A 56,877-nucleotide genomic window follows, 5' to 3' on the forward strand; every position below is an offset into this window, starting at 1 on the left:
CGCACCCTTATGGCGAGACCGAGGCGCGCGCCTTTATCGCCAGATCGGCCGAGAAGCAGGCGGCGGGCGCCATTTATGCGGTGACGCTCGCCGACAGCGGCGCGTTCATTGGCTGCGCGGGCCTCAACAGCACCGAACGCGGCCTCGAACTCGGCTACTGGATCGGCGAGCCGTACTGGAAGCGCGGCTATGCGACGGAGGCTGCGCACGCGCTGGTTGATTTGGCGTTCCGCGCCACGGCGATCAACGTGCTGCACGTCTCGTGCCGGGTCATCAACCCGGCGTCGCGCCGTGTCATCCACAAATGCGGGTTCCAGTATTCCGGCCAGGGCATGCTGAACTCGATCGTCGCCGGCCAGGTGCCGGTCGAGCGCTACCGGCTCGACCGCAAGACCTGGGTCAGCCTGCGGACGTGGGGCCGGTGAGCGGTGTTACGGCCGGCGTGATTGCGCCGGCCGCTCACTCCAGCTCGATCCACAGCGGCAGATGATCGGAGCCGGTTGCAGCAGCGTCGACCCAGCTGCGGCGCACGCCTGCCATCAGGCCTGCGCTGACGAAGGCGTAGTCGATGCGCTTCCAGCGGCCCTTGTCCTCAGGGCGCTTCGGGTCGACCCAGGTCGTCGCCGGCTCGCCTCCCGAGATACGTGCGGCGGCGTCGGCGGGGTGGGTGGCGAGAAGCGGCATGCCGAATTCATGATCGGCGCGGCCAGTCATTTCGAGATATTCGGGAGAGCCTGCGAGCATGTTGAAGTCGCCCATGACGATGAAGGCCTCGGCATGCGGCGGCTCGGGAAATCCCATTTCCGAAAGCCCGCTCAGCGCGCCGCCTTCCAGCGGGTAGTTCAGTACTCGCTCGCGCAGGAAATTGACTTGAGCCAGCCTTTCGTCGGGGCTTCGATGATCGAGATGGGTGGAATAGAAGCGGATAGGCCCAAGCGGCGTGTCGATCAGCGCCTCGATCGCGCCGCGCTGGTAGTTCGTATGGCTGTAGGTACGGGTGCGCGGTAGCAGCAGATTGCGCGACAGCCGGATCGGCGTTTTCGACAGCACCATGTTGCCGAACTGGAACGTGACATTGACCGCCTGCCCGTCCTTCATATGCGAGCCGACATCGGCCTCGAAATTCAGCCCGTAAACGGAAAAATAGCCGGGCAGGGCGGCGCGGATTTCCTTCACCATGTCGCGGCCCTGGTTCCTGGGATTGTTGCGCGATACCTCCTGCAGCGCGATCACGTCGGCGCCGCGGACCGCATCGGTGATGCGCCCGATATCATAGTGTCCGTCGAGCCCGACGCCGTACTGGATGTTGTAGCTCACGCATCTCATGGCATGTTCCCCGGCCCCGCTCCCACAATTCGGCTCTCGCGCTTAGGTGCCGCTTGCGCTAGAGCAGTCCGTTCCAAGACCAGAAACAGGCGCAAGCTGTCAATCCGATGAAATTTCTCGACCAGGCCAAGGTTTACATACGTTCCGGTGATGGCGGCGCGGGCTCGGTCTCGTTCCGGCGCGAGAAGTTCATCGAGTTCGGCGGGCCGGATGGCGGCGACGGCGGCCGTGGCGGCGATGTCTGGATCGAGGCGGTCGACGGTCTGAACACGCTGATCGACTACCGCTACCAGCAGCATTTCCGCGCCAAGACCGGCGTGCACGGCATGGGCCGCAACCGCACCGGCGCAAAGGGCGCCGACGTGGTGCTGAAGGTGCCGGCCGGCACGCAGGTCTATGAAGAGGACAACGAGACACTGATCTGCGACCTGACCGAGGTCGGCCAGCGCTATCGCATTGCCGCCGGCGGCAATGGTGGCTTCGGCAACCAGCATTTCAAGACATCGACAAACCAGGCGCCGCGCCGCGCCAATCCCGGTTTGCCGGGCGAGGAAAAAACGATCTGGCTGAGGTTGAAGTTGATCGCCGATGCCGGCGTCGTCGGCCTGCCCAATGCCGGAAAGTCGACTTTCCTGGCGGCAGTCACGGCGGCCAAGCCGAAGATCGCCGACTATCCGTTCACGACGCTGCATCCCAATCTCGGCGTTGCCCGCGTCGATGCCCGCGAGTTCGTCATCGCTGATATTCCCGGCCTGATCGAGGGCGCGCATGAGGGCGTTGGGATCGGCGATCGCTTCCTTGGCCATGTCGAGCGCACGCGGGTGCTGCTGCACCTGGTCTCGGCGCAGGAGGAAAGCCCGGCAAAGGCCTACAAGACAGTGCGCGCTGAGCTCGAAGCCTATGGCGGGGGGCTGGCCGACAAGCCGGAGATCGTGGCGCTGAGCCAGGCCGACACGCTGGATGCCGATGCGCGCAAGAAGAAGCTTGCCGCGCTGAAACGGGCAAGCGGGCAAGCCCCGTTCGTCATGTCGGCGGTGACAGGCGAGGGCGTGGAACCGGTGCTGCGCGCATTGATGGCGGAGGTCCAGGGCGCCCGCGAAGCAGACGCTCCCGCCGAAGTCGATACCCGCTGGCAGAAATAGGTCGGCAATGCAGTCTCTGAAAAAATACAGACGCATCACCGTCAAGATCGGCTCGGCGCTGCTCGTCGATCGGGCTGCCGGGCTGAAGCGCGAATGGCTGGCCTCGCTGGCCGAGGATGTCTCGGCGCTCGCCGCCGGCGGGGCGGACGTGCTGGTCGTCTCCTCGGGCGCGATCGCGCTCGGGCGCACCGTGCTCGGCCTCGGCAAGCGGGCGCTGAAGCTGGAGGAAAGCCAGGCGGCAGCCGCCGTCGGGCAGATCGAGCTTGCCGGCGCATGGTCGGAGGCGCTGGCGCGCTGCGGCCTAAGGTCGGGCCAGGTTCTGGTGACGCTCGGCGACACCGAGGAGCGCCGCCGCTATCTGAACGCGCGCGCGACAATCTCGACGCTGCTCAAGATGAAGGCGGTGCCGGTCATCAACGAGAATGACACGGTGGCGACGTCTGAAATCCGCTACGGCGACAATGACCGGCTGGCGGCGCGCGTGGCCACCATGATGGGCGCCGACCTGCTGGTGCTGCTGTCCGACATTGACGGCCTCTACACCGCCCCGCCGGCACACGACCCGTCGGCGAAATTCATTTCGGTCGTCGAACGCATCACGCCCGAAATCGAGGCGATGGCGGGGGCTGCGGCCTCCGAACTGTCGCGCGGCGGCATGCGCACGAAACTCGACGCCGGCAAGATCGCGACGGCCGCGGGCACCACGATGATAATCACCTCCGGCACAAGGCTGTCGCCGCTGATGGCGATCGAGCGCGGCGAGCGTGCGACCTGGTTCAGGCCGAGCGCCAACCCGGTCAAAGGCTACAAGAGCTGGATCGCCGGGCAGCTCGAACCGGCGGGACGGCTGACGGTCGACGCCGGCGCGGTCGGGGCGCTGCTTTCGGGCAAGTCGCTGCTGCCGGCTGGCGTGAGGCTGGTCAGCGGCAATTTCTCGCGCGGCGACACCGTGGCGATCCTCACGCCCGAAGGCCGTGAGATGGCGCGCGGCCTTGTTGCCTATGATGCCGCCGATGCCGTAAGGATTGCCGGGTTGAAGACGGCCGAGATCGAGGCCGTGTTGGGTTACGAGGCGCGCTCGGCGATGATCCACCGCGACGATCTGGTGGTGAGCCTGCATGAACCGGTGGAAGAAGCCCGGGCGGAAGGATGAGCCATGCTGACGACGCATGAGAAACCCCGCGAGGACACCGCCGCCCTGATGGCCGATATCGGCCGGAGGGCACGAGCGGCAGCGCGGCCTTTGGCCATCGCCAGTGCGGAGCGCAAGCACGCGTCATTGATCGGAATGGCCGATGCCGTTCTGCGCGGCGAGGACACGATCCTGGCGGCCAACGCCATCGATCTCAGGAATGGCGAAGAGGCCCGCCTCGGCGCTTCCTTCATGGACCGCCTGAAGCTGACGCCGGCCCGCATCCGCGACATGGCCGATGGCATCAGGGCCATCGCCGAACTGCGCGACCCGGTCGGCGAGGTCATCGCCGAATGGGACCGCCCGAACGGGCTGCATATCGAGCGCGTGCGCACGCCGCTCGGTGTCGTCGGCGTAATCTACGAAAGCCGGCCCAATGTGACAGCCGACGCCGGGGCGCTGTGCCTGAAAGCCGGCAATCCGGTTATCCTGCGCGGCGGTTCGGATTCATCGAACTCGTCGGCCGCGATCCATGCCTGTCTGGTTGAGGGGCTGAAAGCGGCGAAGCTGCCGGCCGACGCGATCCAGCTGGTTCCGACCACCGACCGGGCAGCCGTCGGCGAAATGCTGAAAGGGCTTTCCGGCAATCTCGACGTGATCATTCCGCGCGGCGGCAGGAGCTTGGTCGAGCGTGTTCAGAATGAGGCGCGCGTGCCGGTCTTCGCGCATCTCGAAGGCATTTGTCACCTCTATATCGACGCTTCGGCCAAGCTCGACATGGCGATTGCGATCGCCGTCAACGCCAAGATGAGGCGGACCGGAATCTGCGGTGCGGCCGAGACGCTGCTCATCGACCGGGCAGCCGCTTCGACGCACCTCCTCCCGGTGCTGAAGGCGCTGCGAAAGGCCGGCTGCGAAATCCATGCGGACACAGATGTGCTTGCAGCGTTTGCGGACGCAACGCCTGCGACAGAAACCGACTGGTTCACCGAATATCTCGACGCCATCATCGCGGTAAAACTCGTCGATGGGGTTTCCGGTGCTATCGAGCATATCGAGACCTATTCCTCGCATCATACGGAGGCGATCGTTGCTGAAGACGCGGCAACCGTCGAACGGTTCTTCAACGAGATCGATTCGGCGATCCTGCTGCACAACGCCTCGACCCAGTTCGCCGATGGCGGAGAGTTCGGCATGGGCGCTGAGATCGGCATTGCCACCGGAAAGATGCATGCGCGCGGCCCGGTCGGCGTCGAGCAACTAACCTCGTTCAAGTACCGCGTGCGCGGTTCGGGGCAGGTACGGGCGTGATATCCGGCGCTTTTCCTTCTCGGCTTGGCGCCGCCCCTCACCCGCCTGCCGGCACCCTCTCCCCGTGAAGAACGGGGAGAAGGGTAAAGGGGCAACGTCGACGTCCCCCACTCCCCGTTCTTCACCGGGCGAGGGTAAGGGTGAGGGGCAGCGCTGCTTCTGCCATACGGAGCGACGGCCTTGAGCCTCGGCGTGACAGCTCAGGGCGTCTCCCCCGGTTACCTCCGCATGCCGCATGCCGAAAAAGGCATGGCGGTCGGCCTGTTCGGCGGCTCGTTCAATCCTCCACATCGCGGCCACGCGCTGGTTGCCGAGATCGCGATGAGACGGATGCGCCTCGACCAGCTCTGGTGGATCGTCACGCCCGGCAATCCGCTGAAGGCCTCCAGCGAGCTTGCGCCGCTCTCCGAGCGCCTGGAGCTTTCCGAGACGATCGCCAGGGATCCGCGCATCAAGGTCACCGCTTTCGAAGCGCGCCACAATATCCGCTACACGGCCGACACGCTGGAACTGATCAAGACGCGCAATCCGGGCGTCGATTTCGTCTGGATCATGGGCGCGGACAATCTGCGCGATTTCCACCATTGGCAGCGCTGGCGGCAGATCGCACTGACCTTCCCGATCGCCGTCATCGATAGGCCGGGCTCGACCTTGTCCTTCCTGTCCTCGGTGGTGGCCAAGACCTTTGACTATGCGCGCATCGACGAGGCGGACGCACCGCGACTGGCGCGGATGAAGGCGCCGGCCTGGACCTTTATCCACGGACCGCGCTCCTCGCTGTCGTCCACCGCCATCCGCAACGGCTCGAAGGGCAAAGCCCCGCCGGCATGATCCAGGCGCGCCAATCCGGCGGTCCAGCACGCCGCCCGCCTTTCGATGTCGCTTTTGCCGCTTTCTGAATCCCGTGCCGCAGGCAAGCTCGCCGCGACATGAGCGCCGCGCACCAGAAACCGATCGAGCAGAGCGAGGCCGGCGATGTGCCGACCCCGGCAATCGCGGTCGCCAGCGTCATCGTGGCGCTGGCGCTGGTGGCGATCGGCAACGGGCTGATGTTCGCCTACATACCGGTGCGGCTCGGCGCGGAAGGACTTCCGCCGACCTGGGCCGGGAGCATCCTGACGGGTCTGTCGGCCGGCGGCATGGCCGGCTGCCTGCTGACAGGGCGGATCGTGCGCCGTGTCGGCCACGCCCGCGCCTTCATGGTGTTTTCCGCGCTGATCGTCCTCTCCAACGCACTGGTCGGCGCCGGCGCCTATCCGGTGCTGTGGATCGTCGCACGTGCGCTTTACGGCTTCGCCATCAGCGGCGTGTTCATCGTGGCGCAGAGCTGGCTCAACGATGTCGTCGCCAACTCGATCCGCGGCAGGGTGATGGCGATCTTCTATGTCAGCTACATCGTCGGGCTGGGCGTCGGCTCGTACATGCTGAGCTTCGTCGATATCGCCACACCGGAAGCGCCGCTGGTCGGCATCGTATTCACCGCGCTGTCGATCCTGCCTGTCGGGCTGACTAGGCTGCGGCCGCCGCCTCCGCCGGAATCCGCTTCCGTCGCGCTCGGGCAGGCATGGCGCATCTCGCCGGTCGGCATGGCCGGCATGCTGGCCGTCGGCGGCCTGTCGATGATGGTCGCCGGCTTCGCGCCGATCCACGCCACCGCGAGTGGATACTCGCAGCAGGAGGTGGCGACGTTGATGTTTGCCATGCCGCTCGGCACGCTGCTGTTCCAGATTCCGCTGGGCTGGGCGTCCGACCGCACCGACCGGCGCAATGTGCTGATCGTGGCAGCGCTGCTCGTCGTCCTGGCCGGCATAGTCGCGAGCCGGATGGACGGCAGCGCGCTGGCTGTCATGATCGCGATCTATGTCGTGTGGAGCGGGTCGAGCGAATCCATCTATTCGCTGTCGAGCGCACACGCCAACGACCGCGCCTCGAAGGACGACCTCGTCACCCTTTCCTCGACGATGCTGTTTGCCTGGTCGCTGTCGGGGTTCCTCGTGCCCGGACTGGGAACGATCCTGACTGCGGTCTACGGTACGCAGTCCTTCATGTATGTGGCAATCGCCATAGGCGCCGCCTTCTGCCTTTTCGTCGCTTGGCGCGTGCTCACAACGAAGGCCGTCGCTGCCGCCACCGTGACCGGATATTCGCCGATGACGGCGCAGGCGCCGCTGCCGGTCGAACTCGCCTTCTCGACGGACGAAGACTCCGACGGCCGGTAATTGGCCGAAAACCGGACCATGTCTTGAAACCGTTACCCGACTCTGCCTATCTATTGTGTATCCGCAATAATGCGGATGTTGGTTGTTCCTGTTTCGAAAGGAAAGACACTGAGAACAGCACTACGGAAGAAGGCAGTCGTCATGCCTTCGCCGGCCGGGATGAGCGGAAACGCAGCCGTGTCCCGCGCCCTCGACACCGTCCTTGCAAGTCTGGAAGACTCCAAGGCCGAAAATATCGTCTCCATCGACATTCAGCGGAAATCGAGCCTCGGCGACTATATGGTCGTCGCTTCGGGCCGTTCCCACCGTCATGTCGCGGCGGTTGCCGACCAACTGCTCACGGCGCTCAAGGATGCCGGCCTCGGCACTGCGCGCGTCGAGGGCCTGGCGGGCGCCGACTGGGTTCTGATCGATTCAGGCGATATTATCGTCCATGTCTTCCGCCCCGAAGTCCGCGAATTCTACAATCTCGAAAAGATGTGGCAGACGCCGGATCTCGAGGAAGAAACGGTTCACTGAACCGTTCACGGCCGGGACAGGATGCGCATAGCCGTACATGCCGTGGGCCGGATGAAGTCCGGCCCCGACAAGGAGTTGGCCGAGCGCTATTTCGATCGCTTTTCCAAGAGCGGCCCGGCCTTGGGCCTGGAATTTTCCGGCGTGACTGAGATCGCGGAAAGCCGCGCCCAGACCGCCGGCGAGCGCCGCAGGGACGAGGCGCAAAGGCTTCAGGCGCAGCTTGGAGCCGGCATTTCCCTCATCCTGCTTGATGAGCGCGGCAAGAACCTGTCATCGGAAGAATTCGCCGGGAAGATCGGTTCAATGCGCGACGATGGCCGGCGCGGGCTCGTCATCGCGATCGGCGGGGCGGACGGCCATGAAGCTTCGTTGCGCGAACAGGCCGCGCTTGTCCTGTCGTTCGGCGCCATGACCTGGCCGCATCAGCTCGTCCGTATCATGCTGGCCGAACAGCTCTACCGCGCCGCCACCATACTGTCGGGCCATCCCTATCATCGTGCCTGACCTCGGGTGTGTTTCGCCGAAAGCGTGTCTTGCCCCTGTCGTTATGGTTGATGGTCCGTTAACGAACGAGCCGATAGAATCCGGACGGCAAGTGGCGCGAATTATGACGATTATGACGGGACGGAAAGCGGAGCTTATGCGCCGCGGCATATTTGCCGCCGCGATGCTGCTGCTTGCCGCAGGTTTCGCCCAGGGCCAAGGCAGGATTCCGGAAGCGGCAGCACCCGATATGCGGCGCGCCGAATATGAGCGTGTGCTGCGCGAATCCGAGCTTTCGGCCGAGCGGCTGGAAGAACTCGCGGCAGAGATCGCAGACGTCAAGAAGGACCATGCCTCGATCACCGCCAGCCTTATCCAATCCGCCAAGACCGAGCAGAAGCTCAGCCAGGACATTGACGACATCACCGGCAGGCTGGAAGCGCTGAAGGACCAGGAGGACGGCATCAGGCGCTCGCTGAGCGCCCGGCGCGGCGTGCTCGCCGAAGTGCTGGGCGCGCTGCAGCGCATGGGCCTGAACCCGCCGCCGGCGATTCTGGTCAAGCCGGAGGACGCGCTGTCTTCGGTGCGCAGCGCCATCCTGCTCGGCGCCGTCGTGCCGGAATTGCGCGCCGAGACCGAAATCCTGCTGGCCGACATGAAAGAGATGATGCGGCTTTCAGGCTCGATCGAGGCCGAGCGCGGCCGTCTCGTGGCGTCGGTAGGCGAGCAAGTCGCGGAAAAAGAGCGGCTGAACCTTCTGCTCCAGGAGAAGCAGAAGCTGCAGAGCGAGGCGGAAGCCGCGCTCGCCGGGGAGCAGCGCAAGTCCGAACAACTCGCCGCCAAGGCGTCGAGCCTCAAGGAGCTGATCGCCGCGCTGGAAAAGCAGGCTGAGGAAAACCGCAAGGCCGAAGAGGCGCGGCTCAAGGCTGAGAAGGAAAAAGCCGAGCGCGAGGCGGAAATCGCGGCCCTGCCCGACGCCAACCGGCTGCTCTCGGCCGCGCCGTTTGCGTCTCTGCGCGGGCAGGTGGCGATGCCTGTGGCGGGCCGCATGAAGCGCCGCTTCGGAGCCAAGGACGGTAACGGCGGCGTGATGCTCGGCGACATGGTTGCGACACAATCGGGAGCCATCGTCACCGCGCCTGCCGATGGCAGTGTTCTTTATGCGGGGCCGTTCCGTTCGTATGGACAACTCTTGATCCTGGATGCCGGAGACGGCTATCATGTGGTTCTGGCGGGCATGAGCAGAATCAACGTCACTCTCGGTCAGTCCGTCCTAGCCGGTGAACCGATCGGAGCGATGGGAGAAGCCAGGGTAGCTAACGCCTCGGCTGCAAGTGCAAATACCGCGCCGGAACTCTATATTGAGTTCCGCAAAGATGGAAAACCCGTCGATCCGGCCCCATGGTGGGCGGAGCGTCTTTCTGGAAGGACAGGAAATGGTACGTAAATTGTCGCTTCTGTTTGCCGGTGCGCTGATGGGCGCATCCGCCATGAGCCTCGTCTATGGCGCGCCCGGGTCGACAGCCAATGCGGCGGGCTCCGACACATATCGCCAGCTGGCGATTTTCGGCGACATTTTCGAGCGTGTGCGGGCGCAGTATGTGACCCCGCCCGAGGAGAAGTCGCTGGTGGAGAACGCCATCAACGGCATGCTGACCTCGCTCGATCCGCATTCCTCATATCTCAATCCGGATGCCGCCAAGGACATGCGGGTCCAGACCAAGGGTGAGTTCGGTGGCCTCGGCATCGAGGTCACCATGGAAAACGATCTGGTCAAGGTCATCACGCCGATCGACGACACACCGGCCGCCAAGGCCGGCGTGCGCGCCGGTGACTTCATCGCCAAGATCGACGGCGAGGAAGTGCGTGGGCTGACGCTGGGCGACGCCGTCGAAAAGATGCGCGGGCTGGTCAACACGCCGATCAAGCTGACCATCCTTCGCGAAGGCTCCGACAAGCCGATCGACATCACCATCGTGCGCGACATCATCAAGGTGAAGGCGGTGAAGTTCCGCGTCGAGAACGATGTCGGCTACATGAAGATCACCTCGTTCACCGAGAAGACCTTCGACGATCTGGAAGCCGCAATCAATTCGATCGAGAGCCAGGTGCCTGGCGACAAGCTCAAGGGCTACGTGCTTGATCTGCGCCTGAACCCGGGCGGTCTGCTCGACCAGGCGGTCAGCGTCTCCGACAGCTTCCTCGATCGCGGCGAGATCGTCTCCACCCGCGGACGCGACCCGAAGGACATCACCCGCTTCGATTCTCGCCCCGGCGACATGATCGACGGCAAGCCGCTGATCGTGCTGGTCAACGGCGGCTCGGCCAGCGCCTCGGAAATCGTTGCCGGCGCGTTGCAGGATCACCGCCGCGCGACGGTGGTGGGCACGACCTCGTTCGGCAAGGGTTCGGTCCAGACGATCATCCCTCTCGCCGAGAACGGCGCGCTGCGCCTGACGACTGCGCTCTACTACACGCCGGCCGGCAAATCGATCCAGGGCAAGGGCATCGCGCCCGACATCAAGGTCGAGCAGCCGCTGCCGGAAGAGTTGAAGGATCGCGACGTCTCTCGTGGCGAGTCGGACCTGAGAGGTCACATCAAGGGCGTCGAGGAAGGCGAGGATGGTTCGGGTTCGGCAGCCTATGTGCCGCCGGAAGCCAAGGACGACGTCCAGCTCCAGTATGCGCTTGAGCTGCTGCGCGGCCAGAAGACGGATCCGGCGTTTCCGCCCAATCCGGAAAAGGCCGTGATGAATCAGTAAGATTGGCTGCTGCTCTTCGGTCGGTCGGTGTGGCGCGGGTTCCGTGCTTCCGTCGGCAGGATAGGTCGGCGGTAACTTCGAGTTCACTTGTGCAATGTTGCTGCCGGGACCGTCAGGTTCCGGCAGTTTGATTCAGGGACTGTTCCGCCGGGGGGATTTGGCGTGACGCAAGCAGACAAGGATATTGAACGCCCGCTGGGGCAGGCAGTTCGGCCGGCACGCAGACCGTGGCCGCGTTTCCGCGCCGGGCGGGTCGTTGCGGTTGCGGCCGCGCTCTGCGTCGTCGCCTTTTCCGGCGCCATCGCGCTGCGCGAAAGGCCGTTCCGCAATCCGGCGGCGATCGTGGTTTCCACCCCGCAGGTGGAAGCGCCGGCGCAAGCGAACGCGCCCGAGATGGCCGCCGCGCCGGTCGAACCGGCTGCCGTTCCCGACGGTCCCTCCATCATCAACGTCAATCCGCCCGACGGCTCCGGCAAGGGCGTCGTGATTATCCGCGATCCATCGGAGCTCGGCCAGAATTTGCGGGTCGCCCATCTTCCCGACAAGGCGCTGATCGAACAGAGCGAGACCGGTCCGCTCCCGGTGCGCGGCGATGACGGCAGGCGTCCCGTCGACGTTTACGCCCGTCCCTGGTCGGGCGCGCGCGGCGCGCGCGTTGCGATCGTGATAGGCGGCCTCGGCCTGTCCCAGACCGGCACCCAGGAAGCGATCGGCAAACTGCCCGGAGAGATCACGCTGGCCTTTGCACCTCAGGGCAACAGCATCGGCCGCTGGATGCAGGAGGCGCGCCGCACCGGTCACGAGATCATCATGCAGGTGCCGCTCGAGCCGTTCGACTTTCCCAATGTCAGTCCGGGCCGTAATACGCTGACGGTGGACGCCTCGGCTGAGGAAAATCTGGAGCACCTGCACTGGGCGCTGTCGCGCACCACCAACTATACTGGCGTGATGAACTATATGGGCGCGCGCTTTTCCGCGAACGCCACGGCCATGGGCCCGTTCTTCGCCGAACTCGGCAAACGCGGTCTTCTCTATCTCGACGACGGTTCGACGGCCCGCAGCGTGGCGCCCGAACTCGCCCTCAAGAACCGCGTCCCCTTCGCGGTCGGCGACACAGCCATCGACGGGGTCCGCAATCGCGGCGAGATCCTGAAGAAGCTCGATGAGCTCGAACGCACAGCGCGCGCCAAGGGTTACGCCATCGGCACCGGCTCGGCCTTCGACGTTACGGTCGATGCGGTCGCATCCTGGGCGCAGGAGGCGAGGAAGCGGGGCATCGAGATCGTACCTATTTCAGCCCTGACGACAGATCCCGAAAGAGGTTAGAGCATGCCGAAGAAGCGCAATGTCAGGGCCGAGGACCTGCCCTATAGGCCGTGCGTCGGGGCGATGGTGCTGAATACCGAGGGCCGGGTCTGGGTCGGGCATCGCCTTGCCGAACCCGACGGTGAAATGGCGACTTCGCATCAGCTCTGGCAAATGCCTCAGGGCGGCATCGATCCAGGCGAGGAGCCGCTGGAGGCGGCGCGCCGCGAGATCTTCGAGGAAACCGGCATGGAAAGCCTGAAGCTGCTTGCCGAGACGCCGGAATGGATCAACTACGACCTGCCGCCCGAACTTGTCGGCATCGTCTGGAAGGGAAAATACCGCGGCCAGACGCAAAAATGGTTCGCTTTTCGCTTCCATGGCGACGAGAGGGAGATCCGTATCAACCCACCGCCCGGCGGCCATTCGCCCGAATTCGACCACTGGGACTGGAAGAGGATGGACGAACTGACCGGCCTGATCGTGCCGTTCAAGCGCAAGGTCTATGAACAAGTGATCGGGACCTTCCGGCATCTGGTGGGCTGAGAGAAAAATCTACGCAAAGAAAGCTTGTGGAATCCCGAATTTTAGATGAGTCTTATCGTTGTGTAGCCGATGAGCGACGAAGTTTTGCATTGTTCAGCAGTTCTGCCGCGAGATATTGCGTTGAATCATCGAGCGCATTATTGATGCTGCGAAAACTGCATGAAGCGGGCGCTCCACGTGCAAGACTCATCCGAACCGCAGGACCTGAACCAGGCCGGCGCGATCCTCTCCATCGACCTCGGCGCGATACGGGAAAATTATCGTATGCTCCGGAGCCGGCTGACGCGCGGCCGATGCGCTGCCGTGGTCAAGGCGAACGGCTACGGGCTGGGGGCTACGCGGGTTGCGAAAGCCTTGATGGAGGATGGCTGCGACAATTTCTTCGTCGCCCATGTCGCGGAGGGAATTGAGCTCCAGCGCGCGATCGGGCGGGATGTCGACATCTACGTACTCAACGGAATCCCTCCCGGCGCTGAAGAGCAATGCGCGGCGGCCGGGCTGATTCCTGTCCTCAACAGCACTGAGCAGCTCGATGCCTGGCGCGCCGCCGCCCACCTTCTCGGTAACGCGCTGCCTGCCGCTCTCCAAATCGACAGCGGCATGTCTAGGCTCGGTCTTGCGCCCTCTGAAGTCGATGCGATCGCCGCTGATCCGGTGGTGCTGGACGGGATCGATCTGAAGCTCGTCATGAGCCATCTCGCCTGCGCCGACGAGCCCGACAGCCCGGCGAATAGCCTGCAGCTCCGCAATTTCGAAACGTTGTGCGCGAAGCTGCCGCCCGCGCCTGCGTCGCTCGCCAATTCCTCCGGCATATTCCTCGGCGACGGCTTTCATTTCGACCTCGCCCGGCCGGGCGCGGCGCTCTACGGCGTCAATCCTATGCCCGGCAAGCCGAACCCGATGCGGCAGGTCGTCGGCCTCGCGGCCAAGGTGATCCAGACGCGGACGCTGGAGGCGGGCGCCGGCGTCGGCTACGGCCATTCCTATCGCGCCGCCGGCGGCTTGAGCGTCGCCACGATCTCGCTCGGCTATGCCGATGGCTGGCCGAGGCATGCGGCATCGCGCGCCTTTCATGACGGCGTGCCTTTGCCTTTTGCCGGCCGCGTGTCGATGGACAGCATCGTTCTCGATATATCGGCACTACCGCCGGGCACGCTCAGCGCAGGCGATACGGTCGAACTGATCGGCACGCATCAGGCCGTGGACGACGTCGCCGCGCAGGCAGGCACGATCGGCTACGAAATCCTGACCGGCCTCGGCAGCCGGTTTCATCGCATCTACAGGGACGAATAGGCGGGCGCTGAGGCCGTTGGGGTCAAAAGGGGTTTTGGACAGGTGAAGGTTCTGGTTCTGGGCAGCGGGGTGATCGGCGTCACCACCGCTTACTATCTCGCGCAGGCGGGGCACGAGGTCGAGGTCGTCGACCGCCAGAGCGGGCCGGCGCTCGAGACGAGCTTCGCCAACGCCGGTGAGGTTTCGCCGGGCTATTCCTCGCCCTGGGCCGGGCCGGGCATTCCGCTGAAGGCGATCAAATGGCTGCTGATGCGGCACGGCCCGCTGGTGGTGCGGCCGAAATTCGACCCGGCCATGTGGGCGTGGCTTCTGAAGATGCTGCGCAACTGCACCTCCACGCGATATGCGGTCAACAAGGCTCGCATGGTGCCGATCGCGGAATACAGCCGCGACAGCCTGCGCGCGCTGCGCCAGGAGACCGGCATCGCCTATGACGAACGCAGCCGCGGCACGCTGCAGCTGTTCCGCACCCAGACGCAGGTCGACGGCACCGGCGGCGACATCGAGGTGCTGAAACAGTTCGGCGTGCCGTTCGAAGTGCTGGACCCGGCCGGCTGCATTGCCGCCGAACCGGCGCTCGCGGCGGTACGCGACAAGATCAGCGGCGGCCTCAGGCTGCCCGGCGACGAGACCGGCGACTGCCAGATGTTCACCGAACGGCTGGCCGCGCTCTGCGCGGGGCTTGGCGTAAAATTCCGCTTCGGAACGGCCATCGAAAAGATACTGGCCTCCGGCAACGCCGTGACCGGCGTGGCGACCAGCACAGGTTTGCTGACAGCGGACGCCTATGTCATGGCGCTTGGCAGCTATTCGCCGTTGATCCTCAAGCCGCTCGGCCTTTCCGTTCCGGTTTATCCGGTCAAGGGCTATTCGATCACCGTTCCGATCACCGATCCGGAGGGTGCGCCGGTCTCGACCGTCATGGACGAGAGCTACAAGGTCGCGATCACCCGGCTCGGCGACCGTATCCGCGCCGGCGGCACCGCCGAGATTTCGGGCTACGATCTCAGGCTGCAGGACGCGCGCCGCGACACGCTGGAGCATTCGGTCGGCGAACTTTTTCCGCACGGCGGTTCGCTGAAGGATGCGACTTTCTGGTGCGGCTTGCGGCCGATGACGCCCGATGGCCCGCCCATTATCGGCGAAAGCGGCGTCGGCGGGCTGTTCCTCAACACCGGCCATGGCACGCTCGGCTGGACCATGGCTTGCGGTTCGGGCCGCGTGCTCGCCGATATTGTCTCCGGCCGACGACCGGAGATCGACGTCACCGCGCTTGGCGTGAGCCGCTACGGGTAAGGGGGAGAACTCTTCCCCTGGAGCCTGCGCCGGCACTCTGCCGACCGGCTAAGCAAACTTCTGCCCATATTTTAGGCTCTTGCGTGGTGACATGATCAAATTTGCGCCGCAGGCCGCTGCCGCCTGCTTCCCAACCCATCGAAATCCTTAACGAAGGATAAATTAGCCAGGCGGCCAAGCTGAAGCTGGCACGCCGTTTCCTTCTAAATGCTGAGCATACAAAACAGGGGGATCCGGTCCTGATCAGGATTTTTGCGGCAATTTTTGCCCTGATGGCGGGAGCGCTGGAAATGCAGGCCCAGCCGATGGAAATTGGCGACCCGGTCATGTCGCCGATCGGCCATTTCGAATTCTGCAAGAAATGGCGCGACGAATGCGCCAGGATCGCGGAGCCGTCCGGACCCGAGGCGCTCAGCGAAGCCGCATGGGCGGCGGTCAGGCAGATCAACGACCGCATCAACTCCGAGATCATTCCGAAGACGGACCTGGAACTCTTCGGCAAGGACGAGCTGTGGACCTTTCCCGAAATTGCCGGCGATTGCGAGGATTACGCACTGCTCAAGCGCCGTATCCTGATTGAGGAACAGGGCTTTTCGCCTTCAAACGTTCTTCTGACGGTAGTGAAAAGAAGGAACGGCGAAGGCCACGCCATCCTGACGCTGCGAACCACGGAAGGAGATTTCGTGCTCGACAATCTTCATCCGGCGGTTCGGCCCTGGGATGCCGCGAAGGGTTACAAATTCATCAAGCGCCAGTCCTCCGAAAACGCGGCCGCATGGGTGTCGATCGGCGTTCCCGGCCCCGCGCCGGTTCTGTCGGCGGGCAGCAAGCCGTAAGGAGCGGGCGAGGCTTTCCGCACCGAAATCTTTTCGCGCTCCGATTGTAATTTTCGCGAAATGGTGGCCTCATCAGTTCCTTGGTAGCTGGAGGGCATTCACCATGTCTAAACGTCTCTGCGCCGAATTCCTCGGCACTTTCTGGCTTGTGTTCGGCGGTTGCGGCAGCGCCGTTCTCGCCGCTGCGTTTCCCGATGTCGGTATCGGGCTGCTTGGTGTTTCGCTGGCCTTCGGCCTGACGGTTCTGACGATGGTCTACGCGGTCGGCGGCATCTCCGGCGGCCATTTCAACCCGGCCGTCTCGGTCGGCCTGCTCGTCGCCGGGCGGTTTCCGGCAAAAGATCTCATTCCCTATGTTGCCGCCCAGATCGTCGGCGCGGTCGTGGGCGCGGTGGTTCTCTATCTCATCGCCAGCGGCAAGGCGGATTTCTCGCTGGCGGGCGGCTTCGCCTCCAACGGCTATGGCGAGCATTCGCCCGGCGGCTATTCGATGGGCGCAGCACTCCTGGCTGAAATCGTGCTGACTTTCATGTTCCTGATAATCATCCTGCGCGTCACGTCCGGCGACGTGCCGGCGGGTTTCGCGCCGATCGCCATCGGCCTGACGCTGACGCTGATCCATCTGATCTCGATACCTGTGACCAATACTTCGGTAAACCCGGCCCGCTCGACCGGACCGGCTTTGCTGGTCGGCGGCTGGGCGATCCAGCAGCTCTGGTTGTTCTGGGTCGCGCCGCTCCTCGGCGCCGCGCTGGCTGGGTTTGCCAACAATGCCCTGTTCGAGAAGCGGCCGGGCGTCGTCGTCGGCACGCCGGCTTGAACCAGCGGCACAGTCGGGAAACGGCGCCTCCCGGGCGCCGTTTTCATTCGTGTTAAAGTTGCCGATCAGGCGAAATATTGCCCGCCATTGGCGGTGATCGTCGAGCCGGTGATGAAGCCGGCTTCGTCCGACGCCAGGAACACGACGCAGCGGGCGATTTCGTCCGATTCGCCGAGCCGCCCGACCGGGATCTGCGCGATGATCGATTCCCGCACTTTTTCCGGCACCGCCATCACCATGTCGGTGGCTATATAGCCGGGGCAGATCGCGTTGACGGTGATTCCCGCCCGCGCGCCCTCTTGCGCCAGCGCCTTGGTGAAGCCGAGGTCGCCTGCCTTTGCCGCCGAATAGTTCGCCTGCGCGAACTGGCCTTTCTGGCCGTTGATCGACGAGATGGTGATGACGCGGCCGAACTTGCGTTCGCGCATGCCATTCCACAGCGGATGCGTCATGTTGAACACGCCCGAAAGATTGGTGTCCACGACTTCGCGCCACTGCTGCGGCGTCATCTTGTGAAACGGTGCGTCGCGCGTAATGCCGGCATTGTTGACCAGAACCTCCACCGGCCCGAGATCCTCCTCGACCGTCTTGATGCCGGCGGCGCAGGCATCGTAGTCGGCCACCGACCATTTGTAGGTCTTGATCCCGGTCTCGTCCGTGAATTTCCTGGCCGCCTCGTCATTGCCGGCATAGTTTGCGGCAACGTTGTAGCCGGCTTTTTTCAGGGCAATCGAGATGGCCGCGCCTATGCCGCGCGATCCGCCCGTGACGAGTGCGGTTCTGGTCATTGATGGTCCTCCTCCTGAAATCGATGAGCGAATAGTGAGTAGGGAGTAGCGAATAGGGAACTGGCCGGATCGGCTGCCAACAGGCTTTCGCTCTTCTTCCCTACTCCCTATTCGCTATTCCCTATTCGCTCAATTCATCGCTTCAAAACACATCGCCACGCCCATGCCGCCGCCGATGCACAGCGTCGCCAGGCCCTTCTTGGCGCCGCGGCGCTTCATCTCGAAGGCCAGCGTATTGAAGATGCGCGCGCCGGATGCGCCGATCGGATGGCCGATGGCGATGGCGCCGCCATTGACGTTCACGATCTCCGGGTCCCAGCCCATATCCTTGTTGACGGCGCAGGCCTGCGCCGCGAAGGCCTCGTTGGCCTCGACGAGGTCGAGGTCGCCGACCGACCAGCCGGCCTTTTCCAGCGCGCGGCGCGAGGCGGGAATGGGTCCGGTGCCCATGATCTGCGGATCGACGCCGGCAGTCGCCCAGGAAACGATGCGCACCAGCGGCGTGATCCCGCGGCGCGCCGCCTCGGCTTCCGTCATCAGCACCGTCGCCGCCGCGCCATCGTTCAGCCCTGACGCGTTGGCCGCCGTCACCGTGCCTTCCTTGTCGAAGGCGGGGCGCAGCTTCTGCATGGCGTCAATCGTCGCGCCATGGCGGATATATTCGTCCTGGTCGACGATCGTGTCGCCCTTGCGGCCCTTCACCGTCACCGCGACGATCTCGTCCTTGAACTTTCCGGCCTTCTGCGCGGCCTCGGCCTTGTTCTGCGAGGCAAGCGCGAACTCGTCCTGGATCTCGCGGCTCAATTGCCACTGGCGCGCCACGTTCTCGGCGGTGATGCCCATATGGTAGCCGTGGAATGCGTCCCACAGCCCGTCCTTGATCATTGTGTCGATCAGCTTGAAGTCGCCCATCTTCACGCCGGCGCGCATGTGCTGGCAGTGCGGCGACATCGACATCGATTCCTGGCCGCCGGCCACTATGATCCTGGCGTCGCCGGTTGCGATCTGCTGCATGCCGATAGCGATGGCGCGCAGGCCCGATCCGCACACCTGGTTCAAGCCCCAGGCCGTCGTCTCCTTCGGCAAGCCGGCGCCGATCGAAGCCTGCCGGGCCGGGTTCTGGCCCTCGCCAGCCGTCAGCACCTGGCCGAGGATGACCTCATCGACCTCCTGCCCGTCGACACCGGCGCGCGCCAGCACTTCCTTGATGACGACCGCGCCGAGTTCGTGCGCCGTGGTGTTGGCGAAGGCGCCGTTGAAGGAACCCACCGGCGTGCGGGCGGCGCTGGCGACTACGATTGTGTTGGAAGCGGACATTTTCGTCTCCGGGCTGATGCGGGAATTGGCAACGTTCAGGCTTTTTCTTGCCCTTTCCACAAGCTGAGTCAAATCGAATTGCCGACCCGCAATCTTGCGTCAGGCGGCGGACAGCCCGCATGCTGCGCCGTTCGCCGCAGCATGACTGCAGCATGCTTGCAGCACAAACTTTTGCACTGCACAAAGCGCTTGGATTTGTGACGCTTTTGCGCATATCCTGTTTTCGGCGCAATCGTTACCGGCTGCTTACGCAAGCTCCGGCCTTCCTGGGAGGAATGTGGATGCCCGCAAAAGACGACTCGGTCGTAATAAAAAAATACGCCAACCGACGGCTCTACAATACGGGCACCAGCACTTATGTGACGCTGGAAGATCTGGCCGAGATGGTCAAGAGGGGCGAGGATTTCACCGTTCAGGATGCCAAGACCGGCGACGACATCACCCATCCGGTGCTGACTCAGATCATCTTCGAGCTGGAGAACAAGGACGGCCAGAACATGCTGCCGATCCCGTTCCTGCGCCAGCTCATCGCCTTCTACGGCGACCAGATGCAGATGATCGTGCCGAGTTTCCTCGAACAGTCGATGACGGCGTTCGCCAAGGAGCAGGAGCGTTTTCGCGAGCAGATGAAAGCGACGCTCGGCAAAGGCCCGATCGACATGATGAAGATGCCCGCGCCGCTGAAAGCGCTGGAGGAGCAGACGCGGCGCAACATGGAAATGTTCCAGAACGCCATGCGCCTGTTCACGCCCTTCCCGCCGGCCGGCTCCTCAGCTCCGCAGCCGCCGGAGCCTGAGAAGAAGGAAACCTCTCCGAAATCCGACGACCTTCAGGAACTGAAGGACCAGATCGCCGCCATGCAGCGCAAGATCGATTCTATGGGGTGAGCCGCCGGTTCGCGGAACGCGAATTCGCCATGCCGGTGGCATGGCGGAAGGCGAGCGAACGCCGGGACGCTGCGAAGCAGCGGGGACCCGGCAGGGAGCGTCCGGCGAAGCCGGCAAAAAGCCAACGATTTGGCTTTTTGAGCTTCGAACGCCCGGAGCCCTAGCGGCGGGCCGGGCAGGCCGCCGGTTCGCGGAACGCGAATTCGCCACTGCCGACAGGCTCAACCTCTCGCCGCTTCCAGCCCGGCAATATCGAACTTCACCATCTTGAGCATCGCTTCGGCAACCCGTTTGGCTTTATCGCGGTCTGGATCGTTCATGAGTTCGCCGAGCCGCCTGGGCGCGATCTGCCAGGAAAGGCCCCAGCGGTCCTTCAGCCAGCCGCAATGCTCGGCCGAGCCGCCCTCCCTCAAAGCGTCCCACAGACGATCGATCTCGGCCTGGGTTTCGCATTCGACCATGACCGAGAAGCTGTGGTTGAACGGATCGAGCGGACCGGCCTCGATCGCCATGTAGCGCTGGTCGCCGAGCGTGAAGACTGCGATCTTGACGCTGCCCGCGGGTCCGCTCGGGTTGTCGGCGGGCACCGCCGAGACCCACTGGACCGACGAGCCGGAAATGAGGGAGGTGTAGAAGCCGATTGCCGCCTCCATGTCCTTCTCGAACCAGAGATGTTGAGTAACCTTCATCGCGGTGATCCTTCCTTGAGATCGAGCCGAAACGGGCGCGGCGCGGAAAACCCGGACGCAGCCGCTTCTCGTTTCAAGGACGAACGACAAGGCGGCCTCCCGACAAATGCGACGATTTTCTTTGCCACGCGGCAGGGGAGTCCGCCGGGCTGCGTGGATAAATCCACCTCCATTCTGGCCGGTGGATCGAAGAAATCTTCCTTTGGGATCAACGGCTTGTAAAATTCTGGGAGAAATTTTTTTCACACCCCCAGCGCTTCCCGCACAATCCCCGGCAGTTTCTCCCACGGGAACGCCGGTCGCGACGGTGATCTGTGGGGAGGAACCGGCGCCTCAGGCCTGCCGCCAACGTAGCGGCAGGCCCGGGCAGGTTCCGTCCAAGGGTTCCCGCCGGGACACTACGGTCCCGGAGTGCTGGACGAGCACATAGGGCGGCCCGGGATCAGGTGGCCGCAGTCGGCTTCTGCCGCCGCCACCGTGAAGCCCAATGCCGATGAGGCGATGGGCTTCAGTCCCGGCAAACCGCACAGCGGAACGGACGGAAACGACAAAGCGCTGGCGGGGTGCGAGGACCGCGCCACGTTACATCTACTTTAGGAAGGCTCGGCCTCGCGCCCCGCTTCCCGACCACTCCTTCGACCTCACCCTGAGCTTGTCGAAGGGTCGAAGGGTCGAAGGGTCGAAGGACAATAGCCAGACGCGAGAGCGGGCGTGGCAATGAGAAAGTGCGCCGGCTATCCCAGATGAACGTCGCGCCCGGAGGCGCGCAGGGACACGGAGAATCCCGCCAGCACGTCGACCAGGGTGATCACCATCAGCGTGAAGAACACCGGATGGGCCGCGCCTTTGACCAGCAGGAACTCGACCAGGAAAGCCACGAACACGAAGGTGGAAAGCAGATGGTCGACCACCGAGGCGTTCGAGGTGCGCGTCGACTTCACGATCTCGACGAACAGCAGCAGGAGCGCGACGACGATCAGCGAAATGCCGAGCGTCATCGAAAACTCGCCGCCGGACATCATGGCGAAGGAGAATATCTCCGTCGCCCAGGGATCGCCTTCCGGACCGCCGCCGAAAAAGCCGGCCAGGCCCATATTGTAGAGAATGAACGGCACGATCAGCAGCGGAATGCTCGAAAGCATTGGAATTCTCCCACCTAGCATGATCCTGAAAAGTTGCAGACTTTTCAGATCAGATCATGCGCTCAGCTCTGTACAACGGCCCTATTGGGGGCGGAATTCTCCCGCGTCAAGCACCGGCAACCCAAACGAAAAAGACCGGCGCTTGGCCGGTCCTTATTCGTCGAGGCATGAAACGCCGTAGGCGCTCAGCTTTCCTTCGGCGTCAGAACCTGGCGGCCGCGATACATGCCGGTCTTCAGGTCGATGTGATGCGGGCGGCGCATCTCACCGGAATTCTTGTCCTCGACATAGGTCGGGGCCTTCAGCGCATCGGCCGAACGGCGCATGCCGCGCTTGGACGGCGAAGTTTTTCGTTTTGGCACAGCCATGGAATTGCTCCATCTATCGGTAAAGGCCCGGCATGCTCTCGTTGAAGAGCCGTGCGATCCGGGCCGGAATCTGAGAAAGTCGGCGAGCCTATACACGGCAAAGCCGCGATTGACCAGCCCGCCGCGAAATTTTTTGGCGCATGCGGCGCTATGCCCGCCGATCCGCCAGCGGCCCTCGGGGCGACGCCTATTGGAGACAGCGCACATAGCCGCCCGACCTTGCCGCCCGCCGCTGGATCGTGTTGGCGAGGCGCTTCAGGCCAGGGCCGGGCCGGGCGGGGTCGCGGGCGGCCGGATTGGGCAGCGTGACCGCCAGCAGGGCCGCCTGGCGCGGGGTCAGCCTGCTGGCCGGTACGCCGAAATGGTGCTGCGCGGCGGCCTCGATGCCGTAGACGTTGGGCGCCCATTCCGCGATGTTCAGATAGATTTCCATGATCCGCCACTTGGGCATCACGATATCGAAATAGACCGCCAGCGGCAGTTCGAGCGCCTTTCGCACCACTGAGCGGCCGTTCCACAGATAGAGGTTCTTCACCGTCTGCATGGGGATCGTGGAAGCGCCGCGGGTCGCCTCGCCGGCCAGCGCGTCGTCGAGCACCACTTTTAATTCGCCGAGGTCGATGCCGTGATGCGAGCAGAACTGCCCGTCCTCCGACATGATGACGGAATGGGCGAGCACCGGCGCGATGTCTTCAAGCGGCACCCAGCGCCGGTCATAGCCCGAAAAGGTCGCCAGGTCCTTCAGCATCAGCGTCGAGACCGGATGCACGAAGGGCGCGAGATAAACGAACGTCAGGACCACCGGCAGAAGCGCGAGCAGGATCGCGGCCGTCACGGCGCGGCGGAACCACAGGCCTGTCGCGGCGCGCGATCTTCGTCTCCGCTTCGGCGCCATCGCCAGCCTTTCGGTCTCGGGATCGACTATCGGTTCGTCCAAGCCGCCTGCCTCTGCCTCTCTCTTCCACCCGGCATAATGGTGCTTGGCCTCCCACGCAATGTCCGAGCCGGCAACCGGCGCGATTGCGGACGCTTGACCGGGTGCGTTATTGCCGTAAACGGTCGGATCATGACGATTTCAGCCGATTTTCCGTTCGAGGCAATTCTCGAGTCGCGCGCCGAACAGGTAGAGGCGCTGCTGCGGCGGCTGCTTGACGACCGCGCCCGCAGCGGCGAGATCGCGCGGCCGGCAAGCCTGATGGCGGCGATGCGGCACGGCGTGCTCAATGGCGGCAAGCGGCTGCGGCCTTTCCTGGTGCTGGAAAGCGCTGCCCTCTTCGATGCTGAATCCAGCGGCGAAGCCGCACTGCGGGCCGCCGCGGCGCTGGAATGCGTGCACTGCTACTCGCTGATTCATGACGATCTGCCGGCGATGGACGATGACGATCTGCGCCGCGGTCAGCCGACCGTCCATAGGGCCTTCGACGAGGCGACCGCCATCCTCGCCGGCGACGGCCTGCTGACGCTGGCCTTCGACATACTGGCCGATGACGCAGCGGCCGAACCGACTGACGGGGCGCTTTCGGCGCAGACGCGGCTCGACCTTGTCCTTGGCCTTGCGCGCGCCGCAGGCGCCGGCGGCATGGTGGGAGGACAGGCGCTCGACCTGCAGGCCGAGCACACGCCGCCGGACGAGACCGGCATAATCACGCTGCAAGCTATGAAGACCGGCGCATTGATCCGCTTTGCCTGCGAGGCCGGCGCGATCGTCAGCAGTGCGCCGGCACCGGATCGCGAGCGACTGGCCGAATTCGGCTCGGCCATCGGGCTGGCCTTCCAGCTCGCCGACGATCTTCTCGATCTTACCGCCAATGCCGAAACCATGGGCAAGGCGACCGGCAAGGACCAGGCGGCGGGCAAGGCGACGCTGGCGGCGCTGCACGGCGTGGATTGGGCACGCAGCCAGCTTTCCGGCCTGATCGAACAGGCGCATGCGATACTGGAACCCTATGGCGAGCGCGCAGCGGTTCTGAAGTCGGCCGCAAGCTTCATAGCCGACCGGCGCAACTGACCGGCACTTCCATCGCAGCGTTGCTTTGCGCTTAGCGGGCAATATTGGCCCAGAGCCTTGCGCTTGAACGCTTCTTTAATGGTAATGAGGCGTAATCCGGATCTGTAAAATTTTGCGTATGAGTCCGGAGAGTGCGTTGCCAGACTATTCATCGTTTATCCGGTCGATCCGGATCCGGTATCTTTCCGGGCTGCTTGCCTTCGCGCTGACCTCCGGCGTGATCATGTATGCGCTGAACGGCGTCAACGCCTTCCGGCATGACATAGACGAGATCAGCGAGCAGATGGTCTCGCTCGCGCGCGATCTGCGCAACGCCACCAACTTCGCCGAGACAACCACCACGGCATGGCGCGCCGAGACGCGCGACGCGCTGAAATCGGCTGCCCACGGCCATGCCGAGCGGCTGAACGCCAGCATCGAGACGCTTACCGCGGCCGTTTCAAATGTCAGGCCGCGCTTGTCCAAGCGGGCCGCGGACGAACTCGATTCTGCCTCCGTCAATGGCGACCTGTTCTGGTCTGCCCGCGATATGATCCGCAATCTGGGCGTGGTGGCTACTGCCCAGACCCCGAGCGAAGCCGCCTATCGCGAGATCGACAACCAGAACAAGTTTTTTGCCCAGCCGTCGCTAATCCGGGCAGGGGCAGCGCTGGATGCTGAACACAAGCTGGTCGAGGCGCAGGGCAACAGGTTGCTGCTCTGGGCGAGCACCGCATTGCTGGCGGTGATCGCGGGCGTCGCCATCTGGATATTCCGTCCGATGGAAAAGGCGATTCGCCGGGCTTTCGCCCAATCCTCGGAATCGCTGTTCAAGGCCGAGGCGGCCGACCGCGCCAAATCCGAATTCCTGGCCAATATGAGCCACGAGATCCGCACGCCGATGAATGGCGTGCTCGGCATGGCCGAACTCCTGGCCAAGACCGAGCTCACGCCGCGCCAGAAGACTTTCACCGAGGTCATCGTCAAATCCGGCAATGCGCTGATCACCATCATCAACGACATTCTCGATTTCTCGAAGATCAATGCCGGCCAGTTGACGCTTGATCCCGCGCCGTTCCGGCTGGCCGAGGCGGTCGAAGATGTCGCCACGCTGATGTCGGCCCGTGTCGCCGAGAAGAACCTCGAACTTATCGTCCGCGTCGATCCGCGCCTGCCCAGCGACCTGATTGGCGATGTCGGCCGCCTCCGCCAGATCGTCACCAACATGGTCGGCAATGCGGTGAAATTCACCGAAAAAGGCCATGTGCTGATCGATGTCTCCGGCGAGGTGGTCGACGAGACGGTCCAGCTCAAGGTGCGCGTAGAGGATACCGGCATCGGCATACCGGCCGACAAGCTGCAGACGGTGTTCGAGAAATTCGCGCAGGTCGATGGTTCGTCGACCCGCCGCCATGAAGGCACCGGGCTCGGGCTCGCGATCGCCGCCCGGCTGGTCGACCTGATGGGCGGCACGATCGGCATCGAGAGCGAGGTCGGCCGCGGCTCCGTATTCTGGTTCGCAGTTCCGCTGCCGGTGCATGCCGCCGGCGCGAAGAACGAAATCGTCCCGGTCGACGTCACCGGCGCGCGTGTGCTGGTCATCGACGACAATCCGGTCAACCGCGAGATACTTCTCGAGCAGTTGAGAAGCTGGGGCTTCGATTGCGCGGCCGCCGAAAGCGGCGCTGTCGGCCTCGCCTTCCTCGACCGCGCCAGCCAACTCGGCGCGGCGGTGGACTGCGTCATCCTCGACTACCAGATGCCCGGCATGAGCGGCGCCGATGTCGCGAAGGCGATAAGCTCCGACGCCCGGCTCTCCAGCATTCCCGTAGTGCTTCTGACCTCGGTCGACCATATCGATTTCGGCCGGCTGGTCGTCGAATACGGAATCGCCGCGCATCTTACCAAGCCTGCCCGCTCGGCCATGCTTCTCGGCACGGTGATCGCAGTGATCCAGCGCGCCCGCACCAATGTCGGCAAGGCGCACTTCGTCCGCGAGCCGGTGCAGCAGTTGCAGAACGCCGTCGCGTCAGCCTTCACGACACTGCGCGGCGGGCCCGCCGCTGGTTCCGAACGCGATGCGGCTCCTGCCGGCAATGCGCCGCTCGACATTCTGGTCGCCGAGGACAATGAGGTGAACCAGATGGTATTCGGGCAGATACTTTCCGGCCTCGGCCTCTCCTATCGCATCGCCGCCAATGGTCGCACCGCCGTCGAGATGTACCGCTCGCTGCAACCGAAGCTGATCCTGATGGATGTTTCGATGCCGGAAATGAACGGCTACGAGGCCGCGCACGCCATCCGGGAGTTCGAGAAATCCACCGGCGCGCACATCCCCATCATCGGCGTCACCGCGCATGCGCTGAAGGGCGACCGCGAGAAGTGCTTGGAAGCCGGCATGGACGATTACATCCCGAAGCCCGTCTCCCCCGACCGCCTCGGCGCCAAGATCGGCTCTTGGCTCAGCGAAACCGCGCTGGCGAAAACGGCGTGAAGGTCACCGACAAACAAACGATCAGCGCAAGCGGCCGATCGGGATGATCTCCGGCGAGGTTTGGCAACAGGCTCCGCCCAGCCAGTCGCCGAGCCATTCTTCGACAATGAGGCCGGCGCCGTCCATCATCTCGGCTAGAGCTTCCCTGGTCGGGAACGATATGTCCGATTTGGCCGAGAGCCGCCGCCCGCTCGCCAAAAGCTCATAGTGAGTCTCGTAAGTCACGATACCCGTGGCTGCGTCCCGCGCCGTATCGTTCCATGCTTTGACTGCCCCAAGCCGCGGATGCTCAAGGATTCGTTCCGACTGTTGCGGATTCCAGTCCCGCCACTCCTCCATGCGGGGATTTCGGCTGTCGAAGATGAAACGTCCGCCGGGTGCGAGATGATGGGCGATGGTTTGCAGGACGGCCTTCTGGTCTGCTTCTGTCAGAAATACCTGGAAGGCATGTCCCGTCAAAAGCACCAGATCGAACTTCCGCCCAAGCCGGACATCTCGCGCATCCGCTTCGACCCAATTGACCTTTTGCCCGCCCGGTTTGTGCCGGGCGATCTCGAGCATGGCGGCTGCAGGATCGACGCCCGTGACGGATCTATCGTTCGCCAGGGCTGCCGCGAGCTGGCCGGTGCCGCATCCAAGATCAAGGACCGATTGCCTGCCTTCCGCCAGCCGAAGGCAATACGCCTGGTCCGCGCCTCCTTCATTCTCGATATCGTAGAACTGCACGAGGTCCGGGTCGCTGTAGAGACGGTCGTCGTTCGATTCGCTATAGGGCATCCAAAATCCAAATCTGGGCGCGGTGGCCTGCTCACTAGCACCATAATGGCGGGCCAGAAACGCCCATCTACCGGTTCCGCACCACGATACATGACCCGCCGGCGCCGCGCAGTTGTTGGCAGATGATGTCGGCATTGGCGCGGTTGTCGACGCCGATCCTGACCGCATAGATGCCGCGGCGGCCGATCGGCGTGCGCACACGGCTGACGACCGGCTCGTATTCGGCAAGCAGGGCTGAAAATCGCCCTTTCAGGCGCTGCCACTGCTTTATCGCGGCCGCGCGGCGGAAATTTCCCGCCACCTGGACGCCCCAGGGCTTTACATTGACGGTAGCCATGGCGACCACCGCGGACTGGATCGCCGGCAATCGGCGGCATGCGTCGCGAAAGGATGATTTCGGGTCGAGCGGCCGGATCGTTCCAGCGTATGTCACATTCGTGAAATTGTCGGCGTACTCGCCCATGATGTCGAGGACGTAGTCTTCGGTCTCGATCGGCAGGAACCCGCCCGACTTTAACCAGCGCGAAACGCGGTTCTCGCCGGCATTGTAGGCAGCCGCCGCAAGCCCGAGATTTCCGAAGCCCGATCTCAACTCACCGAGGTATCGCGCCGAGGCCGGTATTGCCTTTTCGATGTCGAAACTGTCGTCGAGGCCGCGCAGTGCAGCCGTGCCCGGCATGAATTGGGCGATGCCTTCGGCGCCCGCGGGGCTGACGGCGTTGGGGTCGAAGCGGCTCTCCTTCCAGATCAGCCGCGCGAAAAACTCCTTGGGAAGGTTGTTGCGTTCGGCATGGATTTCGATCAGGTCGCAAACCCGGTCGATCGTAACGGGCGGCGGTGCGAGCGCCGATGACGGCTCAGCCCCAGCCGGAGCTGCGGCCGCGAGGAGCACTGCAGAGACCAGGCGCAGCGTTCGCCGGGCGGCCCGCATCTTCTACTCCGCCGCAGCCTTGCCGCCGCGCCCGAAGCGCTGCTCGATATAGTCGGCGACCATCTTTTCGAATTCCTCGGCGATGTCGGGCCCGCGCAGCGTGGCGGCCTTGCGGCCGTCGATGAACACCGGTGCTGTCGGCATTTCGCCTGTGCCGGGCAGGGAGATGCCGATATCGGCGTGTTTGGACTCCCCCGGCCCGTTGACGATGCAGCCCATCACAGCGACCTTCAACTCCTCGACGCCCGGATATTTCTCGCGCCAGAGAGGCATGTTCTTGCGCAGATCCGCCTGGATGTTCTGCGCCAGTTCCTGGAATACGGTCGAGGTGGTGCGGCCGCAGCCGGGGCAGGCCGCCACCGTCGGCACGAACTGGCGGAAACCCATGGTCTGCAGGAGTTCCTGCGCCACCTGCACCTCGCGGGTGCGGTCGCCGTTCGGTTCGGGCGTCAGCGAGACGCGGATCGTGTCGCCAATGCCCTGCTGCAGCAATATGCCCATGGCCGCCGAAGAGGCGACTATGCCCTTGGAGCCCATGCCGGCCTCGGTCAGGCCGAGATGCAGCGCGTGGTCGGAGCGCTTGGCGAGTTCGGTGTAGACGGCGATAAGGTCCTGCACCTGGCTGACCTTGGCCGACAGGATTATTTTTTCACGCGGCAAGCCGATTTCTTCGGCAGCGTCGGCCGACAGCAGCGCCGACTGCACGATCGCCTCGCGAGTCACCTCCTGCGCCGTCAGCGGCGAGCCCTTCTTCTGGTTCTCGTCCATCAATCGGGTCAGAAGGTCGGCGTCGAGTGAACCCCAATTGACGCCGATGCGCACCGGCTTGTTGTAGCGGATCGCCATTTCGACGATCGCGCCGAACTGCTTGTCCTTCTTTTCCTTGAAGCCGACATTGCCCGGGTTGATCCGGTACTTGGCCAGCGCCTCGGCGCATTCGGGATGATCGGCAAGCAGGCGGTGGCCGATATAGTGGAAATCGCCGACCAGCGGCACATTGATGCCGAGCCGGTCGAGCCGCTCGCGAATGCCCGGCACCGCGGCGGCGGCCTCGTCGCGATCGACGGTGATGCGCACGATCTCGGAGCCGGCGCGATGCAGCGCCGCGACCTGGCGAACCGTCTGGTCGACATCGGCTGTATCGGTGTTGGTCATCGACTGGACGACGACCGGCGCGCCGCCGCCGACGATCACGCCGCCGACATCGACGCCGACCGATTTGCGGCGGGCAAAGGGGGCGGAAAAATACCCGGTCATTTTGGCCGGCCTCTTGAGCGAAAAATTCCGCCATGAGGTGGAGGACGGCGCCCATTATGTCAATGGCGAAGTCGCTTTGAAGGTCAGAGCGCGAGGTCCCAGGTCTGGCCGACAAGGTCCTTGCCGAAGGAATGATGGCGCTCTTCCCCGGTCAATTGGAAGCCTGCCGCCTGATAAATGCGGCGCGCCGAGACGAGCACATCGTTGGTCCACAGCGTCAGGGTCTTGTAGCCTTTGGCGCGTGCGAATGCGATGCACTCGTCGACCAACCGGCGACCGATGCCGAGACCCCGGGCCGAAGGCTCGACATAGAGCAGGCGCAATTTCGCCACCTCGGCGGATTTGCGCATGAGAAAGACCGAGCCGACCACCTCGCCTTCGCGCTCCGCGATCCAGGCGTTCTCGTATTCGGGATCGAACGATTTGACGAAGCCGGCGAGAATTTCGGCCGCCAGCGCCTCGTAGCTTTCGTCCCAGCCATATTCCCGTGCGTAGAGGACACCCTGACGGTGGACGATCCAGCCGATATCGCCGACCTGAAGCGGCCGCAGGATGTAAGGCGTTGCCGGCTCCCGACTTTGGCCGAGCAGGCGCCGCAGTTTTTGCATGGCCGCGACAACGGCCTCGCGGTGTTCGGCGGAAAGCCGGCCGAGCAGTCCCGCGACTTCTTCCCGCGAGGCCTGGTCAAGAAGTTCGAAAGCCTTGCGGCCGGCCTCCGTGATCGACAGCACCGACTGCCGCGCATCCGTCGCCGACGGCGCCCTGGTCACAAAGCCGCGGCTTTCGAACTTCTTCAGCAGGCGACTGAGATAGCCGGCGTCCAGCCCCAGGTCGCGGCCGAGATCGGTTGCCGTCAGGCCGTTGCGATGGGCGAGTTCGTAGAGCACCCGGGCTTCGGTCAGCGAGAAGGCGCTTTTGTGCAGCCGCTCCTCCAGCAGACCGATCTGGCGCGTGTAGAACCGGGTAAACGCCCGCACATCCGCGATCTGCTCATTAGATGGGATCGAAACTTCGGTCATCGGAGCCTCCGCTGCTCCGATCAATATCACGCAGATAGTTGACTTAGTCAAGTAATTGAAGTCGGGTCAAAAACTCGTGACGACGCTAATGCCGAGGCCTTCGAACCTGTCCATGGCCATCAGCGCCTCCGGAGCCTCGGCGAGGTTGATCCTGCGGCCGACGAGTTTTTGCGGTGAAAGCTTGCCTGTCGCGATCATGTCCATCATCGCGCCGTAGCGGAATGCCTGCATGCCGTGGCTGCCGAGGATTTCGAGTTCGAAGGCGATGATCTTGCTCATAGGCACCTGCGCCCGGGTGTGGTCGCCCAGCATCAGCCCGACCTGAACGTGGCGGCCGCGCCGGCGCAGATTGGAGATCGAATTGAAGCAGGTCACGGGATGGCCGAGCGCGTCGATGGAGACATGCGCGCCGCCCTTTGTGATCTGCTTGATCGCGCGAACGACGTTTTCGGTGTTTGCCGCATTGACGGTGGCGACAGCGCCCATCTGCCTGGCGAAATCGAGCTTCTCGTCGGTCAGGTCGATGGCGATGACATTGGCGCCCATCGCGGTGGCGATCATGATCGCCGACAGGCCGACGCCGCCGCAGCCATGCACCGCGACCCATTCGCCGGGTTTGGTCCGGCCCTGGTCGACTATGGCTCGGAAAGAGGTGACGAAACGACAGCCGAGGGCGGCTGCAGTGGCGAAATCGAGCTCCTCCGGCAGGCGGACGAGATTGGTGTCGGCGAAGTCGAGCGCGACATATTCGGCGAACGAGCCCCAGGCGCTGAAGCCGGGCTGAAACTGACGCTCGCAAACCTGGTGGTTGCCTGAATTGCACTCGAAGCAATGGCCGCAGCCGGCCACGAACGGCACGGTGACGCGGTCGCCGATCTTCCAGTTCTTTACGTGCCCGCCGACCGCCTGGACTGTGCCGGCAAGCTCATGGCCGGGGACATGCGGCAGCGTGATATCGGGATCGTGCCCCATCCAGCCATGCCAGTCGCTGCGGCAAAGCCCGGTCGCCTCGACCTTTACCACCACGCCGTCCGGCGTCGGCGTGGGATCGGGGACGTTCTGCAGGCTTGGCGGCGTGCCGAACTGTTCGAAGACGACGGCTTTCATGTGCTTGTTCCCGACTGGCGCGTTGGACAATAGCCGGTATATCGCCTGGAGCGCCGGGGCACAAATGTCCCTGGTTGACGGGAAAGAACGGATCCGATCGTCATTGTCTGCTCTCCGGCGCGTAATGGAGGATGACAACACCTGACTTGAGCGTCCTTGTCTCCAGATGCTTCAGGGGTATCCGGTTCGGGCCGCCCTTGAAGAGCGGCGTGCCTCTCCCGAGAATGATGGGGTTGATCCCGAGGCGATACTCGTCGATCAGGCCGTGCTCCATCAGGGTCGCCGCGAGGTCGGCGCTGCCGAACACGAAGATGTCTCCGCCGTCCCCGGTCTTCAGCTTGGAGACTTCTTCCGCGACATTGCCGTTGAAGAGCTTCGTGTTGTTCCAGTCGGCGCTTTTCAGCGTGCGCGAGAAGACCACCTTCTCGATCTTGTTCATGAAGTCCGCGATCCAGCCTTGCTCGGACGGCCAATAGGCTGCCATGAGCTCGTAGGTCACGCGGCCGAAGATCAGCGTGTCGGCCTTTTCCTGGGTCTCACGAATGTAGTTCTCGAGTTCTTCTTCGAAGACGAACCAGCTGATGTCCCTGTCCGGACCTTCGAAGAAGCCGTCGACGGTCACCATGTCCCATATGATCAGTTTTCTCATAGAACCCTCCTCTTCGTGCATCCCTTTGTGAATTCTCGGTCCTATCCCGCGAAGCGGAAGCGCATGTTGGAGATCCGCCCCGATTCCGAGACCTCGGTCTTCTCCAGCCCGACCGGGTCCATGCCCTTCTGACTGAAGAGGCGGATGCCGTCGCCGATGAGGACGGGCGCGACATGGATGAGGACCTTGTCCACAAGCCCTAGATCGGGCCGACGGGAAGTCACAGCATTCAGCGGGATGCGACGAAGCGTTCCAGTTTGCCCAGAGTTTGCAGTCCCAGTTCCACGGCGCCGAAGCCCTTCGCCTCCTGGAATTCGGCAGCCGTACTGAATACCATGCCCAGCGTTACCTTCGTGGCCCCGTCCTGATCCTCGAACGAGGCCCAGGCGTCGGCATGCTTCGGCCCGTTCTCGCCCCATAGCAGCGCATAGCCGAAGCCCTCTTCGGGCCTGACCTCGCCATAGCGATGGTGATTGGGATAGACCGTGCCGTCGGGGCCGATCATGTCGAAAACCCATTCGCCGCCCGCGCGCAGGTCGATCCTTTTCGTGCGACAGGAAAAGCCTTCCGGCCCCCACCATTGCGGCAGCGTTTCAGGGTTCATCCACGCGCCCCACACGATGGACCGCGGCGCCTGGATCACCCGCTGCAGCACCATGGTCCGTTCAGCCGCGCCCGCGAGATTGTCCAGTCCCGCGCCGAAGCCTTGCCGGTAGCCTGCCTCCATGTCCTGCGCCAGCGAGGAAAGCTGCACCGTCACGACCAGCCGGCTGCGCTCGTGCGTTCCCGAGATATCCGCCGTCACCAGCGCGACCGATTGCGTCGCGCCTTCGGATGAGATCGCCTCGTAATTCACGCTGCACAGCTCCGGCTGCAACGCCAGCCAGCCGCACTCGCAGCGGATGTCCGGCTGGCCCTCTACCTTGCAAAGCGAGACCTCGCGGCCACCCACCCTGGTGTCAGCCTCCAGGAACTCCACGGTGACCGTGGGCGATGGCGCGGCCCAGATCGCCCGCGCAGCCGGAGCCGTCCAAGCCTGCCACAGCACGGCCACTGGCGCTGCCACGTCCCGTTCGAAGGTGAGCGTCGCAAAGCGGTTGCTTCCATCATCGGGCGCAGCACGGGCCGCACTGTCTGTAGCGAGGTTCTGAGTCATTCTTTGCTTTCCTTCATCAGATTCATCACAAATGCATCCAACCGGTCGAGCCGGGTTTCCCAGATGGCCCGGTGTTCATCGAGCCATGTCCGCACCGGATCCAGAGCCTCGGGTACGATGGCGCAGGTGCGTATCCGCCCGTCCTTGGACGTGGCGATCAACCCTGCCTCCTCCAGCACGGAAAGGTGCCGCATCACCGTGGGCAGCCGCAGTCCCGTGGGCCCAGCCAGATCCGTTACCCGCGCAGGTGTTTCGGCGAGCCGGGTCAGGATCGACCGACGGGTCGGATCCGCGAGCGCGTGGAAGAGCAGCGAGAGATCAGCATCATGCTTAGCCATATCGCTAACTATCGCCCGATTGGCTGGCGGTGCAAGCGAAAACTTCGTCAAGTCGCTAAGTTTTCCGCCCAACGCGCCGAGTTCTTGGAGCAGGCGGCTTCCGTTGCCGAGTCCGCCGTTGCTCGTAGGGTTGCGAGCGCATGCCCTGGAAAACGACGGCTCAAGTTGCGCAGTCGTCTTGTGTCTGTATTGCGACTTCGGCGCGGCGCTGATCCTCGGCAGCGACGTTCCCGCCAGGACGCTGCCGCCACCGCAGGAACTACCGATAGGCATCGTCACCAGCTTGATCGGCGGACTCTTCGTGGTGGCGATGCTGCTGCGCAGCGGAAGCTGATCCGCCTCCACTTCGCAATTCTGCTGCAATGCAATATGTATGCTGCGACGCAACATCATCGGAGGAAGCATCATGACCGTCAAAAGGACTGCCATCGTCACCGGCTCGACTTCGGGCATCGGCCTGGCAGTAGCCCATGCGCTTGCAGCCGAAGGCTGCAACGTCGTCGTCAACTCCTTTTCGGATACGCCGCAGGACCACGCGATCGCCGAAGAGATCGCCAAGGAGCATCCGGGTGAGGCCGTCTACATCAAGGCCGACATGTCGAATGCCTTCGAATGCCGGGCGCTGGTGGAGCGGGCGGCTGAGAAATTCGGCTCGGTGGACATCCTCGTCAACAATGCGGGCATCCAGCATGTCGCACCGGTGGAAGAATTCCCGGTCGAGAAATGGGACGCGATCATCGCGATCAACCTCACCTCGGCCTTCCACACTATCGCAGCCGCTATCCCCCTGATGAAGAAGGCCGGCGGCGGGCGCATCGTCAACATCGCTTCCGCGCACGGACTGATCGCCTCGCCGTTCAAATCGGCCTATGTTTCGGCCAAGCACGGCATAATGGGCCTGACCAAGACGGTCGCACTGGAGGTGGCGCGCGACAAGATAACCTGCAATGCGATCTGCCCCGGCTATGTGCTGACGCCGCTGGTCGAGGCGCAGATACCGGACCAGATGAAGGCTCACGGCATGGACCGCGAGACGGTGATCCGCGAGGTCATGCTGGACCGGCAGCCGACCAAGGAATTCGTGACTGTCGAGGAGATCGCCGCGGCGGTTTCGTTCCTGTGCTCGCCGGCCGCCGCCCAGATCAACGGCACGCATATCTCGGTCGACGGAGGCTGGACGGCGGAGTGAGATGGGGCATTTCCTTCTCCCCGCGACCGGGGAGAAGGACGCTTTCGCCGCCGCCGAAAACACTTTCGCAACGCTGAAGGAAATTTCCATGACCACCAACGGCCATGCCCCGGACAAAAAACCGATCAACATCGCGCTGCAGGGCGGCGGGTCGCACGGCGCGTTTTCCTGGGGCGTGCTCGACCGGCTGATCGAGGACGGGCGGCTGGAATTCGCCGCCATATCCGGCACCAGCGCCGGCGCGATGAACGCGGTGGCGCTGGCCGACGGCTGGGTGCGCGGCGGTGCGGACGGGGCGCGGCAGAAGCTTTACGATTTCTGGCGCGCCGTGGCGCAAAAGGGCCGCTTCAGCCCGGTGCAGCGGACGCCCTGGGATGTCGCGTGGGGCAACTGGTCGGTGGAGAACACGCCGGGCTACATCTGGTACGATGCGGTGTCGCGCATGCTTTCGCCCTATGTCGCCAATCCGCTCAACCTGAACCCGCTGCGCGATGCGGTCCGGGACGAGATCGACTTCGACAATGTTCGCTCCTGCAAGGAGATGAAGCTGTTCATCTCGGCGACGAATGTCGAGACCGGCCAGCTTCGCGTCTTCAACCCGGACGAGATCGACATAGACGTTATCATGGCCTCGGCCTGCCTGCCGCAGCTTTTCCAGGCTGTCGAGATCGACGGAAAACCCTATTGGGACGGCGGCTACGGAGGAAATCCGGCGATCTATCCGTTCTTCAAGGCGACCGAGACAGAGGACGTGCTGCTGGTGCAGATCAACCCGGTGATCCGCGAGGGCACGCCGAAATCCGCCAACGAAATACAGAACCGCATCGACGAGATCACCTTCAACGCCGGTCTTCTGCGGGAATTCCGCGCCATCGCCTTCATCAAGGAGTTGATCGCCGCCGGACGGTTGCCGCATGGCGAGTTCCGCGACATCCGCATGCACCGGATCGACGCGGACGAGGCGTTCAAGGATCTTTCCGCCTCTTCGAAGGTCAATGCAGAATGGGCGTTCCTGGAATATCTGCGCGATCTCGGCCGCACCGCCGCCAGCGACTGGCTCGAGGAAAACTACGATGCGGTTGGCGAAAGGCCGACGCTCGATCTTTCCGGCGACCTCGACGAGGAGTATCGTCCGATGCGCAGCAAGGGTCTCGGCAAGCGGGTGCAGGAATTCATGGCGACGCACAAGAAGCCTGCGGCGGCGCGGCGCAGGCCTTAGCGGAGATGCTTAGCCCTGGATGGCGATCTCGACGACCCTGACCAGCCCGCGGGCGGCGACACGCTGCTCATCAGGATCGGGGATGCGCATCTTCATGCCTTCAAGCCCGTCAAGCAACAGAGCCGACAGCAGCGGAGCCGACAGGCCTCGCGCCTGGAGGTCGACGCCGTTGCGCCGGGCTTCGTCCACGACCGCGGCTGTCACGAGAGCGCCGAGCCGGCTGCGCCAGGCGGCATGCAGATCGCCTGCGAGCCTGCTCTTCATGTCGAGGATCTCGGCGCCGTGCGGGGATGCCGCTATGTGCCGCATCATCGCGATCAGGCATTCCTCGATCATCATCATCATCCGCTCGGCGAAAGGCCCCTCGCGCCGCAGGATGACGCCTGCCTGCGCGACCGAACCGTCCAGGAGCTGCTCGGCGATGGCGCGGTAGATTTCCGCCTTGTTCTTGAACAGGAGATAGAGCGCCGGCCGCGACATTTCCGCGGCGCTAGCGATGTCGCCCATCGTGGTGCGCGAAAAGCCATAGGCAAGGACAAGCCTCATTGCGGCCTCGAGGATGCGGGCTCGCTTGGGTTCGGCGGGTTCGGCGTCTGTCGTCACATTCTTCACTTCGTCATTGTCCATTGACAAAATAACAGAATTTGTCAAGTTGTCAGCGATCGGCGTGTCTTACGCCCGGTATCGGACGAAAAGCCAAAGGCAACCCCCATGCGCCTCATCGTCGACGGAAAATCAATAGAGTTCGAAGCCGATCCTGAAATGCCGCTGCTGTGGGCGCTGCGCGATCTCGCCGGCAAGACCGGGCCGAAATTCGGCTGCGGCATTGCCGCCTGCGGCGCCTGCACGGTGCATATAGGCGGCGAGGCGGTTCGCTCCTGCACCTTGCCGGTCGGCCAGGTCGAAGGCGAGGTCACCACGATCGAAGGCCTTGCTGCCGGCGGCAAGCTGCACCCGGTGCAGCAGGCGTGGCTGGACGAGCAGGTCGCGCAATGCGGCTACTGCCAGGCCGGCCAGATCATGAGCGCTGCGGCGCTGCTCGAAGCCAATCCCGACCCGACAGACCAGGACATAGACGAGGCGATGAACGGCAATCTCTGCCGCTGCGGCACGTATCCACGGATTCGCGCGGCGATCAAGAAAGCGGCCGCCCTCAAGACGGCGGGGATCTGACCATGGCCAGCGTCGGAAAAATCGCACGGCGGACTTTCCTGATCGGCGCGGCGGCCGTCGCCGGCGGCGTTGCGGTCGGCTATTGGTACGTCTCCCGCCCCTATGCGAACCCGCTCGAAGGCGAGCTTGCCGAGGGCGAGGCGACCTTCAACCCCTATGTGAAGATCGCCCCCGACAACACGATCACCGTGATCGCGCCGCGCGCGGAGATGGGGCAGGGCATCGCCACGGCCCTCGCCGCGTTGGTCGCCGAGGAACTGGACGTTCCGCTTGACATGGTCAAGGTCGAGCACGGCCCTGCATCCTTCGCCTATTACAACGCCGCCCTGCTCGAAGAAGGCGGTCCGTTCCCGTTCTACGACCGAAGCCTGATGGCGGAGACCGTGCGGGGCGCACTCGGCGGCGTCTCCAAGGTGCTTGGTTTCCAGGGTACCGGCGGCTCGTCCTCGATCCGCGACGGCTTCGACAAGATGCGCCAGGCGGGCGCCGCGGCGCGTCATGTGCTGGTCGAGGCCGCCGCAAGGAAACTCGGCGTTGCCGTCTCTGAGCTAAGCACCGCTGATGGTGCGATCGAGCACAAGGCGTCCGGCCGGAGCGTCACCTATGGCCAGGTGGCGTCCGCTGCGGCCGCCATTGATCCACCCGCCACCGTGCGGCTGAAGGACAAGGCCGACTGGAAACTGCTCGGCAAGGCGCAGCCGCGCGTCGACATGCTGGCCAAGGTGACCGGCGCGCCGATCTTCGGCATCGATGTCATCTTGCCCGAGATGCTTTTCGGCACGGTAAAGATGAGCCCGCGCTTCTGGGCGAAGCCGGCCAAGGCCGACCTGTCGAAAGCGGAAAAGATGCCGGGCGTGGTGAAGATCGTGCCGCTGGAGACGACCTATGGCCACGGCTTCGGCATTATCGCCGAAAACACCTGGGCGGCGTTCCAGGCGGCGGAAGCCATCGAGGTCGAATGGGACGCGGCCGAATATCCGGCCGACGGCGCTGCGATCTCGCGGGTTCTCGCGGATGCGCTGGCGTCGGGCGAGGGCTCGGCGCTGCGCCATGACGGCGATATCGACACGGCCTTCGCCGATGCGCCGCGCGAAAGGCTTGTCGAGGCGGCCTACGAGGTTCCCTATCTCGCCCATGCCTGCATGGAACCGATGAACGCCACCGCCCAATTCAAGGACGGCGTGCTCGAAATCTGGTCGCCCAACCAGATGCCGACGATGACGCGCTATCTCTGCTCGGAAGCCGTCGGCATCGAGCGCGACAAGGTCGATGTCCACACCACGCATCTCGGCGGCGGCTTCGGCCGGCGCGGCGAGATGGATTTTTCGGTCTATGCCGCGCTGCTGGCAAAGGAAGCGGGCGGCCGGCCTGTTAAGGTCACCTGGACGCGCGAGGAAGACATCCGCCACGACACGTACCGGCCGGCTGCGGCAGGCAGGTTCCAGGCCCGGCTCGGCGACGACGGACTGCCGGAAGCGCTCGACATCCACATCGCTTCGCCCTCGGTGATCGGCAGCACGCTGCGGCGCATGTTCCCCTCGATCTCGCCGCTGGGCCCGGACCGGACCATCACCGACGGTTCGCACAACCAGCCATACGCCATTCCGAACTATCGTGTGACCGGTATTGCGGCCGACGTCGGCATTCCGGTCGGTTTCTGGCGATCGGTCGGCAATTCCTACAACGGGTTCTTCCATGAGTGTTTCATGGACGAGATCGCCACCGCCGGCAGAACCGACCCGGTGGAACTGCGAAGGAAGCTGATGGCCGGCTGGCCGGCCGCAGTGAAAGTCGTCGACAGGGTGGCGGCGATGGCCAAATGGGGTGAGCCGCTGCCCTCAGGCAGAGCGAGAGGCTTCGCCTTCACGCTCTCCTTCGGCGGCTGGGTCGCGGAGATCGTGCAGGTGGCCGACACGCCGTACGGCCTCCGCATCGAGAAGGTCTGGATCGCCGCCGATGTCGGCATCGCGCTCGATCCGGGCATCATCGAGGCGCAACTGGTTTCGGGCGCGGTTTTCGGCCTCTCCGCCGCCATGGGCCAGGAAATCACCATTGCCGACGGCATGGTCGAGCAGTCGAATTTCCATGATTTCGACGCAATGCGGATTTCCCAATGCCCGGCATTCGAGGTCGCCATACTGGAGAATGCGGAACGGATGGGCGGCGTCGGCGAAATCGGGACGCCGCCGGCGGCGCCCGCACTCGCCAATGCGGTTTTCGCCCTGACCGGCAAGCGCATCCGCACGCTTCCACTGTCGAAGGAGGTCGCCTTCGCGTGAAATCATCGAATCATGCTGACTCCTGCTGTCAATCAGGCCGGTTGCAGTATTCAGCATTCAGCGCGTCGGAAGGTCGCGCGCCGAGCCTGCAAAATGTCAGGAGAATGCTACCTGTGATAGTGCCATGAATTTTTCTGACTGTTTCGCGGCGCGACTTTGATGTAGTTATCCGCGCGCTCGCGAAGCGTCGCCTCGCGGGGCGATTGAACATGGCCCGGCGCGACACCATATCGGTGGCGCCTTGCAGGACGCGGTCTGGCCAGCCCGACAACGGAAAACGGTAATGTCGAAATTCAGGTTCCACAAGCTTGCCGCGTTAGTCGTGCTCGCGGGCTTCGCGGCCTGGATGGGCACGGGGGAATTTTCCTCGGTCGGCAGTGCCGCCAATGAAGACCAGGCCAAGACGGAAGCCGCCGAGCAGCCGGCAGCGCCGTTGCGTACGGTTGCTGTGGTGACGCCGCCGCGCGTGCAGCATGCGCGCGCGATCCGCATTTCGGGCAAGACCGATGCGGAGAAGCGTGTCACGCTAGCCACCCGCGTCATGGGTGTCATAGAGAGTTTGCCGGTGAAACAGGGCCAGCGCGTCGAGCGCGGCGACCTGATCATGCGTCTGGATGCTCGGGACAAGGAAGCAGCGGTCCGGATGGCCGAAAGCGTGGTCGCGCAGCGGCAGGCCGAGGCTGAAGCCGCCGAACGGCTGGTGGGGGGCGGCAACGCGCCCAAACTCCAGGCCGACCAGGCCCGCGCCGCGCTGGCTACGGCCACGTCGCAACTGGAGAGCGCCAAGGCCGAGCTTGCCCAGTACGAGATGTATGCACCCTACAACGGTGTCGTGGACCGGGTTCCCGTCCAACCCGGCAGTACCATCCTGGCGGGAGCCGAGGTGGCGACGCTGATCAATCTCGACCCGTTGCTCGCCATCGGCGAGGTGAGCGAACGCGATCTGCGCTACCTGAAGATCGGCGACAAAGCGGAGATCCGGCTGGTCGACGGCACGACCGTGCAGGGCACGCTGCGTTACATCAGCCGCGATGCTTCGTCCGCCACGCGCACGTACCGCATCGAGGTGGCAATTCCCAACGAGAACAAGGAACTGCCGGCGGGCATGACGGCTGAGATAAAACTGCTCGCCGAGTCCACCGACGCCGTGGCGCTGCCGCGTTCGGTGGTCACACTCTCCGGCGCCGGCGATCTGGGCATCCGCGCCGTCGACAAGGATGACAAGGTTGTGTTCTTCCCGATCGATCTCGTCGACGACACGCCGAACGGACTGCTGCTCGGGGGTATCCCGGCTGATGCCCGCATCATCGTCGCCGGACAGGACCTCGTCACCGAGGGCGATACGGTCAAGGCCGTGGAAGCCGACCAGGAGACGATCAACAAGCTCGTCGGCGAAGCCCAAAGCGGGACCCAATAGCCAATGGATATTGTCAAACTCGCGATACGCAATGCGCGTCTGACGCTCTCGGTACTTCTGTTCATGGTGATCGCGGGAGCGCTCGCCTATCAGTCGGTGCCCAAGGAAGCGGAACCCGACGTCGCCATTCCGATCATGTATGTGAGCCTCGTCTACCAGGGGATCTCGCCGGAGGATTCCGAACGCCTGCTGCTCAGGCCGGTGGAAGCGCAGCTGAAGAATCTCAAGGGACTGAAGGAGATGAAGTCCGCCGCCTATGAAGGCGGCGGATACGTTCTGGTTGAATTCGATCCTTCGACCGATCTCGGCGATGCCCTCATCGACACCCGCAACAAGGTGCAGGACGCGAAACGCGATCTGCCGGAAGGCGTCGAGGAACCAACCGTAAACGAGGTCAACATCTCGGAATTCCCCGTCCTCGTCGTGACCTTGTCGGGCAATGTGCCCGAGCGGGCGCTGACGACCGCGGCCAAGGCCTTGCGCGACCGCATCGAGGAAGTTCCCGGCGTGCTCGAGGGCGTCATCCAGGGATCGCGCGAAGAGCTTGTCGAAGCGATCATCGATCCGGCCAAGCTGTCGTCCTACGGGCTGCAGCTCGAGCAACTGATCCAGGGCATCGGCGCGTCCAACAGCCTGGTTGCCGCCGGCGCGATCGAAGGCTCCGAAGGCAAGTACGCCATCAAGATTCCGGCTCTGATCGAGACGCCGCTGGACGTAGCCAACCTGCCAGTCGTGACCGGGCCTAACGCCGTGGTGCGCGTGCGGGATCTCGCTTCGGTCCGTTCCACCTTCAAGGACGCGGAAACGATCACGCGGCTCGACGGCAAGCCGGCCATCGCCATCGAAGTCAAGAAGCGCATCGGCGCCAACGTGGTCGAAACGATCGAAGGCGCCAAGAAGGTCGCCGACGAGTTCGTGAAGAGCATGCCGGAAGGCACCGAGGTCACCTACACGCAGGACAAGTCCGTTTTCGTCAAGCAGCTCCTCAACGATCTGCAGAACCACGTCATGATCGCGGTGATCCTGGTCTTCATCGTCATCCTCTACGCGCTGTCGGGCCGCGCATCCCTGCTTATCGGCCTCGCCATTCCGTCCTCCTTCCTGATGGGCATCCTTGCGCTGGCGCTGATGGGATACACGATCAACATGATCGTGCTGTTCAGCCTGATCCTTGCGGTAGGCATGCTGGTCGACGACGCGATCATCGTGACGGAGTTCGCCGAGCGCCGCATGTCGGAGGGTATGCCGAAGGAGCAGGCATTCGAACTCGCCGCCAAGCGCATGGCCGGCCCGGTCATCGCCGCGACCATGACCCGCATAGCGGCGTTCTCGCCGCTGCTGTTCTGGCCGGGCATTATCGGCGACTTCATGAAATATCTGCCGATCACGCTGATCGTCACGCTGGCCGCCTCGATGGCTTACGCGCTGATCTTCGCGCCGACGCTGGGCGCTCTGTTCGCCAAGGCGCCGGTGTACGAAGAGGGTGAACAGCGCGACGGCTACTACATGGCGGTCGTCAAGCGCGCCGTGCATTACCCCAAGACAGTGCTGGTGCTGACGGTTGCGCTGTTGGTTGCAGTGCCGGTCGCCTATTCCAAATACGGCGCAGGCGTCGAGTTCTTCCCGACGGTCGAACCCGATTACGGCCTGCTCTACGTGCATGCGCGCGGCAATCTGTCCCTCGGTGAGATGGATGTCGCCACGCGCGAGGCGGAAAGCCGCATCCTCGGCTGGCCGGGCATCACGTCTGTCTACACCCGCGTCGGCAAGACGCGAGGCGGCGGCGCCGACATTCCAGAAGACGTCATCGGGGTGATCCAGTACGAATTCGTCGACTGGCGCGAGCGCAAGTCCGCGCATCAGATCCTGGACGAATTGCGCGTGGCGATGGCTGGCATTCCCGGCGTCGATGTCGAGGTCCGTGTGCCGGACGCAGGCCCGCCGACTGGAAAGCCCATTCAGGTGCAGCTCTCGGCGGTCGATCCCAAAGGCCTGAACGAGAAGGCGGCCGAAGTCGCGGCGGCGGTCAAGCGGGTTCCTGGCGTCATCGATGTTTCTGATGGCTTGCCGCCGCCCGGCATCGACTGGGCGCTGGAAGTCGACCGCTCCAAGGCTGCGCTATACGGCATCAGCCCGGCGTCCGTCGGCACCGTCGTGCAGCTCGTCACGACAGGCCTGAAACTGACCGACTATCGGCCGGCCGGGGTTGACGATGCGGTGGACATCCGCCTGCGCCTGCCCGAGGACCGCCGCACCCTGGCGACGCTCGATCAGCTCCGGATAGAGACGGCGCAGGGTTCCGTGCCGATTTCGAACTTCGTCTCGCGCAAGCCGGAGAGGACCACGGGCATCCTGAACCGTATCGACGGCAAGCGAACGATCACCATTCAGGGCAATGTCGCCTCCGGTTTCCAGGTAGCGGCCGTCCAGGCCGAGGTCTCCAATGTCGTCGGCGGCACGGCCTTGCCCGGCATCGACTGGAAGCTGGCCGGTTCGAACGAGGACAGCGAGGAGGCCAGCGCCTTCCTGACCAACGCTTTCGGCGCGGCGATCTTCCTGATCTTCATCGTGCTTCTGGCGCAGTTCAACAAGTTCACCAGCGTGCTGCTCGTGCTTTCCTGCGTCATCATGGCGACGATCGGCGCGCTGCTCGGCATGATGCTGACCGGCCAGGCTTTCGTGATCGTGATGTCGGGTATCGGCGTCATCGCGTTGGCCGGCGTCGTCGTCAACAACAACATCGTGCTGATCGACACCTACGATCGGCTGCGCGAGGAGGGCTGGAGCAAGTACGACGCCGTGCTTCAGACCTGCCGCGAACGCGCCCGTCCGGTGGTGCTGACGGCGCTGTCGGCCATTCTCGGCGTGCTGCCCATCGCATTCGGCCTCGGGCTGGAGATTTTCCATCACGAGACGACGATCAATGCGCCCTCGACCCAGTGGTGGATCGCGCTGTCGTCGGCGATCGTGTTCGGCCTGTCCTTCGCGACGGTGCTGACGCTGATCGTGACGCCGTCAATGCTGATGGTGTTCACCCGCGAGACCCACAAGAAGGGCAGGCGCGGCTGGATTGCACGGCTGTTCCGCCGCGGCGGCAAGGCCGAAACGCCGGCCACCGTCGAGCCGGTCGCCGTTCCGGGCGATGTCGCTTTCCCGAAAGCCGCGGAGTAGGCGCAAGCCACGGTAGCAGTTTAAGAGCCCCGCCGGGAACCGGCGGGGCTAATTGCGCATTGTTGTCTCATTGCAACACCCGCTCCGAGGGACATGCCATGACACTGACGACCATTTTGATCATCATTCTCATTCTTATCCTGATCGGCGCCGTGCCCGCGTGGCCGTATTCGCGCAGCTGGGGCTATGGTCCCTCCGGCATCGTCGGACTTATTCTGGTGGTGCTCCTGATCCTGCTTCTGATGGGGCGGATCTGACGTAGTCAAAAGCGAAACAGGCGCCGCAGCGGCGCCTGTTTCGTTTGTCGTTCGCTGAATTTATTCGGCTGGTTGCGCCGGCGCGAAATCGGCCGTGCGCGCCAGCCCAGCCATCAGGCAGACGACGATCAGAAGGCCAGACAAAGCGATGAACACCGGCCCAAAGCCGGTGCGTTCGCCGACGAAGCCAATGGCCGAGGGCGCGACGAGCAGGCCTGAATAGCCCATCGTCGTCACCACGCTCATGCCCGCGCCTGCAGACGTGCCCGGCTGGTTGCCGGCGGCCGAAAACGCGATCGGCACCATATTGGCGACGCCGAGGCCGCAAAAGGCGAAGGCGGCGATGGCCAGCCACGGCCAGGGCGACAGGCCCGCAACCAGCATGCCCGCTGCCGCGATCAGGCTGGATACGCGCAGCGTCGTCACCGCCCCGAAACGGTTCCGGACCGCATCGCCGAGGAAGCGAATGATTGCCATGGTGCCGGCGAAGAAAGCGAAGGCGAAGCCGGCGGTGGCGAGGTCGGCGCCCAGTTCCTGCTGCAGATAGAGCGCTGCCCAGTCGAGCACCGCGCCTTCCGGCACCATCGAGAACAGCGCCACAACGCCTATCAGATAGATTAGCGGGTTTTTCGGCAGTGAGAATTTGTGATGCTCGTGGGCCAGGGCCTTCGGCTCGGCGACGAGTCTGGGAAGCGCCCACGCCATGACCACGAGCGCGACGGCTGTCACCGCGGCGGCATGTGGGAGATGGCCGTAGGTCTGGATGGCGATGCCGCCAAGGCCGCCGCCGGCGAAGCCACCGAGACTCCAAAAGCCGTGCGACGAGGACATGATCGCGCGGCCGAGCCGCTTCTCGACCTCGACCGCATTGGCGTTCATGGCGACATCCATGCCGCCGATCAGGCCGCCGAACAGGAACATCGCGAGAGCGGCGAGCGGCAGATTGGGCGCGGCGGCGACGACCAGCAGGCCGAATGCGCCGATGGCGCCGAACCAGCGCACCACCGGCCGCGAACCATAATGCGAGATCAGAGGTCCGCACGAGGTCATTGCCGTGATCGCGCCCGCACCAAAAAGCAGGATAAGCAAGCCGAGCGTGAATTCGCTGATGCCGAGGCGGGTCAGGAACACCGGAATCTGCGGCGCCCAGCTTCCGGTGAGGAAGCCGTTGACGAAGAACACCGCGCCGACCGCCCAGCGGGCCCGGATTGCGGTCGCGATACGGTTGGTGGCGTCCATGGCGAATTCCGGCGTTGGAGGGGCGCGGCGGAACCTAAATCGGTTTAGGGCGGAGTCAACCTGAAGATGCGGTCAAATGTTGGGCCAAGAGGGACCAGTGACCTCGTCCCCATGGAGAAGGGGAGAAGGGATTGTCTGCGCCGGCGCTACCCAAAAACCACCAGCAGGTCCTTGGCGTCAATCTGGTCGCCGGCCTTGACCAGCACTTCGGCGATCTCCCCGTCGCGCTCGGCGTGGAGCGCGGTTTCCATCTTCATCGCCTCAATGGACAGGAGCACGTCGCCAGCCTTCACCCCCTGTCCCGCTGCCACGGCAAGGGCCGAGACGACGCCCGGCATCGGCGCGCCGACATGCGCCTCATTGCCCGGCTCGGCCTTGCGTCGCGCTCTCGAAGCCGAAGCGCCGTGGACGCGGTCCGGCACCTTGATGCGTCGCGGCTGGCCGTTGAGCTCGAAGAACACCGTGACCATGCCCTTGTCGTCGACCTCGCCGATGGCGAAGCAGCGGATGACCAGCGTCTTGCCCTTCTCGATGTCGACGAAGATCTCATCCTGCGGCTTCATGCCGTAGAAATAGACCGGCGTCGGCAGAACGCTGACCGGGCCGTAGGTCTCCTGCACGCCGCAGAAGTCTGAAAACACTTTCGGGTACATCAGCCAGGAAGCGAATTCGTATTCGCTGAGCTTGCGCTCCACCCTGTCCTCGATCTCCTTGCGGCTGGCCTTCAGGTCGGCGGGTTTGAGCAGCGAGCCCGGCCGCACGGTGATCGGCTTCTCACCCTTCAGCGCCTTCTTCTGCAGGGCGGCGGGCCAGCCGCCGGGCGACTGGCCGAGATCGCCGCGCAGCATGGAAACGACCGAATCCGGAAAGGCGATGTCCCTGGCCGGGTTTTCGACATCGGCGACGGTCAGGTCCTGGCTGACCATCATCAGCGCCATGTCGCCGACGACCTTGGAGGACGGCGTCACCTTGACGATGTCGCCGAACATGCGGTTGACGTCGTGATAGGTCTGAGCGACCTCGTGCCAGCGGGTTTCCAGCCCGAGCGAACGCGCCTGCTCCTTGAGATTGGTGAACTGGCCACCAGGCATTTCGTGCAGATAGACCTCCGAGGCAGGGCCCTTCAGATCACTCTCGAAGGCTGCATACTGGTTGCGCACGGCTTCCCAGTAGAAGGAGATGCGGCGGATCCATTCCGGGTCAAGGCCCGGGTCGCGTTCATCGCCTCGCAGCGCCTCGACGATTGAGCCCAGGCAGGGCTGGGACGTGTTGCCGGAGAAGGAATCCATAGCTGCATCTATGGCGTCGACGCCGGCCTCGACCGCGGCAAGCACGGTTGCGGCCGAAAGGCCGGACGTGTCGTGGGTGTGGAAATGCAGTGGCAGGTCCGTCGCCTCGCGCAGCGTCTTGAACAGCACTTTGGCGGCGGCAGGCTTCAGCAGCCCCGCCATGTCCTTGATCGAGATGATGTTGGCGCCGGCGGCTTCGAGTTCCCTGGTCAGCCCGACATAGTATTTCAGATCGTATTTGGCCCGGTTCGGGTCGAGAAGGTCGCCGGTGTAGCAGATCGCCGCCTCGCAGAGCTTCCCTTCGCTCAGCACCGCGTCCATCGAGATCCGCATGTTCTCGACCCAGTTCAGGCAATCGAAGACGCGGAACAGGTCGATGCCGCCCCTGGCCGCCTGCTTGACGAAGTGCTGCACGACATTGTCGGGATAGTTCGTGTAGCCGACGCCATTGGCCCCGCGCAGCAGCATCTGGAGAAGCAGGTTAGGCGCGCCCTCGCGCACCAGCGAAAGCCGCTCCCACGGATCCTCAGTCAGGAAGCGCATGGAGACGTCGAAAGTCGCGCCGCCCCAGCATTCGAGCGACAGCAGCCGGGGCAGGGCACGGGCATAGGTTCCGGCTATGCGGGCAATGTCGTAGGTGCGCACCCGGGTGGCGAGCAGCGACTGATGCCCGTCGCGCATGGTCGTGTCGGTGACCAGCACCTCCTTCTGCTCGCGCATCCAGGCCGCGAACTTTTCCGGGCCTAGCGTCTCGAACCGCTGTTTGGTCCCGCCCGGGATTGTCCCGTTCAGATATGGCACGACGGGCGCGGCGGCATCGACCTTGGGCATCGGCCGGCCGCGTGTTTCGGGGTGGCCGTTGACGGTCACGTCGGCCAGATAGTTGAGCAGCTTCGTCGCCCGGTCCTGCCGCTTCACCTGCGCGAACAGTTCAGGCGTAGTGTCGATGAACCTAGTCGTGTATGAATTGTCGTGAAAACTCGGATGCGTGATGATCGCTTCGAGGAAGGTGAGGTTGGTCGCCACGCCGCGGATGCGGAACTCGCGCAAAGCGCGGTGCATGCGCGCGATCGCCTCCTGCGGCGTCGGCGCCCAGGCGGTTATCTTTTCCAGCAGCGGATCGTAGAAGCGGGTGATGACCGCGCCGGAATAGGCGGTGCCGCCGTCGAGACGGATGCCGAAGCCGGTGGCGCCGCGATAGGCGGTGATGCGGCCGTAGTCGGGGATGAAGTTCTGTTCGGGGTCTTCGGTGGTGATGCGGCACTGCAGCGCATGGCCGTTCAGCCTGATCTCATCCTGCGACGGCACGCCCGATTCCGGCGTGCCGATGGCGAAGCCGTCGAGGATGTGGATCTGCGCCTTGACGATATCGATGCCGGTCACCTGCTCGGTGACGGTGTGCTCGACCTGGATGCGCGGATTGACCTCGATGAAGTAGAACTTGCCGCTGTCGGCATCCATCAGGAACTCGACCGTGCCGGCGCCGATATAGTCGGTCTCGCGCGCAATCTTCAGCGCGTAGTCGCAGAGCTCCTTGCGCCGGGCCGCGTCGAGATAGGGGGCCGGCGCGCGCTCGACGACCTTCTGGTTGCGGCGCTGGATGGAGCAGTCGCGTTCGAACAGGTGGACGGCGTTGCCGTGCGTGTCGCCGAGGACCTGGACCTCGACATGGCGGGCGCGTTCGATCAGCTTTTCGAGATAGACCTCGTCCTTGCCGAAGGCGGCCCTGGCCTCGCGCTTGCCTTCCGTCACTTCGCGGGCGAGATCGGCCTCGGAGCGGATGGCGCGCATGCCGCGCCCGCCGCCGCCCCATGAAGCCTTCAGCATCACAGGGTAGCCGATCTGGGCGGCGAGCTTCTTCACCGCCGCCATGTCGTCGGGCAGCGGCTCCGTTGCCGGCACCACCGGCACGCCGACTTCGATGGCGAGGTTGCGCGCCGCCACCTTGTTGCCGAGGCGGCGCATGGTTTCGGGCTTCGGGCCGATGAATACCAGCCCGTTCTCGGCGCAGGCCTCCGCGAATTCCGGGCTTTCCGAAAGCAGGCCATAGCCGGGGTGGACGGCGTCGGCCCCCGAGAGTTTCGCGACCCGGATAACCTCCTCGATCGAAAGATAGCTCTCGATCGGCCCCATATCCTTCGCCAAATGCGGGCCGCGGCCGACCTGGTAGGATTCGTCGGCCTTGAACCGATGCAGCGAATATTTGTCCTCTTCCGCCCAGATCGCCACGGTTTTCAGGCCGAGCTCGTTGGCGGCCCGGAAAACCCGGATGGCAATTTCGGAACGGTTGGCGACGAGGATCTTGGCTATGGGCACGGGCGCACTCCGACGGGAAGGTACCTTCCTGCTTACCGCCAAAATGCTGCACTGCAAACTTTTGTTTCGGGCAAACACTCAGCGGCGCAATAAAAAATGCCCGGCGCAAGCGCCGGGCATCCTGGAGATGTGCCTTGTCGGCTTACATCTCGACGTAGGTGTACTTGCCGTCGTCACCCTTCTTCCACTCGTACATCACGTAGTCCGGACGGGTGATGTCGCCCTTTTCATCGAAGCCGAGCTCGCCGATCGCCGTGGTGAACGGTCCCGAAGCTTTGAGGGCCTCTGCGACTTTCATCGGATCGTTCTCGCCGGCCTTGCCCGCAGCGTCGGCGATGACCTGCACAGCCGCGTAGGAATAGAGCGTATAGGCTTCCGGCTCGAAACCGGCGGCGCGGAACTTCTCGACGAGTTCCTTGGCGTTCGGGTTCTTGCGCGGATCCGGAGCGAACGTCATCAGCGTGCCGTCGACCGCGTCGCCGGCAATCGAGGCGAGTTCGTTCGACACGATGCCGTCGCCCGACATGAAGGTAGCGTCCAGCCCCTGGTCGGCGAGCTGGCGCATGATCAGGCCGGCCTCGGTGTGCAGGCCGCCCCAGTAGACGACGGTGACGCCGGCTTCCTTCATCTTGGCGATCAGCGCCGAGAAGTCCTTGTCGCCGACATTCACGCCTTCATACATGGCTTCGGTTACGCCAGCGGCGTTGGCCGCCTTCTTGGTCTCGTCGGCAAGGCCTTGGCCGTAAGGCGTCTTGTCGTGGAGGATGGCAACCTTGGCGTCCTTGAAATTGGCGGCGAGATAGTCGCCGGCAACCTTGCCCTGCTGATCGTCGCGACCGCAGGTGCGGAAGGTGTTCCAAAGGCCGCGCTCGGTGAACTGCGGGTTGGTCGAGGCAGGTGTGATCTGCAGGATGCCGTTTTCGGCATAAACCTCCGACGCCGGGATCGACACGCCTGAGTTGAAGTGACCGACAACGAACTTGACGCCATCGGCGACGAACTTGTTGGCGACCGAGATGCCCTGCTTCGGATCGGAGACGTCATCGCCGACGACGACCTTGACCTGCTCGCCGTTGATGCCGCCCGCGGCATTGATGTCGGCGGCCGCCTGCTCGGCGCCCTTCTGGAGCTGAGCGCCGAAAGCAGCGTTCGGGCCGGTGATCGGGCCAGCCACGCCGATGATGATGTCCGCCCATGCGCTGCCGCTGAACGCCACCAGGGCGGTCAGTGCAACTGCGGACAAGAGTGATTTTTTCATTGAAAGACTCCCATTAGCTGAGCGGGCTGGATGAAGCTTTCATGCGATGCCCACCCATATCGCAGAAAGCGCTACTTTGCCGATTTTCAGGCGCTTGTCACGCCGTTTCACCTCGGCAGAGAGTTACGTCTCGTTCATGATTAAGCTTAACCTTTCGGCCTCCAGCTCAGTAGCGAGGCCCGTTCATAGAGCCAGTGATACTGCGTCACCATCTGGTTGGTGCGCGTGTACTGGTAGCCGAAGATGCCGATAATCAGCAGAACGATGGTGTCGACAATGTAGTATTGCAGGCTGAACATCGTGCCGTCGAACAGCGCATGATGGATGAAGCGCACCGCGATGCCGAGCAGCAGGAGATAAAGGACGAGAGCCGGCAGCGGCCGCCAGGTCTGGGCACAGGCCCTTCCGGTCATCCAGGCCGCCCACCCACCTAGCAGGCAGGTGACGAAGAAGAACTGCCAGATCGAAGGTTCCTCGTAAAGAATTCCCTGCATTTTTCGCCAACCTCCAGACAACCCTTGGCGCTGTCTATCATTCCGGTTTCAAAGTGGCCGCGAGGGCGCTTTCCGCCCCCGCAACGTTTCTCTAGTGCCGTCCGCCCTCGAGGTAGGCGGCCCGTACATCTGGATTTGCGAGAAGCTCCACGCCTGAACCGCTGAGCGTCACATTGCCGTTGACCATAACGTAGCCGCGATTGGCGAGCTTCAGCGCGCCGAACGCGTTCTGCTCGACCAGGAACACGGTCAGTCCCTCGGTCTTGTTGAGTTCGCGGATCGCGTCGAAAATCTGCTTCACGATCAGCGGCGCCAGTCCGAGCGAAGGCTCGTCCAGCAACAGGAGCTTCGGCCGGGCCATCAGCGCACGCGCGATCGACAGCATCTGCTGCTCGCCGCCGGAAAGCGTGCCGCCGCGCTGGGCGATGCGCTCCTTGAGGCGCGGAAACAGCGTGAAAACCTTTTCGGAGTCCTCGTTGAAGTGCCTCATCTTGTCCAGGCTTGCGCCCATCTGAAGGTTTTCCATGACCGTCATGCGCGGAAAGATGCGCCGCCCTTCCGGCGACTGCGCAATGCGCATGCGGGCGATCTCGTGGGTCGGCATCTCGGTGATGTCGGTCCCGGAGAACGTGATCTTGCCGGCCCGCGCTCGCGGGCTGCCGAAGATCGTCATCATAAGCGTCGACTTGCCGGCGCCATTAGCGCCAATCAAGGCGACGATCTCGCCCTCGTTGACCGACACGTTGACGCCGTTCAGCGCGCGGATATTTCCATAGTATGTCTGCACGCCCTCGACCTGCAGAAGCGTCCTAGCAGCCATTATCGACTTCCTCCGCGCTTTCCGGTGGCAGGCTTGGCGGCCGTGGGTTTGGCGGCGCTCCTGGCAAGTTTCCTAGCCTGGCCGACCCAATCCTCGCGGGCGATGCGCCCGTCAAACGCCAGGTAGGCTTCGACCGCTTCTATGTCGGCCTTCTTCCATGCCGCTATCTGGTCGAAGTGGAAAATGCCGTGCTCGTTGAGTTTCTTCTCGTTCACGGGGCCGATGCCCTTGATCAGCGTCAGCCGGTCGGCGACGCCACCGCGCGGGGCGGTGAGTGTCTTGGAGACCGCCTTCGTTTTGGGAGCCGCGGATTTGGGCGCCTTGGCGGCTGCGGGCTTTGCCGGTGCGGCCTTGGCCTTGCCGGGTTTGGCTGCCGGGGTGGCCGCCGCTTTTGCCTTGTCGCGTGCCTCGCGGTCGTCCACCTGCTGCGCCTTGGACGCTCGTTTGGAGACGGTGATGCGTTCGCCGTCATCGTCGCTATGGCCGATCGTGTCAGACACTGAGCCAGCCATCATCGAAGACGACGCGCTCGGGCCGTGCTCCCGGTCCGGTTCCGCGTCGAACTGCTCGATGACCTGCTCGTCGCCGACCTCGATCAGCACCTCCTCGACTTCCTCGTCCTCGACGCCGAGATAGGCGGCGACGACACGCGGGTCGCTCTTCACGAAATTGGGGTTCCCGTCGGAAATCTTGCGGCCGTATTCAAGCACGACTACGTGGTCGGAAATCTGCATGACCACCGACATGTCGTGCTCGATCAGCAGGATCGACGTGCCGGTATTGTGCTTGATGTCCATCAGGAGCGCGTTGAGCGCGTGCGACTCCTTCGGGTTGAGGCCGGCTGCCGGCTCGTCCAGGCACAGAAGCTCCGGGCCGGTGCACATTGCGCGGGCGATCTCGAGACGCCGCTGCGCGCCGTAGGGCAGGTCGCCGGCGGGATCGTCGGCGCGGTCGATGAGATTGGCCTTCTCCAGCCAGAACTCCGCCAGTTCGACGGATTCGGCAGAGGCCTTGCGGTAGCCGCTGAAGCCGAAAAGACCAAGCACCGTATAGCCCGACGCCAGCATCAGCTTATTGTGCTGCGCCACCAGAAGGTTTTCCAGAAGCGTCATGCCCGAAAACAGGCGGATGTTCTGGAAAGTGCGCGCCACCTTGGCCTTGGCCGTGATCTCGTGATCGGGCATGCGTTCCAGGAGGAACTCCTGGCCGCTCCGTCCCGCCAGCCTGATCATGCCTTCGGTCGGCTTGTAGAAGCCGGTGATGCAGTTGAAGACGGTTGTCTTGCCCGCTCCGTTGGGGCCGATCAGTGCGGTGATTTGACCGCGCGCCGCCTCGAAGGACAGGTCGCCGATGGCAACCAGCCCGCCGAACTTCATCGACAGATGCTCGACCGCGAGAATCGGAGTGTTCATGGATGGTCCCGAATTCATCAGCCGTGTCCCTCCTTGGTGAAGGAACCCGATACCGATTTTCGCTTGAAGAGGAAGGCGGTGGGCTCGCGGCTGCCGACAAAACCGCGGGGCTTCCATATCATGACGATGACCATGGCCATGCCGAACAAAAGCATGCGGTAAAGTTCCGGGGTGAAGCTTGGGCCGAAGATCACCTTGAGGAAATCCAGTTCGCGCAGGATTTCCGTGCCCCCGATCATCACCAGCGCCGCAATCGCGATGCCGGTGAGCGAGCCCATCCCGCCGAGCACGACGATAGCCAGGATGATCGCCGATTCCAGGAAGACGAAGGATTCCGGGCTGACGAAGCCCTGGCGCGCCGCGAAGAACGAGCCGGCGAAGCCGCCGAACATCGCGCCCGTCGCGAAGGCGGTAAGCTTCGTGGTGGTCGTGTTGATGCCCAGCGAGCGGCAGGCGATCTCGTCTTCGCGCAGCGCCTCCCATGCGCGCCCTACCGGCATGCTGCGCAGCCGGAGCGTCACGAAGGCGGTAAGCAGCGCCAGGCCGAGGATCAGATAGTAGAGGAAGATCTTGTAGTAGGCGCCTGACTGGGCGATGTCGAACACCTTCGAGATGTAGTTCGGCGATGAAACGTCGAACGAGAACAGGCCGAAGAACGTGACTTTCGGGATTCCCGATATACCGGCAGAGCCGTTGGTCACCTCGCGCCAGTTGATCAGCACGAGGCGGATGATCTCGCCGAAGGCGAGCGTGACGATCGCCAGATAGTCGCCGCGCAGGCGCAGCACCGGGAAGCCGAGAATGACCCCCCAGAAGGCGGCCATGGCGCCGGCGGCCGGAAGCAATATCCAGAACGACCAGCCGAACTCCGTCCCGAGCAGGGCGTAGCAATAAGCGCCGACCGCATAGAAAGCGACGTAGCCGAGATCGAGCAGGCCGGCGAGGCCGACGACGATGTTCAGGCCCCAGGCGAGCATCACGTAGATCAGAATCTGGATGCCGAAATTGTCGACCCACTTCAGCGAGCCCTGGAACCCAAACGCCGCAACGATGAAGATGGGATAGAGCACCAGAATGGTTACGCCCAGCGCCGAGAAATTGGCCAGGATGAAGGTGCGGAAATAATACAGGAGCCAAGCCAGCGCATAGATGATCGCAAGGCCGCGAACCATGCCGAGATAGGCCCCTACTTGCGGGCCGACAGCCGCTGCGAGGCTGGCGCCGAAGGCGAGCAGGATAGCCGCCACGACGAGCGCCGCGATGAAGTAGGGCAAGCGGAAGAAGCGGACCGCCATGGTGTCCGGCAAAAGCCCGGTCGTGATGTCGGCGATTTTCTGCCCGGCGATAAACGGGCGGATATAGACGACCGTGACGAAGCGCCCGATCATGACCAGCGCCACGACGACGGCCAAAAGGCCCCAGCGCTGTACGATGATCAGCTCGTTGCGAATGTTCTGGTCGGTCTTCAGCCCGACGAGAAGGACAAACAGGCCGAAGGCGATGGCGCCGGCATAGAGCGCCTCGCGGATGGCTCGGGGAACCAGTTTCTCTGTTTCGACGCGGTTTGTGGAAACGGCTTGCACCATGTTGTCAGACCTTTTCCACTTCGGGCCGGCCGAGAATGCCCGACGGCAGGAAGATCAGCACGATGGCGAGGATCGAGAACGCCGCCACATCCTTGTAGTCGATGGAGAAATAGGCCGACCACATCGATTCGATGAAGCCGATCATCAACCCGCCAAGAACTGCGCCGGGGATCGAGCCGATGCCGCCGAGCACCGCCGCCGTGAACGCCTTCACTCCGGGAACGAAGCCGTCGGAGAACACCACGACGCCGTAATACATGAGGTAGAGCGAGCCGGCGACGGCCGCCAATGACGCGCCCATGATGAAGGTGATCGAGATGGTGCGATCGACGTCTACGCCGAGCAGCGCCGCCATCTTGCGGTCCTGCTCGCAGGCTCGCTGGGCGCGGCCCAGGGCCGTCTTGTTGACCAGGTACCAGAAGATGGCGAGCAGCGCGACGGTGACGAGGACGATGACGATCTGCTTTTGCGAAATGGAAATGCCGAAAATGTCGTAGACCTTGGAGATCATTGGCGGGATCGGCTTGTTGCGCGGGCCTTGGGTGACCTGCACGAAGTTCGACAGCACGATCGACATGCCGATGGCCGTGATCAGCGGCGCCAGCCGGAACGAGCCGCGCAACGGCCGGTAGGCGACCTTTTCGATCGTCCAGCTATAGAGGCTGGTGGTCAGCATCGCCACGATCATCATGATCAGCAGGAACAGCACCACTGGCAGCGAATAGAAGATCGCGGTCAGGACCAGGAAAACGATCAGGGCTACGAACGACCCGATCATGAAGACGTCGCCATGTGCGAAATTGATCATGCCGATGATGCCGTAGACCATCGTATAGCCGATCGCGATCAGCCCGTAGATCGATCCCAGCGTCAGCCCATTGACAAGCTGCTGGACGAAATATTCCATATTTAAGCGGCTCCCCTGGAACGTCGCCCGGTGGGTGCGTTCCTTGTATTGATTTCCCCTAGTCCTAAAGTTTCGAGCCCGGATTGCAATGTGATTTTGCAGCCGGACCGCCCTTCAGCGTCCTGCCCAGATTGCCTGCACTGTTCCGCATGAGGTCGCTGGACTAGGCGGCAAGCTATCATTGGCCCAACGCAATGTCTTTGACGAATCCGGAGATTCTTTTGCCTCAAATCGAAGAATCCGGCGCAGTATGTCGCCGATGCACAGTTTTGTTGCGCCCGGCGCATCAGTCTCATTTGGCCGGAGAAGCGTGAGCGGCGCATTTCCGCCGCTCATTCGACGATAAATCCATGCGCGAATGGGTCGCGATCATCGATGAAAATGGTGTTCAATCCCGTCATGCGCGCCCAGCCTCCGATCGACGGAATGATCGCGGCTTTGCCGCCTACTTCGGCCTCGCTCTCGACCCGCCCCTTGAACAGAGAGCCGATTATCGATTCATGGACGAAATCGTCACCGACCTTCAGCCTGCCCTTGGCATGTAGCTGCGCCATGCGCGCCGAAGTGCCTGTGCCGCAAGGACTGCGGTCGATGGCCTTGTCGCCGTAGAACACGGCGTTGCGCGCATGCGCGTCGGGATGCTTCGGTGCGCCGGTCCATAGAATGTGCGACAACCTGTTGATGCCCGGATTTTCGGGATGCACGAAGGAATATTGTTCGTTCAGGCGCTGGCGAAGCACTGGGCCCCAGGCGATCAAGTCGCCGGCCGAATGGTCCCCCAAATCACGATAATTCTCCTGCGGCTCGACGATGGCATAGAAATTGCCGCCATAGGCGACGTCCACCTTGAGCGGCCCGAGCATCGGGCATTCGACGGCGAGGCCTTCAGCGTAAAGGAAGGACGGCACGTTGGTGATGCGGACTTCCTCGACATATTCGCCGACCTGCCTGTACT

Annotated in this window: 53 protein-coding genes (1 of these 53 only partly in view); 27 read left to right on the plus strand and 26 right to left on the minus strand. The window is 63.7% G+C overall.

The window, feature by feature from the left end; all coding sequences use genetic code 11:
- Positions 1-425 (plus strand): GNAT family N-acetyltransferase (locus tag MAXJ12_RS05065; RefSeq protein WP_008834702.1); only part of this gene is annotated, 425 nt, incomplete at its 5' end.
- A 34-nt stretch (positions 426-459) separates the two neighbouring features.
- On the opposite strand, the gene MAXJ12_RS05070 is transcribed toward MAXJ12_RS05065, so the two are convergent.
- Positions 460-1,326, minus strand: a complete 867-nt coding sequence (locus tag MAXJ12_RS05070; protein WP_008834703.1) for an endonuclease/exonuclease/phosphatase family protein — start codon at positions 1,324-1,326, stop codon at positions 460-462.
- 107 nt (positions 1,327-1,433) lie between these two features.
- Between MAXJ12_RS05070 and obgE the strand changes: the two genes are divergently transcribed.
- From obgE to aqpZ, 15 genes are all read left to right on the plus strand, one after another.
- Positions 1,434-2,468: a GTPase ObgE gene (gene obgE / locus MAXJ12_RS05075; RefSeq protein ID WP_008834704.1), complete on the plus strand. Its 1,035-nt coding sequence runs from the start codon at positions 1,434-1,436 to the stop codon at positions 2,466-2,468.
- Between the two features lie 7 nt (positions 2,469-2,475).
- Positions 2,476-3,621 carry a glutamate 5-kinase gene (proB, locus tag MAXJ12_RS05080; protein WP_008834705.1) on the plus strand — a complete coding sequence of 382 codons (1,146 nt, stop codon included), beginning with the start codon at positions 2,476-2,478 and terminating at the stop codon, positions 3,619-3,621.
- 3 nt (positions 3,622-3,624) lie between these two features.
- Positions 3,625-4,911 carry a glutamate-5-semialdehyde dehydrogenase gene (locus tag MAXJ12_RS05085; RefSeq protein ID WP_008834706.1) on the plus strand — a complete coding sequence of 429 codons (1,287 nt, stop codon included), beginning with the start codon at positions 3,625-3,627 and terminating at the stop codon, positions 4,909-4,911.
- A gap of 228 nt (positions 4,912-5,139) precedes the next feature.
- On the plus strand, positions 5,140-5,742 hold the full coding sequence (locus MAXJ12_RS05090) for a nicotinate-nucleotide adenylyltransferase (protein ID WP_008834707.1): 603 nt from the start codon (positions 5,140-5,142) through the stop codon (positions 5,740-5,742).
- Positions 5,743-5,840: 98 nt separating this feature from the next.
- Positions 5,841-7,130, plus strand: a complete 1,290-nt coding sequence (locus MAXJ12_RS05095) for an MFS transporter (RefSeq protein WP_008834708.1) — start codon at positions 5,841-5,843, stop codon at positions 7,128-7,130.
- Positions 7,131-7,271: 141 nt separating this feature from the next.
- A complete protein-coding gene (gene rsfS, locus MAXJ12_RS05100) occupies positions 7,272-7,649 on the plus strand; it encodes a ribosome silencing factor (RefSeq protein WP_008834709.1) in 378 nt (125 codons plus the stop codon).
- A 21-nt stretch (positions 7,650-7,670) separates the two neighbouring features.
- Positions 7,671-8,153: a 23S rRNA (pseudouridine(1915)-N(3))-methyltransferase RlmH gene (gene rlmH, locus MAXJ12_RS05105; RefSeq protein ID WP_008834710.1), complete on the plus strand. Its 483-nt coding sequence runs from the start codon at positions 7,671-7,673 to the stop codon at positions 8,151-8,153.
- A gap of 112 nt (positions 8,154-8,265) precedes the next feature.
- Positions 8,266-9,579 (plus strand): murein hydrolase activator EnvC family protein, encoded by a 1,314-nt coding sequence (locus MAXJ12_RS05110; protein ID WP_040584954.1) that lies wholly within the window; start codon positions 8,266-8,268, stop codon positions 9,577-9,579.
- Positions 9,569-10,894 carry a S41 family peptidase gene (locus MAXJ12_RS05115; RefSeq protein ID WP_008834712.1) on the plus strand — a complete coding sequence of 442 codons (1,326 nt, stop codon included), beginning with the start codon at positions 9,569-9,571 and terminating at the stop codon, positions 10,892-10,894. Before MAXJ12_RS05110 ends, MAXJ12_RS05115 begins: the two co-directional genes overlap by 11 nt.
- Before the next feature lie 162 nt (positions 10,895-11,056).
- Positions 11,057-12,220, plus strand: coding sequence for a divergent polysaccharide deacetylase family protein (locus MAXJ12_RS05120; protein ID WP_008834713.1), 1,164 nt, complete (start codon positions 11,057-11,059; stop codon positions 12,218-12,220).
- A 3-nt stretch (positions 12,221-12,223) separates the two neighbouring features.
- Complete coding sequence (locus MAXJ12_RS05125) at positions 12,224-12,745, plus strand: RNA pyrophosphohydrolase (protein ID WP_008834714.1); 522 nt, start codon at positions 12,224-12,226, stop codon at positions 12,743-12,745.
- A gap of 159 nt (positions 12,746-12,904) precedes the next feature.
- Positions 12,905-14,038, plus strand: a complete 1,134-nt coding sequence (gene alr / locus MAXJ12_RS05130) for an alanine racemase (protein ID WP_008834715.1) — start codon at positions 12,905-12,907, stop codon at positions 14,036-14,038.
- Between the two features lie 42 nt (positions 14,039-14,080).
- Entirely contained in the window at positions 14,081-15,334 is a 1,254-nt protein-coding gene (locus tag MAXJ12_RS05135; RefSeq protein ID WP_008834716.1) for a D-amino acid dehydrogenase, read from the plus strand.
- 290 nt (positions 15,335-15,624) lie between these two features.
- Positions 15,625-16,170 (plus strand): transglutaminase-like cysteine peptidase, encoded by a 546-nt coding sequence (locus MAXJ12_RS05140; RefSeq protein WP_244421445.1) that lies wholly within the window; start codon positions 15,625-15,627, stop codon positions 16,168-16,170.
- Complete coding sequence (aqpZ, locus tag MAXJ12_RS05145; RefSeq protein ID WP_280113314.1) at positions 16,055-16,990, plus strand: aquaporin Z; 936 nt, start codon at positions 16,055-16,057, stop codon at positions 16,988-16,990. Before MAXJ12_RS05140 ends, aqpZ begins: the two co-directional genes overlap by 116 nt.
- 65 nt (positions 16,991-17,055) lie before the next feature.
- Here the strand turns inward: aqpZ and phbB are convergent, their stop codons facing one another.
- Both phbB and MAXJ12_RS05155 read right to left on the minus strand, forming a co-directional pair.
- Positions 17,056-17,778 carry an acetoacetyl-CoA reductase gene (phbB, locus tag MAXJ12_RS05150; protein WP_008834719.1) on the minus strand — a complete coding sequence of 241 codons (723 nt, stop codon included), beginning with the start codon at positions 17,776-17,778 and terminating at the stop codon, positions 17,056-17,058.
- Positions 17,779-17,907: 129 nt separating this feature from the next.
- Entirely contained in the window at positions 17,908-19,095 is a 1,188-nt protein-coding gene (locus MAXJ12_RS05155; protein WP_008834720.1) for an acetyl-CoA C-acetyltransferase, read from the minus strand.
- Between the two features lie 281 nt (positions 19,096-19,376).
- On the opposite strand from MAXJ12_RS05155, the gene phaR reads away from it, so the two are divergent.
- Positions 19,377-19,982, plus strand: coding sequence for a polyhydroxyalkanoate synthesis repressor PhaR (gene phaR / locus MAXJ12_RS05160; protein ID WP_040584960.1), 606 nt, complete (start codon positions 19,377-19,379; stop codon positions 19,980-19,982).
- 221 nt (positions 19,983-20,203) lie between these two features.
- Here phaR and MAXJ12_RS05165 read toward each other — a convergent pair whose 3' ends face one another.
- The 4 genes from MAXJ12_RS05165 to MAXJ12_RS05180 form a co-directional block, all read right to left on the minus strand.
- Positions 20,204-20,671 (minus strand): VOC family protein, encoded by a 468-nt coding sequence (locus MAXJ12_RS05165; protein WP_008834722.1) that lies wholly within the window; start codon positions 20,669-20,671, stop codon positions 20,204-20,206.
- A gap of 734 nt (positions 20,672-21,405) precedes the next feature.
- On the minus strand, positions 21,406-21,813 hold the full coding sequence (locus MAXJ12_RS05170) for a hypothetical protein (RefSeq protein WP_008834723.1): 408 nt from the start codon (positions 21,811-21,813) through the stop codon (positions 21,406-21,408).
- A 185-nt stretch (positions 21,814-21,998) separates the two neighbouring features.
- Positions 21,999-22,181, minus strand: coding sequence for a 50S ribosomal protein L32 (gene rpmF / locus MAXJ12_RS05175; RefSeq protein WP_008834724.1), 183 nt, complete (start codon positions 22,179-22,181; stop codon positions 21,999-22,001).
- 187 nt (positions 22,182-22,368) lie between these two features.
- The gene (locus MAXJ12_RS05180; protein ID WP_008834725.1) at positions 22,369-23,118 is read right to left on the minus strand and encodes a biosynthetic peptidoglycan transglycosylase; all 750 of its coding nucleotides are present in this window, start codon (positions 23,116-23,118) and stop codon (positions 22,369-22,371) included.
- A gap of 129 nt (positions 23,119-23,247) precedes the next feature.
- On the opposite strand from MAXJ12_RS05180, the gene MAXJ12_RS05185 reads away from it, so the two are divergent.
- A complete protein-coding gene (locus MAXJ12_RS05185) occupies positions 23,248-24,189 on the plus strand; it encodes a polyprenyl synthetase family protein (RefSeq protein WP_008834726.1) in 942 nt (313 codons plus the stop codon).
- A 136-nt stretch (positions 24,190-24,325) separates the two neighbouring features.
- Positions 24,326-26,662: a response regulator gene (locus MAXJ12_RS05190; RefSeq protein WP_008834727.1), complete on the plus strand. Its 2,337-nt coding sequence runs from the start codon at positions 24,326-24,328 to the stop codon at positions 26,660-26,662.
- Between the two features lie 21 nt (positions 26,663-26,683).
- On the opposite strand, the gene MAXJ12_RS05195 is transcribed toward MAXJ12_RS05190, so the two are convergent.
- The 9 genes from MAXJ12_RS05195 to MAXJ12_RS05235 form a co-directional block, all read right to left on the minus strand.
- Positions 26,684-27,439 carry a class I SAM-dependent methyltransferase gene (locus MAXJ12_RS05195; protein ID WP_008834728.1) on the minus strand — a complete coding sequence of 252 codons (756 nt, stop codon included), beginning with the start codon at positions 27,437-27,439 and terminating at the stop codon, positions 26,684-26,686.
- 67 nt (positions 27,440-27,506) lie between these two features.
- Entirely contained in the window at positions 27,507-28,370 is an 864-nt protein-coding gene (locus MAXJ12_RS05200) for a lytic transglycosylase domain-containing protein (protein ID WP_008834729.1), read from the minus strand.
- 3 nt (positions 28,371-28,373) lie between these two features.
- Entirely contained in the window at positions 28,374-29,627 is a 1,254-nt protein-coding gene (gene ispG, locus MAXJ12_RS05205) for a flavodoxin-dependent (E)-4-hydroxy-3-methylbut-2-enyl-diphosphate synthase (protein WP_008834730.1), read from the minus strand.
- A gap of 83 nt (positions 29,628-29,710) precedes the next feature.
- Positions 29,711-30,646 carry a bifunctional helix-turn-helix transcriptional regulator/GNAT family N-acetyltransferase gene (locus MAXJ12_RS05210; RefSeq protein ID WP_008834731.1) on the minus strand — a complete coding sequence of 312 codons (936 nt, stop codon included), beginning with the start codon at positions 30,644-30,646 and terminating at the stop codon, positions 29,711-29,713.
- Between the two features lie 66 nt (positions 30,647-30,712).
- A complete protein-coding gene (locus MAXJ12_RS05215) occupies positions 30,713-31,753 on the minus strand; it encodes a zinc-dependent alcohol dehydrogenase family protein (protein WP_008834732.1) in 1,041 nt (346 codons plus the stop codon).
- Positions 31,754-31,853: 100 nt separating this feature from the next.
- Positions 31,854-32,402, minus strand: a complete 549-nt coding sequence (locus MAXJ12_RS05220) for a dihydrofolate reductase family protein (protein ID WP_008834733.1) — start codon at positions 32,400-32,402, stop codon at positions 31,854-31,856.
- A gap of 41 nt (positions 32,403-32,443) precedes the next feature.
- Positions 32,444-32,596, minus strand: coding sequence for a dihydrofolate reductase family protein (locus MAXJ12_RS37495; protein ID WP_008834734.1), 153 nt, complete (start codon positions 32,594-32,596; stop codon positions 32,444-32,446).
- Between the two features lie 35 nt (positions 32,597-32,631).
- Entirely contained in the window at positions 32,632-33,558 is a 927-nt protein-coding gene (locus MAXJ12_RS05230; protein ID WP_008834735.1) for an SRPBCC family protein, read from the minus strand.
- Positions 33,555-33,896: an ArsR/SmtB family transcription factor gene (locus MAXJ12_RS05235; protein ID WP_040584948.1), complete on the minus strand. Its 342-nt coding sequence runs from the start codon at positions 33,894-33,896 to the stop codon at positions 33,555-33,557. Before MAXJ12_RS05235 ends, MAXJ12_RS05230 begins: the two co-directional genes overlap by 4 nt.
- A 178-nt stretch (positions 33,897-34,074) precedes the next feature.
- On the opposite strand from MAXJ12_RS05235, the gene MAXJ12_RS38680 reads away from it, so the two are divergent.
- The 3 genes from MAXJ12_RS38680 (at position 34,075) to MAXJ12_RS05245 (ending at position 36,304) form a co-directional block, all read left to right on the plus strand.
- Entirely contained in the window at positions 34,075-34,230 is a 156-nt protein-coding gene (locus MAXJ12_RS38680) for an iron chelate uptake ABC transporter family permease subunit (RefSeq protein ID WP_341872521.1), read from the plus strand.
- Positions 34,231-34,302: 72 nt separating this feature from the next.
- Positions 34,303-35,085, plus strand: a complete 783-nt coding sequence (locus tag MAXJ12_RS05240) for a 3-hydroxybutyrate dehydrogenase (protein ID WP_008834737.1) — start codon at positions 34,303-34,305, stop codon at positions 35,083-35,085.
- 88 nt (positions 35,086-35,173) lie between these two features.
- Positions 35,174-36,304 (plus strand): patatin-like phospholipase family protein, encoded by a 1,131-nt coding sequence (locus MAXJ12_RS05245; protein WP_040584965.1) that lies wholly within the window; start codon positions 35,174-35,176, stop codon positions 36,302-36,304.
- 9 nt (positions 36,305-36,313) lie between these two features.
- Here the strand turns inward: MAXJ12_RS05245 and MAXJ12_RS05250 are convergent, their stop codons facing one another.
- Positions 36,314-36,931: a TetR/AcrR family transcriptional regulator gene (locus MAXJ12_RS05250; RefSeq protein ID WP_008834739.1), complete on the minus strand. Its 618-nt coding sequence runs from the start codon at positions 36,929-36,931 to the stop codon at positions 36,314-36,316.
- Positions 36,932-37,015: 84 nt separating this feature from the next.
- Here MAXJ12_RS05250 and MAXJ12_RS05255 point away from each other — a divergent pair, with 84 nt between their 5' ends.
- The 5 genes from MAXJ12_RS05255 to MAXJ12_RS34980 all read left to right on the plus strand — a co-directional run bounded on the left by MAXJ12_RS05255 (position 37,016) and on the right by MAXJ12_RS34980 (position 44,601).
- Positions 37,016-37,477 carry a (2Fe-2S)-binding protein gene (locus tag MAXJ12_RS05255; protein WP_008834740.1) on the plus strand — a complete coding sequence of 154 codons (462 nt, stop codon included), beginning with the start codon at positions 37,016-37,018 and terminating at the stop codon, positions 37,475-37,477.
- Positions 37,478-37,479: 2 nt separating this feature from the next.
- A complete protein-coding gene (locus MAXJ12_RS05260) occupies positions 37,480-39,756 on the plus strand; it encodes a xanthine dehydrogenase family protein molybdopterin-binding subunit (protein WP_008834741.1) in 2,277 nt (758 codons plus the stop codon).
- Positions 39,757-40,039: 283 nt separating this feature from the next.
- Positions 40,040-41,173 carry an efflux RND transporter periplasmic adaptor subunit gene (locus MAXJ12_RS05265; protein WP_008834742.1) on the plus strand — a complete coding sequence of 378 codons (1,134 nt, stop codon included), beginning with the start codon at positions 40,040-40,042 and terminating at the stop codon, positions 41,171-41,173.
- Between the two features lie 3 nt (positions 41,174-41,176).
- Positions 41,177-44,344, plus strand: coding sequence for an efflux RND transporter permease subunit (locus MAXJ12_RS05270; RefSeq protein WP_008834743.1), 3,168 nt, complete (start codon positions 41,177-41,179; stop codon positions 44,342-44,344).
- A 98-nt stretch (positions 44,345-44,442) separates the two neighbouring features.
- On the plus strand, positions 44,443-44,601 hold the full coding sequence (locus MAXJ12_RS34980) for a DUF3309 family protein (protein ID WP_008834744.1): 159 nt from the start codon (positions 44,443-44,445) through the stop codon (positions 44,599-44,601).
- Positions 44,602-44,661: 60 nt separating this feature from the next.
- On the opposite strand, the gene MAXJ12_RS05280 is transcribed toward MAXJ12_RS34980, so the two are convergent.
- The 9 genes from MAXJ12_RS05280 to MAXJ12_RS05320 form a co-directional block, all read right to left on the minus strand.
- Positions 44,662-45,840, minus strand: coding sequence for an MFS transporter (locus MAXJ12_RS05280; protein WP_008834745.1), 1,179 nt, complete (start codon positions 45,838-45,840; stop codon positions 44,662-44,664).
- A 146-nt stretch (positions 45,841-45,986) separates the two neighbouring features.
- On the minus strand, positions 45,987-49,445 hold the full coding sequence (gene pyc, locus MAXJ12_RS05285; RefSeq protein WP_008834746.1) for a pyruvate carboxylase: 3,459 nt from the start codon (positions 49,443-49,445) through the stop codon (positions 45,987-45,989).
- 142 nt (positions 49,446-49,587) lie between these two features.
- Positions 49,588-50,703, minus strand: coding sequence for a branched-chain amino acid ABC transporter substrate-binding protein (locus MAXJ12_RS05290; RefSeq protein WP_008834747.1), 1,116 nt, complete (start codon positions 50,701-50,703; stop codon positions 49,588-49,590).
- Positions 50,704-50,849: 146 nt separating this feature from the next.
- Positions 50,850-51,197: a DUF6867 family protein gene (locus tag MAXJ12_RS05295; RefSeq protein WP_008834748.1), complete on the minus strand. Its 348-nt coding sequence runs from the start codon at positions 51,195-51,197 to the stop codon at positions 50,850-50,852.
- A 91-nt stretch (positions 51,198-51,288) separates the two neighbouring features.
- Entirely contained in the window at positions 51,289-52,017 is a 729-nt protein-coding gene (locus MAXJ12_RS05300) for an ABC transporter ATP-binding protein (protein ID WP_008834749.1), read from the minus strand.
- Positions 52,017-53,447: an ATP-binding cassette domain-containing protein gene (locus MAXJ12_RS05305; RefSeq protein ID WP_008834750.1), complete on the minus strand. Its 1,431-nt coding sequence runs from the start codon at positions 53,445-53,447 to the stop codon at positions 52,017-52,019. The genes MAXJ12_RS05300 and MAXJ12_RS05305 overlap by 1 nt, the downstream gene beginning before the upstream one ends.
- Complete coding sequence (gene livM, locus MAXJ12_RS05310; protein ID WP_008834751.1) at positions 53,447-55,015, minus strand: high-affinity branched-chain amino acid ABC transporter permease LivM; 1,569 nt, start codon at positions 55,013-55,015, stop codon at positions 53,447-53,449. Before livM ends, MAXJ12_RS05305 begins: the two co-directional genes overlap by 1 nt.
- Before the next feature lie 4 nt (positions 55,016-55,019).
- A complete protein-coding gene (locus MAXJ12_RS05315) occupies positions 55,020-55,922 on the minus strand; it encodes a branched-chain amino acid ABC transporter permease (RefSeq protein ID WP_008834752.1) in 903 nt (300 codons plus the stop codon).
- A 332-nt stretch (positions 55,923-56,254) separates the two neighbouring features.
- Positions 56,255-56,877, minus strand: partial view of a 4-hydroxyproline epimerase gene (locus MAXJ12_RS05320; protein ID WP_008834753.1) — the 3' portion only. 379 nt of this gene lie beyond the right edge of the window; the window shows 623 of its 1,002 coding nt (coding positions 380-1,002); its start codon lies beyond the right edge, outside the window; its stop codon occupies positions 56,255-56,257.

Origin of the sequence: Mesorhizobium alhagi CCNWXJ12-2, assembly GCF_000236565.1 — a bacterium.
In the GTDB taxonomy this organism is placed as follows: Bacteria; Pseudomonadota; Alphaproteobacteria; order Rhizobiales; family Rhizobiaceae; genus Allomesorhizobium; species Allomesorhizobium alhagi.

What these genes read in the sequence shown, in the direction of transcription:
- MAXJ12_RS05070 (WP_008834703.1), bottom strand. Translation starts at nt 1,326, where the DNA reads ATGAGATGCGTGAGCTACAACATCCAGTACGGCGTCGGGCTCGACGGA.
- obgE (WP_008834704.1), top strand. Translation starts at nt 1,434, where the DNA reads ATGAAATTTCTCGACCAGGCCAAGGTTTACATACGTTCCGGTGATGGC.
- proB (WP_008834705.1), top strand. Translation starts at nt 2,476, where the DNA reads ATGCAGTCTCTGAAAAAATACAGACGCATCACCGTCAAGATCGGCTCG.
- MAXJ12_RS05085 (WP_008834706.1), top strand. Translation starts at nt 3,625, where the DNA reads ATGCTGACGACGCATGAGAAACCCCGCGAGGACACCGCCGCCCTGATG.
- MAXJ12_RS05090 (WP_008834707.1), top strand. Translation starts at nt 5,140, where the DNA reads ATGCCGCATGCCGAAAAAGGCATGGCGGTCGGCCTGTTCGGCGGCTCG.
- MAXJ12_RS05095 (WP_008834708.1), top strand. Translation starts at nt 5,841, where the DNA reads ATGAGCGCCGCGCACCAGAAACCGATCGAGCAGAGCGAGGCCGGCGAT.
- rsfS (WP_008834709.1), top strand. Translation starts at nt 7,272, where the DNA reads ATGCCTTCGCCGGCCGGGATGAGCGGAAACGCAGCCGTGTCCCGCGCC.
- rlmH (WP_008834710.1), top strand. Translation starts at nt 7,671, where the DNA reads ATGCGCATAGCCGTACATGCCGTGGGCCGGATGAAGTCCGGCCCCGAC.
- MAXJ12_RS05110 (WP_040584954.1), top strand. Translation starts at nt 8,266, where the DNA reads ATGACGGGACGGAAAGCGGAGCTTATGCGCCGCGGCATATTTGCCGCC.
- MAXJ12_RS05115 (WP_008834712.1), top strand. Translation starts at nt 9,569, where the DNA reads ATGGTACGTAAATTGTCGCTTCTGTTTGCCGGTGCGCTGATGGGCGCA.
- MAXJ12_RS05125 (WP_008834714.1), top strand. Translation starts at nt 12,224, where the DNA reads ATGCCGAAGAAGCGCAATGTCAGGGCCGAGGACCTGCCCTATAGGCCG.
- alr (WP_008834715.1), top strand. Translation starts at nt 12,905, where the DNA reads ATGAAGCGGGCGCTCCACGTGCAAGACTCATCCGAACCGCAGGACCTG.
- MAXJ12_RS05140 (WP_244421445.1), top strand. Translation starts at nt 15,625, where the DNA reads ATGCAGGCCCAGCCGATGGAAATTGGCGACCCGGTCATGTCGCCGATC.
- aqpZ (WP_280113314.1), top strand. Translation starts at nt 16,055, where the DNA reads ATGCCGCGAAGGGTTACAAATTCATCAAGCGCCAGTCCTCCGAAAACG.
- phbB (WP_008834719.1), bottom strand. Translation starts at nt 17,778, where the DNA reads ATGACCAGAACCGCACTCGTCACGGGCGGATCGCGCGGCATAGGCGCG.
- MAXJ12_RS05155 (WP_008834720.1), bottom strand. Translation starts at nt 19,095, where the DNA reads ATGTCCGCTTCCAACACAATCGTAGTCGCCAGCGCCGCCCGCACGCCG.
- phaR (WP_040584960.1), top strand. Translation starts at nt 19,377, where the DNA reads ATGCCCGCAAAAGACGACTCGGTCGTAATAAAAAAATACGCCAACCGA.
- MAXJ12_RS05165 (WP_008834722.1), bottom strand. Translation starts at nt 20,671, where the DNA reads ATGAAGGTTACTCAACATCTCTGGTTCGAGAAGGACATGGAGGCGGCA.
- MAXJ12_RS05170 (WP_008834723.1), bottom strand. Translation starts at nt 21,813, where the DNA reads ATGCTTTCGAGCATTCCGCTGCTGATCGTGCCGTTCATTCTCTACAAT.
- rpmF (WP_008834724.1), bottom strand. Translation starts at nt 22,181, where the DNA reads ATGGCTGTGCCAAAACGAAAAACTTCGCCGTCCAAGCGCGGCATGCGC.
- MAXJ12_RS05185 (WP_008834726.1), top strand. Translation starts at nt 23,248, where the DNA reads ATGACGATTTCAGCCGATTTTCCGTTCGAGGCAATTCTCGAGTCGCGC.
- MAXJ12_RS05195 (WP_008834728.1), bottom strand. Translation starts at nt 27,439, where the DNA reads ATGCCCTATAGCGAATCGAACGACGACCGTCTCTACAGCGACCCGGAC.
- MAXJ12_RS05200 (WP_008834729.1), bottom strand. Translation starts at nt 28,370, where the DNA reads ATGCGGGCCGCCCGGCGAACGCTGCGCCTGGTCTCTGCAGTGCTCCTC.
- ispG (WP_008834730.1), bottom strand. Translation starts at nt 29,627, where the DNA reads ATGACCGGGTATTTTTCCGCCCCCTTTGCCCGCCGCAAATCGGTCGGC.
- MAXJ12_RS05210 (WP_008834731.1), bottom strand. Translation starts at nt 30,646, where the DNA reads ATGACCGAAGTTTCGATCCCATCTAATGAGCAGATCGCGGATGTGCGG.
- MAXJ12_RS05215 (WP_008834732.1), bottom strand. Translation starts at nt 31,753, where the DNA reads ATGAAAGCCGTCGTCTTCGAACAGTTCGGCACGCCGCCAAGCCTGCAG.
- MAXJ12_RS05220 (WP_008834733.1), bottom strand. Translation starts at nt 32,402, where the DNA reads ATGAGAAAACTGATCATATGGGACATGGTGACCGTCGACGGCTTCTTC.
- MAXJ12_RS05230 (WP_008834735.1), bottom strand. Translation starts at nt 33,558, where the DNA reads ATGACTCAGAACCTCGCTACAGACAGTGCGGCCCGTGCTGCGCCCGAT.
- MAXJ12_RS05235 (WP_040584948.1), bottom strand. Translation starts at nt 33,896, where the DNA reads ATGGCTAAGCATGATGCTGATCTCTCGCTGCTCTTCCACGCGCTCGCG.
- MAXJ12_RS05240 (WP_008834737.1), top strand. Translation starts at nt 34,303, where the DNA reads ATGACCGTCAAAAGGACTGCCATCGTCACCGGCTCGACTTCGGGCATC.
- MAXJ12_RS05245 (WP_040584965.1), top strand. Translation starts at nt 35,174, where the DNA reads ATGACCACCAACGGCCATGCCCCGGACAAAAAACCGATCAACATCGCG.
- MAXJ12_RS05250 (WP_008834739.1), bottom strand. Translation starts at nt 36,931, where the DNA reads ATGGACAATGACGAAGTGAAGAATGTGACGACAGACGCCGAACCCGCC.
- MAXJ12_RS05255 (WP_008834740.1), top strand. Translation starts at nt 37,016, where the DNA reads ATGCGCCTCATCGTCGACGGAAAATCAATAGAGTTCGAAGCCGATCCT.
- MAXJ12_RS05260 (WP_008834741.1), top strand. Translation starts at nt 37,480, where the DNA reads ATGGCCAGCGTCGGAAAAATCGCACGGCGGACTTTCCTGATCGGCGCG.
- MAXJ12_RS05265 (WP_008834742.1), top strand. Translation starts at nt 40,040, where the DNA reads ATGTCGAAATTCAGGTTCCACAAGCTTGCCGCGTTAGTCGTGCTCGCG.
- MAXJ12_RS05270 (WP_008834743.1), top strand. Translation starts at nt 41,177, where the DNA reads ATGGATATTGTCAAACTCGCGATACGCAATGCGCGTCTGACGCTCTCG.
- MAXJ12_RS34980 (WP_008834744.1), top strand. Translation starts at nt 44,443, where the DNA reads ATGACACTGACGACCATTTTGATCATCATTCTCATTCTTATCCTGATC.
- MAXJ12_RS05280 (WP_008834745.1), bottom strand. Translation starts at nt 45,840, where the DNA reads ATGGACGCCACCAACCGTATCGCGACCGCAATCCGGGCCCGCTGGGCG.
- MAXJ12_RS05290 (WP_008834747.1), bottom strand. Translation starts at nt 50,703, where the DNA reads ATGAAAAAATCACTCTTGTCCGCAGTTGCACTGACCGCCCTGGTGGCG.
- MAXJ12_RS05295 (WP_008834748.1), bottom strand. Translation starts at nt 51,197, where the DNA reads ATGCAGGGAATTCTTTACGAGGAACCTTCGATCTGGCAGTTCTTCTTC.
- MAXJ12_RS05300 (WP_008834749.1), bottom strand. Translation starts at nt 52,017, where the DNA reads ATGGCTGCTAGGACGCTTCTGCAGGTCGAGGGCGTGCAGACATACTAT.
- MAXJ12_RS05305 (WP_008834750.1), bottom strand. Translation starts at nt 53,447, where the DNA reads ATGAATTCGGGACCATCCATGAACACTCCGATTCTCGCGGTCGAGCAT.
- livM (WP_008834751.1), bottom strand. Translation starts at nt 55,015, where the DNA reads ATGGTGCAAGCCGTTTCCACAAACCGCGTCGAAACAGAGAAACTGGTT.
- MAXJ12_RS05315 (WP_008834752.1), bottom strand. Translation starts at nt 55,922, where the DNA reads ATGGAATATTTCGTCCAGCAGCTTGTCAATGGGCTGACGCTGGGATCG.